Here is a 57,671-nt window from a genome sequence, read left to right as displayed (position 1 = left end):
ACCAGATATTTCATTTGGATATTTTTGGCTTAAATCATAAATGCCTAAAGCATTAGTAACCTCTTTATAATATTGCTCCATTTCCTTCTTACTATGTTGTTGAACAGATAAAGGCAACATAATATTTTCCTTAACTGTTAACGTTGGTAAAACACTATAATCTTGAAAGATAAAGCCTAATGACGTCTTACGAAATTGTGCAAGTTGTTTATTTTTTAATTGAGTTATATTGTGACCGTCAACAATCACAGAACCACTCGAAATCGTATCAATTGAACTTAAGACATTTAGAAGGGTTGTTTTACCGGATCCTGATGGCCCCATAATGGCCACAAATTCGCCCTTTTCAACTGAAAAATTAATATCTTTAAGTGCTTGATATTGCTTCTTCTTACCATAAATTTTGGATAATTGATTGACCTGTAAGATTGACATGTTATCACTCCTTATTTGCTTATATCTTTATTTTAGAAGTGATCTGTCATTCTAGCCTTTATCTAATCTTACAAATCATCGCCCTAAACTTACAGCTTTGAAAGGTTGAAGTGGTTGATGGTAATCATTTGTGATATTTAAAAATACGTATAAAAAATTAGAATTAATCATTTAATTTTTGTAAATGTAATTGAAATAATTTATTAAGTTATGTAATCATATAATTAATTGGTTTTACATATTTATAATTTGAAAGGAGTATCTGTTCATGAAAAAGATTTTATTTTTAGTGAGCACATGTTTATTATGTTTAACTTTAGCTGCGTGTGGGGGTAATGGTGAACAAAAAGAGCCTTCCAAAGAAAGTAAAAAATCTGATAAATATGAATACGAATACTACGAAGTATTAAATGATGGTGATGAAGAAACACCAAATGTTGAAATCAAATATAAAGATAGTAAAGGGAAATCCCATTTAGAAAAAACAACTTTAGATCATGTTTACGAACATATCTTAAGTGACGGCAATAAGAAACCATATATGATTAAAGATGGTAAAAAAATCCATGTTTATCGTCCACCATATATGATGTACGGCGATGATGAAACAGAAGGTAAAGCAGTGTCTAAAGATGAAGTATCTAAATAAGTAGAGGTGAGTTTATGAAGCGTTTATTATGTAAATTTAGTTTAATAACCATTACGTTTGTAACGATCATGACAGTTGCTTTGTCTACTCAATTAGATGCGGCAAGTACTTCAGGTGGTTCTAGCTCTAGTAGTTCTAGTAGCTCATCATCTAGTTCGTCATCAGCTTCATCAAGAGGTGCTTCATCCACATCATCAAGTTCATCTATGAGCCGTTCAAGTGCAGCTAATGCGTCACGAGCAGCTCAACAATCAAGTCAACGAGCGTCTCAACAAGCAGCTAAATCGAGTCAATCTAAGTCAGCACAAAGCAAACAATATAAAAAGAACTCGAATACCAAATCTTTAGTAAGTCCAAGACGTCCTTATAGTTCAAGTGCAGCATATCAAACTCAATTTATGTCGACGTCATTTTATAATAATTGGTTATATTTGTATCTCTTTTCTTCCGCATCTCAAGCCAGTCAGGAAAAGAAAAATAATGTTCAATATCAAATGAACATGTTGAAACATCAAATGAAAGACCATGAAAAATTATATACAGTAACAGTTGATACGAAACAAGGGAAACGTGTTGTAGTTGTACCCAAAAAGCAATACGACAAAATTCAAAAAGGGCAACACGTCAAAATTAAAAATGGTGTTGTTCAATAAATAATCATTTATAGTTAAGGAGTTTCTATGGGAAAAGAAATAATCGAGTGGATTGTTGCATTAGCAATAGGTATTATTATCACTATCATTCTCACAGTATTTATCGGTACTTCTTATACTGTTTCAGGAGAATCGATGCATCCTACTTTTGAAGATAAAGATAAAGTGATAGTTAGTAAAATATCTAAGACATTGAATCATATTGATTCCGGTGATGTCATTATTTTTCATGCTAATTCTAAAAGCGATTATATTAAACGATTGATTGGTAAACCAGGAGATACGGTTAAATATAAGAAAGATCAATTGTATATTAATGATAAAAAAGTTAAAGAACCCTATTTGAGTGAAAATAAAAAGTATAAAAATGGTAAGTATTTAACAGAAGATTTTAATTCTAAAACACTTAATGGGGCGAATGGGAAGGCTAAAATACCTGAAGATAAATATCTTGTATTAGGTGATAATAGACAAAATAGTAATGATAGCCGATATAAAGATGTTGGTCTGATTGATAAAAAGCAAATTGTAGGTAAAGTGATGTTTAGGTATTGGCCTTTCGATAAATGGGAAAGTGGATTTAATCCAGGAACATTTCCCAATTAAGTATCAATAAAGGGTCTCTATCGTTGATTAAAACTTTGAAAGAAAGGTGAGTCAACGATAGGGACTTTTTTCGTGGATAAGTATAGATGTTGTGGATAAGTTTGAATTAATAATTCGATAAAACTGTGCATATCAAGGGTTGGAGATTGATTGTAAGTTATCCACAACGTGTGTTATTATGTTGATAATTAACAGAATTGTGTGACAATAATGTAAATGGGGTGTAAAGGATGTTTGGATTTAAAGTAAATGAAGACGTAACTTTAAAGATATTAGAAGAGAGAGAAGCGGATACATTATTTAATCTTGTTGATCAATCGAGGGCATATTTAGCAGAATGGTTACCATTTGTAGCTTATACTAACCAAGTTGAAGATAGTCGAAAATTTATTCAAGCAGCGTTACGCCAATTTGCCTCAGGTAATGGTTTTCATTGCGGTATATGGATAGAAGACCAATTGGTTGGTGTGATTGGATTACACTATATTGACAATGTAAACAAGAAAACATCAATTGGGTATTATTTAGGTGAAAATCATCAGAAAAAAGGCATCATGACACAGTGTACTAAAGCATTGATTGATTATGCATTCCATGAATTAAAGTTAAATCGTGTGGAAATTAGAGCATCAGTTGAAAACAAAAAAAGCCAAGCGATACCAGAACGATTAGGTTTTACAAGAGAAGGTCGACTGAGAAGCGATGAAAAAGTACAAGGTCAATTTACAGATAGTTTTGTTTATAGTTTATTAAAATCAGAATGGGAATCATAAATAGAAAAAGACTAGATAATTATTCGTTATACATTATATATTCAGTGTTTCGTTGTGAATATATGTGCATAATACATAAATAATTATCTAGTCTTTATTTATTTCAATCAGTCTACGATTTATAAAATTTACGAACTTTTGATAAATAACCAAAGGCATTATAGATAAATAAAATGATAAGAAATAACACACCCAATGTTTGGTTTATGCCAGTATTGATTGAGTGGACAGATAAAAAGACTGCAAAAATTATAATTAATACTAAATTGATATGGTAAGTCTTAAACATTGATGTTAGCGTTATATATCGTTCACCTTCATCCATTAGTGATAGTGTTTTCTCAGTGTAATTAGCTTCGCCTAATTTAGGATAGCGATTATCTATTTTACGTGCGTATAGTCCTATCATTATTGAGGGTATCATTGTAATCATATATGGAACTATAGAATAAAGTGTATAGATATCGCTAACATTACCGATTACAAGTGTGAATAAAAATAGTAAACTAATTAAAATTTGCAAGTAGTATATAAAACTAGCATTTATAAACTTTAGACTAGACTTTTCTTCAAAAATATCTTCATCTACATTGCTATTTGGTTCGTCTATTTTATTTTTTAAGTCAATGGAGTGTTTTAATTCAATATACAGAAATATCGTTAATATAATGTTAATTAATGTCGCAATGATGCAAGATACGATAATAAAATTTTGACTGGTAAAATGAGTTTTATCAAATATACCAAGGTTATGAAGTGTTGGTATTAATAAACCAGCGATACCACCTGCGATTCCACCTATAATCATAAGTAATAGATAGCGTCCTACTTTCATAAATCTTCCTCCTCGATGATAAAGATACTTTCTACGGGTTCATTAAATATACGAGCAATTTTTATAGCTGTAAGTATAGAAGGTGTGAAGTCATTACGTTCTATCAAAGAAACGGTTTGCCTTGATATACCAGCTTTCTTAGCTAATTGAGTTTGATTATATCCATCTCTTGCTCGTAATTCTTTAAGTCGATTTCTCAAGTTGATCAACTCCTTAATATTAATGTATATGATAAACGTCATTTTGACAAGTATATTTGTCAAAATGACATATATGTTGTATATTACATATATCAACGAAATATAAATATATTCAAAAGAGGTGGTTTCATGCAACGCATTGATATTTTAGATAATCCTAAATTAATGAAACAGTTCTCTCAATACATGATTTTATTGTTTATTGTTTTTGGTATTATTTTTTGGATTATAGAGAGAAGTACTAATACTGTATATATATTTCAATCATTTATAGGTAATATTTTACTTTTTCTTATTTTATATTTCTTAATTTTTACAATTCATGAATGCATTCACGGTATTTTTTTCAAAATATTTTCACCTAGACACAAAGTACATTTTGGATACTCTAGTGGTATGATTTATTGTGCTATACCTGGTGGACAATTTACACCTATGACTTTTCTAATTAGTGCTATTGCACCATTTATAATTATAACAGTGATATTAATTATTACGCTTTATTTAGGTATATTACCAAAGTTTTTCTTTTTTATTTTGGCGACATTACATGCTGGTAGTTGTGTTGGAGACTTTTATTGGGTTCTTAAAATGATTCAAACTCCAAAAAACTCAGAAATTGAAACTACTGACAAGGGCATTATTATTTATGAATAATTATTAGAACAAAGGGGTTTTAAAAATGGAGAATAAAGGATTTATGATTTCTAATCTACTAAATATATTGTTCATGTTTGTTATTGCCTTAGGTGTGATTGATAATCATTTAATTTTAGCTATTGCATTTGCTATTTTGGCAATGATCAATGCAGCGTATTTAATTTATAAGAGCAATGAAATAATTAAACAGAATGAAGGTTGATCACATGGTAAAAAATCTTAAATCATATCAATCAATAGAGTTATTAAATGAATTAGAACAAGTTTATCAGACTGCCATTTTAGATACAGTTGAACGAGAATTGTGGAATCATGAATATGAGGCACTGGAATTTAAATTATTTGGGTATAATTTCAAGAGTCGTTTAGCTAAAAAGACACCAAAGAAAAAGGGTTATTTCGTCACTTTGTGGGAAAAAGATATCAATGAGCAAAATACCCCATTACATTTTGATCAAATGAGTGACTATTTAATGATTTATGTAAACGATCAAGCACAAAAAGGCATATTTATTTTCGATAAAGAAACACTGTTAAATCATGGTATTTTAACTGATAATCATCACCAAGGTAAAATGGCTTTTCGTGTTTATCCAGATTGGGAAACAGATTTAAATGTAACTGCTTTAAAAACGCAACAATGGCAACACAAATATTTTATCAATTTAAGTCATAGTGACAGGGAGAATCAATTATCTCAAATTAATACGATGATTCATGTGAATTAAATAACAAAAAAACATCTACAAATAATATCACCCAATACTAAATTTACTTTATTAGTGGATTTAGTATTGGGTTATTTATGTTCATTAATGATAAAAGAATTGAGAGATATATTGAATTTTTAATAAGATAGGTCTATAATTTATAAATCGTAATTGTTTCGATTTAAATCTGAAAATAAATATCTCAAGGAAGTGTTTAATGATGCAACAACATCGAAAGTTAGTCATTATTGGCGCAGGTGCTGCGGGTATCGGCATGGCTATCACATTGAAAGATTTTGGTATAGATGATTGTTTAATATTAGAAAAAGAAGAGATAGGTTCATCATTTAAACAATGGCCTAAGTCAACTCGTACCATTACGCCATCGTTTACATCTAATGGATTTGGTATGCCAGATATGAACGCTATTTCTAAAGAGACGTCACCTGCGTTCACTTTTAACCAGGAACATGTATCTGGGGAAACGTATGCGAAATATTTAGAAGTTGTGGCTTATCACTATGGTATCAGTATTCAAACTAACACTGCTGTAACGCAAGTCTCTATGGAAGAGGGTCTATATCTCATCAAGACAACTCAAGGTGATTACACGGCAGATTATATTTTTGTAGCTACTGGTGATTTTCAATTTCCAAACAAACCATTTAAGTATGGTATTCATTATAGTGAAGTGACTGACTTTAATGAATTCGATAAGGGAGACTATGTTGTGATTGGTGGTAATGAAAGTGGTTTTGATGCTGCGATTCAATTAGCTAAAAATCAGTCGACGATTTCATTGTATACACGTACGACCGGTCTAAATGATGAAGACGCTGATCCAAGTGTAAGGTTATCACCTTATACACACCAACGCTTAAGCCAAGTAATCCAACAAGGTGCGTTGATAGAAATGAATGTGCATTATAGTGTTTCAGAAATTAATTATCAAGACGGTAGGTACTATATTTATTTTGAAAATGGTCATGAAGTACAAACCGTGAATGAACCTATTCTTGCTACCGGATTTGATGTAACGCAAAACCCTATCGTTCAAGAATTATTCGAAACGACAAAGCAAGATGTGAAATTAACACTTCAAGATGAGTCGACACGCTATCCTAATATTTTCTTAATAGGTGCTACAGTTGAAAATGATCATGCCAAGTTATGTTATATCTATAAATTCAGAGCGCGATTTGCTGTATTAGCACATGAGATTGCACAGAGGGAAGGCTTACCGGTCAATCATCAAGTCATAGAATCATACCAAAAGAATCAAATGTACTTAGATGACTATACTTGTTGTGATGTGGCGTGTTCATGTTAGAAGTGAAATATGATTTGAAGCGTGGGTATCATGATGCGATTCCCGAAGATACTCATCTCTTAACCATGCAACATATATCAAGATTGACATCTGCTGAAAAAGCTTTATTAAAATCAACGATTATCAAGAACAAATTGGATATATCTTTATTGGAGAGTGTAGTGTCTACTTCTCAACATAGTCACTATGTTATACAACACCTTGAGCAATTTCAGAAACAGCGACAACATCAAACACCGAATATCTTACAAATGATACTTGGCTGGTTGATGATATTACTCATGTTCGCATTGCCTATTGGTGTTGCATATCACTTTTCAGATTGGCTACAAAGTCATTATGTCGAACATTGCATTACCTTTTTAGCTTCATTAGAATATTTCCAAAATGGTATCATGCAACATATTTTCTTCGGAGATTATGGTGTGTTATCGCTAGGGACATATTCATTTGTATGGGCATTACCTGTAGTGGTGTTAATCAGTTTGTCTTCAGCTATCGTTGAACAAAGCTATTTAAAGGAGTGGATCACTTGGGCAATTGAACCCACGATGATACGCATTGGATTAAATGGAGAAGATATCATTCCTTTATTAGAAGGATTTGGATGTAATGCTGCGGCTATTACACAAGCAGGTCATCAATGTCATGCTTGTACCAAAACACAGTGCATGAGTTTGATTAGTTTTGGAAGTTCATGCAGTTACCAAATAGGAGCGACGTTATCTATATTTAGCGTAGCAGGTCATTCGTGGCTATTTATACCTTATTTAATATTAGTATTGGTGGGTGGCATTATCCATAATCGATTATGGATGAGGACAAACCATCACCCATTTGCAATTCAAACTGTTAATAGGTCCACCATACACTTGCCTTCTATGCGACAATTGAGTCAACAAATTTGGGGTAATATTTGCATGTTTGTCATTCAAGCTATGCCAATCTTTATCACAATCTGTTTCATTGTTAGTATCATTTCCTTAACGCCCGTTCTATCGCTCATTTCACATGTATTCATGCCAATATTGATGTATTTAGGTATTCCCAATGAATTATCTCCAGGTATCTTATTTTCCATGATTAGAAAAGATGGCATGTTGTTATTTAATATGCATCAAGGTGCTTACATTCAACAATTGTCTGTCATACAACTATTGTTATTAGTCTTTTTTAGTTCCACATTTACAGCGTGTTCTGTCACGATGACCATGGTATTTAAACAACTTGGATTGAATGAAAGTTTTAAAATGATAGCAAAACAAATGGTGACATCACTTAGTATGGTTATCATTATTGCAACCATTGCTAAGCTTATAGCAATTATGAATTAAAAGGAGTGGCTAAGATGGATATTGTGATCATAGGAGGGTTTTTAGGTGGTGGTAAAACCACATTATTGAATCATCTCGTGTCTGAAGCGGTGGCACAAGGGTTACAACCAGCGGTAATTATGAATGAGTTTGGTAAGCAAAGTGTGGATGGTCAATTAATTGATCAAAAGATTCCTTTAAATGAGCTTACTGAAGGCTGTATTTGTTGTGCAATGAAAGCAGATGTTTCAGATCAATTGCATCAACTATATTTAGATTATCAACCTGATATTGTATTTATTGAATGCAGTGGGATCGCAGAACCACTGGCAGTTGTAGATGCATGTTTAACACCCATCTTAGCACCATTTACTAGTATTAAACATATGTTGGGCATTGTAGATGCACAAATGTATCAATCGTTAAAATCTTATCCAAAAGATATCCAAGGTTTGTTTTATGAACAATTGAGTCATTGTTCTCACTTATTTGTGAATAAAATTGATTTAACACATGTGGATGTTACTAGCCAATTATTAAAAGAATTAGAAATTATCAATCCAGAAGCAGATATTCAAGTAGGTATGTACGGTCGAATCACTTTGCCTAAGTATACAAAAACTACCGATAACAATGTACAAATGACAAAGACTAAAATAGACCATCAATCACTTCATAAAGGTATTCATCATCAATACATCGATGTACCAGTCAAATGTACCAAACTACTGTTTATAGATTATTTAGACGCCTTACCGTCAAATATTTATCGTATGAAAGGATTTATTCAATTCATAGACCAACCGCATACTTATTTAGTTCAATATATGCAAGGCCAGTTTGAATTAACGCCAGTAGCATTTAAGAAAGAAGTCCCGCAATATTTGGTGTTAATTGGTAAAAACATACAATATGACGATTATCGTCAATTATGTAATAGTAACGATATGGAAATAGGTTATTAAAGTATAAATAAATCCCCATATAGACATGAAGATAACTTAGTTGTTATCTTTATGCGTTATATGGTTTTTTTAGTTATGACTGTTTCTCGTTAGGGTCTTTGTGGTAAATTTGAATAGAATTTTGGTAAAATATGAATAATGAGTGAACTAGCGTGTTAATAACTATTTTTCATTACCAGACATTATAATGTATTGATCAACAAGGCATTTTTGTGATGAAAAAAGTTGCTTTATTCATTAATGAAATTGACATAGTATATCTTTATATAATTTAAAAGGAGATGAGCTAACTTATGTCTCGTATCGTATTAGCTGAAGCATATCGTACACCAATTGGCGTGTTTGGAGGTGCTTTTAAAGATATCCCTGCCTATGATTTAGGTGCTACTTTAATTAAACACATTTTAAAAACAACTCAAATTGATCCAAATGAAATTAATGAAGTGATATTAGGTAACGTTTTACAAGCAGGTCAAGGACAAAACCCAGCTCGCATAGCATCAATTAAGGGTGGTTTACCTGAATCTGTTCCAGCGTTTACAGTAAATAAAGTCTGTGGATCAGGATTAAAATCTATTCAATTAGCGTATCAATCCATTTTAGCGGGTGACAATGACGTCGTATTAGCAGGTGGCATGGAAAGTATGTCACAATCACCGATGCTTATGAAGAATGCACGTTTCGGATTTAAAATGGGTAACCAAGCGTTAGTTGATAGTATGGTAGCAGATGGATTAACAGATGTATTTAATGATTATCATATGGGTATTACGGCTGAAAACTTAGTCGAAAAATATAGTATTAGCCGTGAAGCACAAGATGAATTTGCTGCTCAATCACAACAAAAAGCAGAGGCCGCTCAAAATAGTGGTGCTTTTGATGCGGAAATCGTTCCAGTCGAGGTACCACAACGTAAAGGAGAGCCTATTGTCGTATCAGAAGACGAAGGTATTAGAAAAGGCACAACTGCTGATAAATTGAGTCACTTAAGACCCGCCTTTAAAAAGAATGGCTCAGTAACAGCTGGTAATGCATCAGGTATTAATGATGGCGCATCAATGATGTTAGTAATGACTGAAGAAAAGGCAAAAGAATTAAATATCAAACCTATCGCTATTTTAGACGGCTTTGGCACTAGCGGTGTGGATCCATCTATTATGGGTATTGGTCCAGTAGACGCAGTGAAAAAAGCACTACAACGTACAAATCAATCTATTGAAGATATCGATGTTTTCGAACTTAATGAAGCATTTGCATCACAGGCTTTAGCAGTAAATCAAGAATTACAATTACCTGTTGAAAAGGTCAATACTAAGGGTGGTGCTATTGCTTTAGGTCATCCAATAGGTGCCTCAGGTGCACGTATATTAGTGACACTGTTACATCAATTAAACGAAGAAAAGCAATCTGGTATCGCTTCATTATGCATTGGTGGCGGACAAGGTATTGCGACAGCAGTATCTTATTATAAAGGTTAAGGTAAATTTCTAAAGTAACGGTTAGGGCATGATTAGCCTTAACCGTTTTTTATGAATTAGAAATAAATGAGTAAAATTATTAATAATTAAACTAAATCTATAGACTGTGTGAGCTTATTTAAAAAGAATATCGATTCAGAAATTGGACAAACATGATTCAGTAAGTTATACTTTTACAATATTGTTTGAAAATTTCAATTTCAGAAAACTAAATTTAAATCCGAATTTATTTTAAGAATAAAATGAATTTGTATATACATTTTATAATTTTGATGTTATACTCACCATAGTTTGTTTGGTAAAAAATCTTGTTTTTTTAGCCTATGTATACCTGTTCAGTATACATAGGTTTTTTTATGGAATGAATTTACAATTTAAGTACCATTACAAAAAATAAGTCCTAAAATCACTAATTTAGTAAATAAGCTTTGCGAAAACAATATCTTACTGGAGATGATGATTATGAACTAATATAAACATATAACTATAGAAGAGTGTGAAAGAATATTATTTCTTAATGATAAAGTTTTCACTTATCTAATAGTTATAATATGATTTATCACGCTATTCATTTAAGATGATTAACCCGTTTAAGTAAGTCATGGTAATCGTAGGTGTATCAGATTGCTTAGACATAGAGACAAGGTTAGGCATATTAAAAATCATCTAGAAATAGTGGGAAATTAGAATAAGATATTCAATACACGAACGACCTCAAGTAATTATGAAAGAGATACAACTCGGGTGATTGAGAAGCTCTTTCTGTCATTGGAAGAATTGGTAAATCTTGTCTCATTAGATTAGTAAATCGGAAAAATGTTTTTTACTTTGTGGCATGGCCTAAAAGAAACCTGGCTTTGTTAAGCAGAAAACTGTAGATTTACTTGTAAATTACCCAATGGTAAACGAGTATCTATAACAAGAGACAGATGCAAATATTTGTCTGAACATTCAGAAAAATATACTTAGAGCTAGATTTTTAAGTTTATAAGTCGAATACTCGTAAACAACTTAATTGGAAGACATCGGTTGAGTTCTTAGAAGATAAGATATTACACTTAATTTGAAAGGACATAAAAAGCGGTCCTTCAAATTAAGTGTTTTCTTAAAATCCAAAATAATTATTTTATATGATTTTCGATGATCTTGCAGTAATTATTAAAGATTGTTTCATTCATATTTTTCTTGTTTTTTGGAGAATTTATTTTACTTTTTATAAAATCTAGTAACATTTCTTTATTGTAGACACATCCAACATATTTATCTTCATTACCAATATATACATTATAATCACCTTGATAGTTGAAATAAACTATTGGATTAATGAATGGTAAATTAAGTGTTTTTTGAAGAAATGTTGCGCTAGTCATTGTCTGGATATAAGGATGACCATATGTATTAAAATGAAGAACATCATCATCGCTATCTAAAATAAATGTTTTATAGGACTTATTTTCAGCATCGTATATATACTTTTCCAGTCCTGACATATTATATTTCTTCAAGTCATCTCCGCTAAAGTTATAATAAATATCGCCTTTCCAATATTTACTTTCTACCATAAATATACCTTTATTAGTAATAGCCAAATGATCTATTTGACGATTTTTGTTACATTTTAAATCATAAATAACTAAATCATCATATAAACTATACATAGAAATAATTGAATCGTTTTTTAATGTGGTCATTATCTCTTTTAACTGTTGAGAGGTTATTTGTTCACCTCTATTAGTAGGGGCATTTATTCTCTTCTTTAATTGATTATTTTCTTTCTTTAGATTTTCATTTTCTGATCTTAATTTATTAATTAAATTTATATTAGATGAATTTTCCATGTTATCCCACCTTAATAATTCATAGTTATTAAATAAATGTTATACTCATAATATATTATATCATTTTATTTTATAATTATTAATTTGAAACAAGGGAGATGTGGTTTATGACATTACCTAACTTAATAGGACTTCAAACTCAAGTTCTATATATGTCTGATAATCAAAGTCTTTTTATCAAAGGTAGTGCAGGAAGCGGTAAATCTTTATTAGCGTTATATAGAGTTTATTGGCTTGCGAAAGTTCATCCAAATGAAAATACATTACTATTAACGTTTAATAAAGCTGTAAACGTAGATATGCAAAATAAGTTAAAACAAATTGCTTTTAGTAGAAATGAAGAAGTTCCAAGTAATTTATTAGTTTATACATACCATCAATTTATGAGAAAGGTTCTTAAAAAATTATGGAATCACTTTGGTAGCAGTCTTGAGGGTTTATCTAAGTATATTAAAGATGATAATGGTACTACAAAAGTACGACTTTATAATTCTTCGAAATTAAAAACAGAAATTATTGAAAAGGCACTTGAAGAAACTAGGAAAAAGTACCCAGAAGAAGTAACTTTACAAAGACCGGTTACTGTTTTTTTTGATGAAATATCTTGGATACAACGTATGGCTATTAAAGATGAAGAAGAGTACTATGAAGCAGATAGAATTGGTAGACAAGGAACTAGAATAGAAAGGGCTAAAAGGCATTATTTTTATGAGGTTTATAAACTATATATAGAAAAAAGAGAATCAGATGAATATTTAGCTTTTTGTGACTTTGATGATATAGGTACCATTATAAGAAATCTACTCGATAACTGCCCAGATAATCAATTCATCGAAAATGTTCTAAAGTTAAACCATATTGTTATTGATGAATTTCAAGATTTTTCCTCTGATATGTTAATGACCATGAATAAATTGTTGAAGGAAAAAGGCACGTTAATGCTATTAGGCGATATTAAACAAGGAGTATTTGGAAAAAGAATTTCATTTAAGTCTCTAGGAATAGAATTAAATAAATATAAAAATTTTGAATTAGAATTTAATTATAGAAATACTAAAGAAATTAGTGATTTAGCTGAAATAATAGTAAACTCTGAGTATTTTGATAAAACAAATGAACTGTATTCTAAAACGATTAAAGGTGCAAGAAAGGGCCGAGTGCCTAAAATTTATAAATATAAAGATGAAAATGCTGAACTAGCTGCAATAGTTAGATATATTAAAGATTATTTAAATAAGCATTATGAATCAGTTAGTGTTGGTATTATTGTTCCAACATCAAAATTCAATAATACAAAAACATATTTAGAGAGTCGTCAAATTAAAGTAAATAATTTTAATGAAATATCAAATGATAAACAGAAAAATAAAGTGTATTTTGGCACTTATAAGCAAGTTAAAGGACTAGAGTTTGATGTTGTATTAATGCCGTTTATGAATAGAGAGAATTTTTTAAGTCAAGCGAGATCTTATAATGAAGAGTTAGATATTGATGATGATATCGGTTTAGAAGATATAGACGCAGATATTTTGGAAATAGAATTAGCTCAGTTATATGTAGGTGTCACTAGAGCTAGAAACGAATTGTTTATAACTACAACTGGTGAACTGACTCCGTTATTACCATCGGAAACATTTAAACAATATATTTTTGAAGGGAGTAACTAATTGAATATGTATCAAAGTATTATATCTAACCGTCATATTACTAGACTTTGTCACTTTACTAAAACTAAAAATTTGCCGTTTATTTTAGGGAACGGAGAAGATAGCAATAATGGAATAGTGGCTAATCAATATATAACTGATTTATCTTTTCTTGAAAAAATAGACCAGAATAGATTTGATAATCATGAGGATTTTATATGTACATCCGTTCAATATCCGAATTGTCTATATTTTTCAACAGCAATTTCTAAAAACGAAGAAAATATATTTAATGAATGGGTAATTCTCGAAATAGATCCGAGCATAATTAATGATAATAGTAAGTTTTGTCCTGTTAATGCTGCTACAAAAAATGGTAGTTTAATAAATTCAGGTGTTAATTCTTTTAAGGGGCTATTTGATTCAGTGGTGTCAGGCAAAAAAGAAATCAAACGTAATATATTTTATCCAGATAATACACCAACTAATATACAAGCTGAAGTGTTAATTTACAAAATGATAGATAAAGCTGATATCAAAGGACTGATTTTTCCAAGTAAAAATATAGCCCAAAAAGAATGTTTAAGATTAGAATTATGCAATATCGACTTAAATGAATTAACTATTAAAGTATCTCAAGACCTATTTGATAAAAAACGTATGCTAGATTTATTAAATAATGGCGAAACGCCTAAGGAAAGGATTTTAAATAAAGAAGATTATGGCTTATAGATATGTATATATTGTTGATCAAGAAACTAAAAAGAATAAAAAAATTAAAGTTGAATTTACGTGGCATTCAGGATTTTCGAAAGAACAAAAACAAAAAAATATGATATCTTTACATCAAACTTTTTTAGAGCGATTTTCTAACTATAAAATATTAGAAGTATCTACAAAATCAAAAGTTGATGTTGGTGTAAAAGCAAGTGCATTTAATTTAACTATTGAAACAAAGAAAGGAAATACATTTTCAGTAGAAGAACTATTTCAGACAAGCAAAGTATATAAAAAAAATGGTGATCAATCCCATTTGCTTAAAGATAATGTTGATATTCGTGAAATCAAACGTAAATTGAGAGAGATAAATGAAAATGATGAGATGATTAGATATTCATGTTTTAATCAAAATTTTCCTTTAGAACCTAGGACACTTTTTTACAATTGGCTATACATTAATGTATTAAATCGAAATGAGCAACTTGCTAAAGAAGTATTAAAATTTGACGCTTTTACTGATATAGAATTTAATCCGAAACGTTCATATAATTGCCAAGCTGAAGCTTGCTCTATATACGTATCCTTAGTTCGAAGAGATTTACTTGAAAAGGCATTGAATAGCGTAGAGAACTTTAAAGAAATTGTGTATGCAGATGTATAACATTTAGTTTAATGAATAAAAAGTTATGGAGATTTTTCTGGATAGTGAATTAGAAGATGGGAGTGGGACAGAAATAAAATTTATTTCGTTGTCCCACCCTGGCAAGGTTGACTAGAATTAAAAAGTTTATAATTAACCAAATTAGTTGTATCGAAACTGTTATGGCAAACTGATCAATCAATAACCACATCAATGCTTTAGTTTGTTTTAATGTTTCACTAATTAATTCATTAAATATAGAATATACAACTAAATTTAGTATTGATAATAGCCAGAATAAGATTACAATTCATCAAAATATCCACGATATATTCATCTAATTTTTTCCTTTTATCTTTACAATAACATTTATATTATATTTAAATGAGACACGTAATTTTCAAATATATAATTAATATACTTCATTTATTTTTTAATATTCTCAATAAAAAGGGGATTAGTGCTAAAAAAAGTGATAATGATGCAAATAACCAAGCATGACTTGTCCCACTTATGAGTTTGTCTGAATTTGAAGAATTACTAATAAATAGCGAAGTAACTGCTGTATAAAAAGCAATACCTATATTTTGAACCATTCTTTGCGTAGCTCCAACTGTACCTTGAATGTCTTGTGACACAGTTTTCATGATTGCTGATGTATTAGATGGTAAGAAAAAACCTCCACCTATACCATATAGTAATAACAATAGACTTATTGTTATAGGGTTTAACATATATTGTAATAATCCTAAGTTGGTATATGAAACAATCATAATAAGTAACCCTATAGTCATTAAGATAATATTGCCAATACGATAAATTAATTTACCAGTTACTTTTGAAATAATTACTAATCCTAAAGGAGATGTCAAATTCACTAAGCCTATTTGCCAAGATGAAAGATGATTAACTTTCTCTAAAGCATAGGGAGGAATGATAAACCCTAAAGATGTTGTACCTCCAAAAACAAATATTGCAAATATAGGAGCTGAAAATGATAAGTTTTTAAATAAATGTAAATTGATAATAGGATGATTCGTTTTTAGCTCCCATACAATAAATAAACAAAAAACAATCATAAATAATAAGAAATTCCCATATACTGATATATTAAAAATAGAGTGGGAAGACCAAGACGTTAAACTTATTAATAAACAAAATATAGATATAAATAGTAAAAAGTTCCCTCGCATATCTAAATGAATAGATGCACTTTTTTGCTCTTTAATATATTTTTTTAAAAGCAAAGATCCTATTAATCCTATAAAAATAAAGGGAATATTGATCCAAAATATCCATCGCCAATTACCTATAGATATTAAAAGACCTCCGATACTTGGTCCTAAAACAGGACCTATACCTAATAGAATACTTAGAGTCCCTAATGCTGGTCCTTGTCTATCTTCAGGAATAGTTGTAGTAATAATTGCTGTAGCAGTTCCTTGTAGCATAGCAGCGCCAATACCTTGTAAACCACGAAACACGATTAATTGCATAATACTATTTGAAAATCCGCAGAGAATAGAAGCGATTAAAAAAGTAGTTAATCCCAAACTATATATATTTAAGCGACTGTATTTATCACTTAATCTCCCAAATATTATAATTGTACCTGTTAACAATAAAGTGTACAGTGTAACGCTCCAAGTAATAAAAGAAGGAGTGACATTAAAAGATTTTGATAAAGTCGGTAATGCGACATTGATAATTCCACTATCAAGAGTAGATAAAAACATTCCTATTCCTGCTGTAAAAACAACTAAATGATCGAAATACTTAGAAGAATACATCTGTCATACCTCCTTATTTAACTAATTTAATCATACCGATATAATATTTCGTTGAACACCGAAATATTATATCGGTATGATTGAGTTGTACTAATAGAAAGGGTGTATTATATGTATGAAAATTTTGCTGATAATATTCTCCTTATTGGACATAAGACACGTTTAACTATGCTAATTGAATTATCAAGTGGTAAAGCACTTCCAGCTGGAGAATTAGCTAAATTGGCGGGTGTAAAACCTCAAACAGCCAGTGAACATCTTTCAAAATTAGTAGAAGCTAATTTAATTTCAGTTAATACGTGGGGACGACATCGGTATTATAAAATTGATAATGATAAAGTAGTGGATGCTATCAATGCTTTAGCTGTGATATCTCCACCTATGAATAGCAAGTCGTTAAAAGAAACAACAAAAAAAGAGAAGTTATCTTATTGTCGTACTTGTTATGGTCATATTGCTGGGAAAGTAGGAGTTGAATTTACTGATTCATTGCTACGTAATGATTATCTTGAGGAGTGTGAAGGTTATTATAAATTAACTGAAAACGGAAAGGTATGGTTAGGACAATTAGGTCTTGAAACAGAAAGGAATTTATATACTAAGCCTATTCCAAAACATTTAGATTGGACTGAAAGAAAATATCATATAGCAGGACCTATTTCTTTGAAAATAACTAAAAAGTTAATTGAATTGTCTTGGTTACAAGTAACGGAAGTAAATAGATGTCTTAAAGTAACGAGAAAAGGGGAAGAATCTTTTAAAACACAATTAAATATGATTACTTAATAAAAGTTACTAATTAGATCCCTATAAAAATGCCCTTACTGTTTCGTAAAGTAAGGGCATTTTGTGTATTAATTAATGTTAATTATTTCTTCTTTTTAACAGTTTTATAATAGGTGCTGTTTCCATATATCTAATCTCTCAATTATGATAAATGAATATAGTTATAAGATTTAGCTTGGCTTGCAGAAATGTTACGAGTGTCTGTTACAAATGGTCCTCCCGAATAGTTCATTTCTGAAACGGTTACTGAACCATCACTACTGACGCTTTCTACATAAGCAACATGGCCATAATTACCCGCTGATGATTGTAAAATAGCACCTTTTTCAGGTGTGTGATTTACAGTATAGCCATCTGCTTGTGCTGCACTTGCCCAATTGTTTGCATTGCCCCAAGTAGTACTGATTTTGCCTCCGACTCTATCGTAAACGTACCATGTACATTGTCCAGCAGTGTATAAGTTGCCAGATGTAGATGATGTGGTTTGTTTTGATGTTGATGTAGTTGTAGATGAACTACTTGATGATGAACTGCTATTTGATGAAGTGGAATGTGTTGTGTTGCTATTATGATTGAATGATTGCTGTTTGAATTGTGGTTGCTTGTACCCGCTAGGTTGATGGTAAGATTGTGGATGCCATTGCCCATTCATTTGATTATAATTTTGGTTGTCTTGATGGCTAAATTGTCCATTAAATCCTCTAGGGTTTTGTTGGTGAAATTGCCATTGTTGTTGAGGTGCTTGATGATGATTATATTCTGCAGCATCTGCATGATTGTCATTTATCCCAAATAATGACACGCCAATACCAGCAGTTAGAGTTGAAATTGTAGCGATTTTTTTCATAATAAAATGTCCTCCCAAAAGTTGTATGTCTACCATAGATTAAAGTAGCGAAAGGCAGCATACATTACCGTTTTTACTTAAAAATTTCGTTGCGAACAACGATAAGCTACACTCTAACAGAACAATTGATAATGATGGTCAATGTTACGATTTCGTAATTGAAATTCAATTCACCTGAACAACACCGTAATAATAGAGTTGGCAATATTACTTAGTGTAATAAAACGTGAAGTAGTGATGTTTGCTATGTTAATTTTTTGTTTTGTAATTATTGAATTAGCTTGAACGTTACAAATGATTGTAATAAATGTAGGAGGATGATGTATTATAAAACCACGATAATGAGCCGATATTCTGATTTGAAAAGTAAAAAAGCACTCATCAAAGAGTGCCGTTTGATTTAAAAGAATGTGAGTAGTATGAAGATGATGAAAAAAATGCTAGTGAAAGTAACTTCTTTCCAATTTTTCTCAATGGTATATGCCCCCACGGAGAGTAATAGACCAATAAGGATAAAAATATTATCTACTGATTTTAAGTGGGATCCTCCATAAATACTATCTAATATAATACGAAGAATAAAAATGAGCACGCCAATTATGATTAGCGCTATACTAACCAATTTTAAGTAACGGGATATTTTTGTACTATTTGTCTTTTTGTCATTTATATTGTTAGAACTCATATGCGCCACCCCCATATAATAAATTTACCACTCTATTATTATTAATATTCACAATAAAAGAAATTGAAAATGATGATTGAATAATAAGATGTTTCAGATAATAGTTAAGTGAAATAAATAATTAGAGAATGATTAAGGAGGGCTTTGTACATGTTTAATAATAAGAAATCAGATGATCGCTTTGATGTAGAAAAGGTCTCAAAAGACTCTAATATGCGTTGTTATGTATTGACTGATAAAGAAACAGGCATTCAATATCTTGCTACTTGGGTGAGTACAGGTGGTGGTATTACACCATTATTAGATGAAAATGGAAATGTAACTAAAGTAGATACTACTTCATTGAAAAATGATTAATTTTTTATAGGAGGTATTACTTTGTTACTTATGGTTATAAGCGGCTTCGTAACCATTTTTATTCTATTTAGTATAAGTAAATTTTTTAAAGAAAATGAGAAATAAAAACTGCAACGGCAAGCTTGTAATTCAAAACAAGTTGCTGCCGTTGCAGTTATTTATATATTAGAATACTTTTGTCTATATTAAGATGAATGAGTCATGTCGAATTTATTTTAATATCAACACTATGCATATGTCCTTTTAATAAATTAAGGTTTAATTGCAAATGCTCGAACTGGGAAACCAGGTGCATCTTTAGGCTTAGGACTTATTGCATAGATAACCGCACCTCGGGTAGGTAGTTGATCTAGGTTTGTTAACAGTTCGACTTGGAATGTATCTTGGCCTAAGACATAACGTTCACCAACGATATCACCATTCTTTGCAATGTCTACAGATGCATCGGTATCAAATGTTTCATGACCGATAGATTTGATATGACGTTCTTCAATTAAAAACTTTAATGCATCTAATCCCCAACCAGGTAGGTGTTGTTGACCTTCAACGTCTTTGTTTTCAAATGATTCAATGTCCGGCCAACGTTTTGACCAATCTGTACGTAAAGCTACAAATGTGCCAGGTTCGATCGTTCCATTTTTTGATTCCCATTGTTCTAGGTGCTCACGTGTAACAATAAAGTCTGAGTTTTGAGCAACTTCTTGTGAAAAGTCTAAAACAATCAGTGGTAGCACCAATTCCTTTAAATCTAATTCTTCAAGGTATCTCTGATTTTCAACGAAATGAATAGGGGCATCGATATGCGTACCATATTGTGTGACGATATTCCATCGTTGAACATAAAAACCATGTTCTTGAACTGTGAATAACGTAGATACTTCACCTTTTTCAAAATCACTGAATCTTGGAATATCAGGGTCGAAAGTATGTGTTAAATCGACCCATTTAGATTCTTTTAACTGATTTAATTGATCCCATAAAGGATAGTTTGACATAAGCATCATCCTCAATTTATTTTATGCTGTTGTAGCATTATTTTCTTCGCGTTTCTTTCTAACAGCGTTAACTAATACAGTTAATGCTTCTTTAACTTCATCTTCTTTACGTGTTTTTAATCCACAGTCCGGATTCACCCAGAATAATGAACGATCAATTTGTTGTAAAGAACGATTAATTGCAGTAGTAATTTCATCTTCTGTAGGGATACGAGGGCTATGGATATCATATACCCCTAATCCGATACCTAAGTCATAGTTAATATCTTCAAAGTCTTTAATCAAGTCACCATGGCTACGAGATGTTTCAATTGAAATAACATCTGCATCTAAATCGTGAATCGCATGGATGATTTGACCAAATTGAGAATAACACATATGCGTATGAATTTGTGTTTCATCTTTGACTGATGATGTTGCTAATTTAAATGAATGAACTGCATCTTTTAGATATTGTTCATGGTACTCAGAACGTAGTGGTAATCCTTCACGAAGTGCTGGCTCATCTACTTGAATGACTTTAATACCATTTTCTTCTAATGCTAGCACTTCTGCATTAATTGCTAACGCGATTTGATCTTGTACAGTTGTACGTGGAATATCAACGCGTTCAAATGACCAGTTAAGAATTGTGACAGGACCAGTTAGCATACCTTTAACTGGTTTGTCAGTTAAACTTTGTGCGTAGACAGTTTCCTTAACTGTTAATGGTTCAGTCCATTTAACATCCCCATAAATAACTGGTGGTTTTACTGCACGAGAACCATATGATTGAACCCAACCAAACTTAGTAACTAGGAATCCTTGTAGTTTTTCTCCAAAGAATTCAACCATGTCATTTCGTTCGAATTCACCATGTACGAGCACATCAAGTCCAATCTCTTCTTGAATTTTAATCCAACGTGCAATTTCGTTTTCTAAGAATTCTTTATAAGCTTCATCAGAAATACGTTGGTTCTTCCAATCTGCACGATATTTTCTAACTTCTCTCGTTTGAGGGAATGAACCAATCGTTGTAGTCGGTAAATCCGGTAAATTTAATCTATGGTATTGTGCTTGTTTGCGCTCAGAGAATGGTGATTGACGGTGTGTACGGACACTATCAAAATCATAGTCTAAGTTTTTGAATGATTGACTTTGGAATCGTTCATAGCGAGATTTTAAGTTGTCATATTTCGTACTATCGTTATTATTGAAAAGACGGCGTAAAGCATCTAACTCGTCTAATTTTTCAGTAGCAAAGCTTAAACCTTCAGCGATAGATTCATCTAACGTTTCGTCATCTAATGATACAGGCACATGTAGTAAAGATGAAGAAGGTTGAATTACAATATCTTGAGCATATTGTTGTAAAGTTTCAATCAATGACTTTTTAGCTTCAATATCAGCAGCCCAAACATTACGTCCATCGATAATACCTGCGTATAATGTTTTGCTTGAATCAAAATCACCAGCTTTAACTTGCTCTAAGTTGTAGCCATGATCATGAACGAAGTCTAATCCTAAGCCGACGACTGGTAATGAGCTTAAGAATTTAAGATTTACGCGTTCGAAATAAGTTTGAATCACTAAATGTTTGCCTAATCCAGTATTAGTTAATTCTTCATAAGTTTCTTTAGTAATATTTTCATAATTTTTACTTTCGTCCGTAACTAACACGGGCTCATCAATTTGAATATATTCTGCACCTGCATCAACAAGTGATTGTAATACTTCTTTATATAATGGCAATAATGTTTTTACTTTTTCTTCGAACGATAGGTTACCACCTTTTGATAATTTAACGAAGGTAATAGGGCCTACAATGACTGGATGTGCATTGACATTAATAGATTGTGCATACTTAAAGCGGTCTAATAACACATTACGATTTAATTTAGGTTCTACATTATCCCATTCTGGCACGATATAGTGGTAGTTTGTATTAAACCATTTGATTAATGCACTTGCGACGTGTTGCTTATTACCACGTGCAATATCAAATAACAAGTCATCATTCACTTCTCGTCCTTGGAAACGTTCAGGAATAATATTGAATAGTAGTGATGTATCTAAGATATGGTCGTATAAAGAGAAGTCACCTACTGGAACGCTGTCTAGATTGTAATTCTTTTGTAGTAAAAGGTTTTCTTTGTGTAAGTCAGTAAGTGTTTGATCTAGTTCATTTTTATCAATTTTTTGAGCCCAGTAGCTCTCAATTGCCTTTTTCCATTCTCTTTTTCTACCTAATCTTGGGAATCCTAAGTTTGAAGTTTTAATTGTTGTCATAATATTGCCTCCTTATGAGTGGTAATAGATTTTGAATACGCTGCAAGTTCTAGTGAATAATCGACTTTTTGGAAAGGTGTAATAATGTATAATCCATTAAAGTATTCATGCACCGTATCGATGAGTTCCTTTGAAAGTCTAAGACTAAGTTCTTTAGTTTTTTCTTTATCATCTTTAACTGCTTTGAATTGATTGAGTACCTCTTCCGACATTTTGATGCCAGGTACTTCATTGTGTAAAAATAGTGCATTGTTATAACTTGCGATGGGCATAATACCTATGAAGAAAGGTGTATTTAAGTGTTTTGTTGCTTCATACACCTGCTTAATTTTTTCTTTACTATATACAGGTTGAGTGATGAAATAACTCATGCCACTTGCTACTTTCTTCTCAAGACGTTTGACTGCACCATCGAGTTTTCTTACATTAGGATCAAATGCACCAGCGATGTTAAAGTTCGTATGTTTCTTCAGCGCATCACCGTCTGTGTTGATACCTTGATTAAAGCGAAGTGCAATTTCGGTTAATCCTTTAGAATTAACATCATAAACATTGGTTGCGCCAGGCAAATGACCTACTTTTGATGGGTCACCTGTAATGGCTAAAATTTCATTAACACCAATGAGTGAGAGACCTAATAGGTGAGATTGTAGACCTATGAGATTTCTATCACGACAGGTAATATGAACGAGGGGTTCAATATTAAATCGTTGTTTGATAATACTTGCTGCAGCAATGTTACTTACGCGAACAGTTGCTAAGGAATTATCTGCTAATGTCACTGCATCGATATCTGCATCATCAAGCTTGCCAATATTGTTGAAAAACTGATCAGTATCTAAATGTTTAGGTGTGTCTAGTTCTACAATGACAGTAGGGCCTTGTTTGACTTTGGAAGTCAATGATTGTTTGGAATTCAGGTCTTTTGTACGATTTACTTTTTTATTAATTGGTATGACGTTTTTATGGACAACAGGTCTTAAATTCTTTACAGATGTTTTAATGTATCGAATATGTTCTGGCGTAGTACCACAACAACCACCAATCAATCTCACACCTTCGTTGATTAACTCTTGTGCCACATCACCAAAATATTGTGCGTTATCACTATATTTGAATTCGCTATTTTCAATATCTAACAAACTTGCATTTGGATAACAGGATAGAAATGCTTTATCTGGTAACTCGATATGTGAAAATGAACGTTGCATATGATGTGGGCCATGATGACAATTAAGTCCTACAATATCTGCACCATATTCAACTAATTGCTTTAATGCATCATTGATGGGTGTACCGTCTACAAGATAATTTGTGTTAGAAGCGGTTAATTGAGCGATTATGGGAATGTGATGTTTTCTTTTAGTTGATACAACGATACCTTTTAATTCTTCTAAGTCATAATAGGTTTCAAACAATAAAGCATCTACACCTTCATCAACTAAAGTATCTATTTGATGCTCAGTATGATATTGGATAGTTGAAAGGCTTAGGTCATCTTGTTTAACACCTCTAAAGCCTCCAACCGTTCCTAAAATGAAAGTATCTTCATTGGCAGCTTTTTTAGCAATTTGAACAGCTGCTTTATGAATTTCTTTGACCTTATGTTCTAAACCGAAGGCTTTTAACTTTTCAAAATTGGCACCGTACGTATTCGTTTGTATAACGTCAGCACCGGCATCAATGTATGATCGATGGATACGTTCGACCTTTTCCGGATGAGTTAAGTTATAAGCTTCTGGGCATGTATCTAGGCCTTCTGAATAAAAAATGGTTCCAATTGCGCCATCAGCTACTAAAACGTTGTTCTGTAATTTGTTCAGGAATTGACTCATTAAATGCCTCCTTTAAAGCATAGTTGATGTCCGCAATAAGTTCGTCAGGATTTTCTAATCCTACACTTAATCGGAATAATCCGAAGGTAATACCACGCGCATTTCTAATATCTTCTGGAATCGCTGCATGTGACATCGTTGCAGGATGAGATAGAATGGTTTCTACACCACCTAAACTTACTGAAACCAATGGAATAGTTAACGCATCTACAAACGCTTGTGCCTTTGTTTCATCTTTTAGTCTGAAACCAATGACAGCACCACCTGTTTTAGCTTGTTTAAGGTGTGTTTTGTTATTTCCTGGGTAATACACTTCTGCGATTTCATCTCTTTGACTTAAGAATGAAACAAGCTTTTCAGCATTTGCTACAGATTGTTTGAATCTAATAGGGAAAGTCTTAAGATGTTTAGCTAATGCCCAACTATCATAAGTAGATAGGGCGTTACCAGTACCGTTTTGAATAAGATATAACGCATCCGCCACATCTTCGCGATTTGTAATGACTGCGCCTGCTAGTAGGTCACTATGTCCACCTAAAAATTTAGTTGCACTGTGAATAACAATGTCTGCACCAAGTGCTAAAGGTGATTGTCCTAATGGCGTCATAAAGGTATTATCTACAGCTAATAACAATTGGTTGGCTTGCGCAATCTCTGCAACTGCTTGAATATCGGTCACTTTAAAACACGGATTAGAAGGTGTCTCTACATATATAAGTTTCGTATTAGTTTGAATTGCATTGTTAATATTTTCTGCTTGAGTCGCGTCTACAGTTGTAAATTCAATATTGAATCTTTTTAAAATATCTTCAGTTAATCGGAATGTACCACCATAAACATCATCAGGTAATATGACATGGTCTCCGGATTTCAATGTAAGTAAAACTGCAGAAATAGCTGCAATGCCTGATGCAAATGCAAACCCATATTTACCTTTCTCTAGATGAGCTAATTTTTCTTCTAAAATCGCTCTGTTTGGATTACCACTACGTGCATAATCGTAAAGTGGACTACCACCAAGTTGGTCTTGATGAAATGTTGATGAATCATAAAAAGGTGGATTGGCTGAGATATAATCCTTTCCTCGACGTTCGTCGAAAATTACTTCAGTATCTATTGATAAATTCATGAAATCACTCCTACTTTTGAATGCGTTAATGCTTGGATAATGTCTGCTTCAATATCAGAATAATTTTCGATTCCGATTGATAAGCGAATTAAAAACTCATCGATACCTCGTTTGTCTTTCTCTTCATCGGGCATATCCACGTGAGTCTGTGTGTAAGGGAATGTAATAAACGTTTCTGTACCACCTAAACTCTCTGCAAATATACAAGTTTCTAAATTTTCCAAAAATTTAGGAACGCTATATGCCTTGTTGAGTCGTAAACTTAACATGCCAGTTCTACCGCTATATAAGACCTCGTCAATTGCATCTAAATCTTGGCATTTAACTGCTAATTTTTGAGCATTTTCTTGTGAACGATCGATTCGTAAATGCAAAGTTTTTAGACCTCTTTGTAGTAAATAGCTATCCAACGGTGATAGCGTAGCGCCTATCATATTGTGGAATTGTCCCAATTCTTCAGCTAACTTGTCGTCTTTGACTGTAACAACACCTGCTAGCACATCATTATGACCACCGATATATTTTGTAGCCGAATGTAAAACAATGTCGGCACCTTCTTCTAATGGTGTTGAAAGATATGGTGTTAAAAATGTGTTATCAATAATAGTTAATAAATCATGTTTTTTACTGAGCACATAATAAGGTGTAACATCGATATCAATCATTTGTGGATTAGAAATGGGTTCGATGAATAGTGCTTTTGTTTGTGATGTAATTTGATTTTCAACTTCTTCATAGTTTAGGAAATCTACGTACTTAAATGTCACACCGTATTGCTGTTCGTAAAAATCAAATAGTCTAAATGTGCCACCGTATAAATCAAATGCAACTAATACTTCATCACCAGGTTTAAAAAGGTTACATACAAGTTGAATTGCAGCCATGCCACTTGAAGTTGCAAATGATGCTACACCTTTCTCTAGTTTGGCGAATGATTCTTCAAAAGCTGTCCTTGTTGGATTCTTCGTTCGTGTATAGTCATAACATGTTGACTGACCTAGTTGAGGATGTTGATATGCAGTTGATAAATATATTGGATTGGCAATAGCTCCTGTATGATCTTTAGTCAAAGAAATTTGTGCTAATTCTGTATCCTTCATTACTAGACCCTCCTTAAAATTAAAAAAAGCTTCCGTCCTTTAAACCCGATTCTTTCGGATGTAAAGGACGAAAGCTTTGATTTCGTGGTACCACCTTTGTTTGTTACTTTATTACTAAAGTAACCTCTATCAGTACACCATTTTGGTAATAGGCACTGATAAAAATGAAGAAATCACAAAAATATCGTTCATAAAAAAACTCATCCATTCAGAGATTGAAGAAATGAGTATTAACGATAAAATGTGCGTCTTTAATTCCAGTACGCCATTTAACAAAATGTTAATACTGTATCGCTATAACGGGCGAACCCGTTGACACCTCATATTGGCATCAACACTCCAAGGCCATTTTCAAACTTTCTTACAATATCTTCTCTCAGCTACGAAGATTCTCTGTATAAGCAGTGTAAGTTTTACTTTCCTTTTTATAGTGTGTAAAATGTTTCGTTTTTAATTGTTAATACATAGCTTACAGATAGAAGAATCATTTGTCAACAACTTTTCTGAAAATTTAGATTAAACTTACAATTCAGATTTGTCGAATCGTTGAAATCATAGCGTTATCTTAAAATAATATTTTTGAAGAAATTGTCGTAACTTGTGATTTCTACTTGTGAAAAAAGGGTCAAATTTTTAAAATAAAATAGAGATACAAATTATATTTATATCACGGTATTAATTTTTAGAGAAAGATGTGAAAAAATGGCTCATCGAGAAGATCAAAGATTGCAATTAAACAAAGATGAACAAGTACATTCCGTTTCGTTAGCCTTAATTAAAGCTAATCCTTATCAACCGAGAAAAACATTTGATGAATATAGACTAAATGATTTGGCACAATCAATTAAACAACATGGCATATTGCAGCCGATTGTAGTAAGAAAAACTGTTCAAGGTTATTATATTGTTGTAGGAGAACGACGTTTTAGAGCCTCCCAAAAAGCAGGTTTAACTGAAATTCCTGCAATCATTAAAGAATTATCTGATGAAGATATGATGGAATTAGCCATTATAGAGAATTTACAACGTGAAGATTTGAATGCTATAGAAGAAGCAGAAAGTTATAAAAAGCTAATGGAAGATTTGAATATAACACAACAAGAAGTTGCTGAAAGACTTTCTAAATCACGTCCTTATATTGCTAATATGTTACGTTTATTAAAATTACCTTCAGACGTTGCTAAAATGGTACGTGATGGTGATCTTTCAGGTGCACATGGTCGCACATTACTAGGTTTAAAATCTCCACAGAAAATGAAATCAATAGCGAAAAAAGCTGTGAAAGAATCGTGGAGTGTAAGATATTTAGAGAGCTATATCAATGATTATGTAAGCAAAACTTCTCCAAAGACTTCGGTTGATGAACAATCGTTAAATAAACCCAAATTTATTCAAAAGCAAGAAAGACAACTTAAAGAACAATATGGTTCTAAAGTAGATATATCAACACATAAAAATATTGGTAAAATTGCTTTTGAATTCAAATCAGAAGAAGAATTTAAGTCATTAATAAAAAAACTAAATCAAAATTATGAGATATAAGTGTAGAAGTCACATAGAAACATATTAAAAATAAACGCTGCTTACTATAGAAAGCAGTTTTTAAATCTGAAGACTGATTTAATATAAGTGGTTTTAAGATATAATGATTTAATTATGAAAAGTTTAAAGTGAGGAGGTAAATGCATAATGAATCAAGTCAAACATATCCTTTCTTCGTTAATTGAGCCACTTACAAAAGTTGAAACTTATGAAACGTTGGCGATCAAGATTATCATGATTTTGATTTATATTGTTGCAGCGATTATAGTCATAAGCATTTTAAATAAAGTGATTGAACAAGCGTTTAAAATTCAAAATAAGAGTAGAAAAGGGAATAAAAAGCGTTCTAAAACATTAATTTCACTTGTACAAAATGTAGTTAAGTATATTGTCTGGTTTATCGTTATTACGACCATCTTAAGTAAATTTGGAATTAGCGTAGAAGGTATAATAGCGAGTGCTGGTGTAGTTGGTTTAGCCGTAGGTTTCGGTGCACAAACAATTGTTAAAGATATCATTACTGGATTCTTTATCATATTCGAAAATCAATTTGATGTAGGCGACTATGTTAAAATTAATAGCGGTGGTACGACAGTTGCTGAAGGAACTGTTAAATCAATTGGACTGAGATCAACACGTATTAATACTATCTCAGGGGAATTAACGATTCTTCCAAACGGTAGTATGGGTGAAATTACTAACTTCTCAATTACTAACGGAACTTCGATTGTAGCGATACCGGTCTCAATAGAAGAGAATTTAGATCATGTTGAGAAAGAATTGAATAAATTATTCACATCACTTAGAAGTAAATACTACTTATTTGTGAGTGACCCTGTTGTAGAAGGTATTGATTCTATTGATAATAATAAGGTGACTATCAGAATCTCTGCAGAAACAATACCTGGAGAAGGTGCAGCTGGTGGTAGAATTATTAGAAAAGAAGTGCAACGATTATTTGTTAGAGAAAATATTAAAATGCCTAAACCCATTTTTGCTCCATATGAAGAGCAAAAACGTGGCTAATTATCATTGGAGGTAATTTCATGACGTCAAATTACGGAATAAATGATATAGTAGAAATGAAAAAACAACATGCATGTGGGACAAATCGTTTTAAAATCATAAGAATGGGCGCTGACATTAGAATTAAATGTGAAAATTGTCAACGTAGTATTATGATTCCACGTCAGACGTTTAATAAAAAATTAAAGAAAATTTTAGTATCCAATGAAGATACAGAAAGTTAGGAGAATGATTAATGGCTTTAACAGCAGGTATTGTAGGTTTACCAAACGTAGGGAAGTCTACACTTTTTAATGCAATTACTAAAGCGGGGGCTTTAGCAGCTAACTACCCATTCGCAACAATCGATCCAAACGTAGGAATCGTAGAAGTACCGGATTCACGTTTGTTAAAACTAGAAGAAATGGTTCAACCCAAAAAGACGATTCCAACAACATTCGAATTTACTGATATTGCAGGTATTGTTAAAGGTGCATCAAAAGGTGAAGGTTTAGGTAATAAATTCTTATCACATATTCGAGAAGTTGATGCTATTTGCCAAGTTGTTCGTGCATTTGATGACGAAAATGTAACGCATGTGTCTGGTCGAGTTAATCCTCTAGATGATATTGAAGTTATTAATATGGAGTTAGTATTAGCCGATTTAGAATCAGTAGAAAAACGTTTGCCTAAGATTGAAAAAATGGCTCGCCAAAAAGATAAAACTGCTGAAATGGAATTACGCATTTTATCTAAAATTAAAGAAACATTGGAAGAAGGTAAACCCGTACGTAGTATCGAATTTAATGATGAAGATCAAAAATGGGTTAACCAAGCACAATTGTTAACATCTAAAAAAATGTTATATATTGCTAATGTTGGTGAAGACGAAATTGGCGATGAAGAAAACGATAAAGTGAAAGCAATTCGTGACTATGCTGCTCAAGAAGACTCTGAAGTTATTGTCATCAGTGCAAAAATAGAAGAAGAAATTGCAACATTAGACGATGAAGATAAAGAAATGTTCCTAGAAGACTTAGGAATTGAAGAACCAGGTTTAGATCGTTTGATTCGTACAACATATGATTTATTAGGTTTATCAACATACTTTACTGCTGGTGTACAAGAGGTACGTGCTTGGACATTCGTACAAGGTATGACAGCACCACAATGTGCTGGAATTATCCACACAGACTTTGAACGTGGTTTTATCCGTGCAGAGGTTACAAGTTATAGTGATTATGTTGAACATGGTGGCGAAAATGGTGCTAAAGAAGCAGGTAGACAACGTTTAGAAGGTAAAGACTACATCATGCAAGATGGAGATATTGTTCATTTTAGATTTAATGTTTAATTATAATCAACAGTATCAATCATTAATTAGATTTTAACTACTCTAGATTAACTAGAGTAGTTTTTTTATGGGAGAAATTGCAGATTAAGATAGAAAAAGCAATGTAGTACATGGTCGGAGTTACTAAGTGACAAGACTACATTGCTTAAATACAACATTATTATATTAAAAGAAAGGAATAACCTCACTTGCTTTAAGAATATCTGTAGTTCTAAAAAATTGTTTGCCTTCACCAGTATAAGCAGGTACTAAAATCATATTAGCTTTGGCATTGTATAACCATTCAGGGTGCAAACCACAATTTAAAATATCTTGAAACTCTTGAAAGTCTTTATTCCAATCTAAATTTAAGTTCATGTTAAACACCTCACCACTATTATAGAACAAACGTTCGCGTTTGTGAAGTGTTTTGATACTTTTATGATGTAAACCAGTTTGTGCTTACATTTGAATCAACATAGTTAGCATCTACATTTTGATTAAGTTCTGATGAATAGAAACTATCTGTATATTGCCATAACACTTTTTCTCGAGTTGGCTCTTGAGCTTGATATGAAGCTAACCAATAACCGTCATATGAACTCACTGCGTTAGCCACATTATTAACCATAAAGTTTTCGTATGAATAGAATAATACTTTCTTATTACCAGCTAGTTTTTTCATTTGATCAGCCCAAGCTACTGTAGCAGTGTTCGCATCGCCAGAAGTAACCGTTTGTTGTTCATAATCGTTGATATAAAATTCTGCTTTTGGCGCACGATTGTATAACATTCTCGCTTCATAACGAGCATCGTCAGCATTTTCGTACATACTATATGAATAAACACCGAATTTCATATTGTTTTTATCTAACAAGGCAGAATTGTGTTCTAAACATTTATCGACATATTCAGAACCATATTGTCCACGAATAATGATAAAATCATAATTTTTCTTAAGTTGTTTTACTTGAGCATCGGTTAAGTTACCTTGCCATTCGGAAATATCAAGTACACGTTCACCACTATTAGTTGTTGCAGTGCGCGATTTAGTTGAAAAAGTAGATCGATTTTGAGTATCGTTTTTAGCTTTTTCAGGATGCTTTTTCATATATTGTTGATAGCCGTAGCCCATTGTACCTTTTTTACTTTGAGTATCGTTTGTATTATTTGAATTTTCATCTGCATATGATAAATTAATGCCTGAAATCGTAGTTAACATTGTTGCAGCAAACATCGAGTAAGATAGTTTCTTTAACATAAAAGTTCTCCTTTATTTATAAAAAATTAAACGCAATTAAATTGAAAACGCAATGATGATGTTATTACAATTAATTTTTATTTACAATGATACGACTTACACAATATAAAGAACGATTTTATTATGTATATTCACATTGATTTTTATAAAAATTGGTTGAAAAAATTATATTAAAATTAGATGCTCTATCGAGTAAATATCAAAAAGAAGACATAGTGCCTATATGTTTGTCATTTCGTTTATTATAATTTTAAATATGATTGTAAAAAGTAATACTCTGTGCTATAATTCTTGATTGTGAGTAATGAAAATTATTCCTTGCTTATCACAAAATGATGATAAGCCGTATAGACCACAAGGAGGTGCAAATATACAATGAGAACATATGAAATTATGTACATCGTACGTCCAAACATTGAAGAAGATGCGAAAAAAGCAGTTGTTGAACGCTTTAACGGTATCTTAGCTTCAGAAGGATCAGAAGTTTTAGAAGAAAAAGACTGGGGTAAACGTCGCCTAGCTTATGAAATCAATGATTTCAAAGAAGGTTTCTATAACATCGTACGTATCAAATCAGATAACAACAAAGCTACTGACGAATTCCAACGTTTAGCTAAAATCAATGACGATATCATTCGTTACATCGTTATCCGTGAAGACCAAGATAAGTAATAATTTGACGGGGGCGTTTAAATGTTAAATAGAGTTGTATTAGTAGGTCGTTTAACGAAAGATCCAGAATACAGAACCACTCCCTCAGGCGTAAGTGTAGCGACATTTACTCTAGCAGTTAATCGTACTTTCACGAATGCTCAAGGGGAACGCGAAGCAGATTTCATTAACTGTGTTGTTTTTAGAAGACAAGCAGAAAATGTAAATAACTACTTATCTAAAGGTAGTTTAGCTGGCGTTGATGGTCGCATACAGTCACGTAGTTATGAAAATCAAGAAGGTCGTCGTATCTTTGTTACTGAAGTCGTTTGTGACAGTGTTCAATTCCTTGAACCTAAGAACTCACAAAATGGCGGTGGCCAACGTTCACAAAACAACGAATTCCAAGACTACGGTCAAGGATTCGGTGGTCAACAATCAGGACAAAATACTTCGTATAACAACAATTCATCAAGACCTAATTCAAATCAATCAGATAATCCATTTGCGAACGCGAACGGACCTATTGATATTAGTGATGATGATTTACCATTCTAAAAAATAACTAATTAAAATAAAATTAAAAGGAGGCAGTTAATCATGGCAGGTGGACCAAGAAGAGGCGGACGTCGTCGTAAAAAAGTATGCTATTTCACAGCAAATGGTATTACACATATCGATTATAAAGACACTGAATTATTAAAACGTTTTATCTCAGAACGCGGTAAAATTTTACCACGTCGTGTAACTGGTACTTCAGCTAAATATCAACGTATGTTGACAGCTGCTATCAAACGTGCACGTCATATGGCTTTATTACCATATGTTAAAGAAGAACAATAATATATAGTTTATTGTAAAACCCCGTAAGTATAGGCTTATGGGGTTATTTTTGTGTTTTTAAATATAGAAAAAGGGCAGAAAAAGGGCATTATATGAAAGTTTTGGAAATTTAGGCATAAAAAATACGCCTATATTAAAGCGTATTTATTTTGATATTTTATTGTTTTTTACAGGTCTGTATTCGTGACCTTATATCAGATATAATACAGTTCACTTTATACTCAGTTAACTATAAGTACTAATATGTTCCAATTTATTCATCATATCTTTTGCCATCTGATCAGTAACATGTGTGTATATCTCTAGTGTGGTTTTATAGTCCGAGTGTCCTACACGGTCTTGTATAGCTTTTAGGTTAATCCCCAATTGTGCAAGTGTGGATATATGCGTGTGACGTAATGTGTGCGTCGTTACAGACTTCTTAATGGAACTAATCTCAGTAGCCTCTTTGATAATGTTGTTTATTTTGTTCAAGTCGATAGGGCTACCAGCTGTATTTGTGAATATGTACCCTCTATCAATAAATTTGTCATTCCACTGGTTTTCTTTCTTGTTTTCTAAAATAAGTGTTTTAAGTAAGTTAATACTTTGGGTAGTGATTCCGATTGTTCTATAGCTTTTACTTGTTTTTGTGGTCTCTTTTACTCCGAATGCTCCCGTTTCTTCATCAGTTACCCAATTAATTGTACCGTCGATATCTAGCGTTTTATCTTCATAGTTTATACTTTCACTCTTTATTGCAAGTAGCTCACCAATACGCATGCCATTAGCAATTTGAAACTGTACTATAGCTTTGACCATTTTATAATTACGTTTTCTCATTGAATGTTTTTTGTGCTTAATTAGGTAATCAAAACAACTAAGTAACTCTTTGACTTCACTATCTTCTAAATAGTTATTACGTTTAGCTTGTAGTTCGTCTCTAGTTTTAGCTTTTTTAGGAATATCTATTTTATCTAGTGTACTTATGTCTTGGAGATCGTAATATTTAAACGCATATTTGAAAACAGAACGAATGATAATAACAAGAGACTGAACGTGTCCTTTACTATGTATACTAGCCCAGTTGTTAATAATATCTTGTAGATAAGTGTGGGTGATATTGTTTATCAGCACTTCTTTATCTATAGCATTTTTAACTGTGTTTGTATTGCTAATCTTTTCTTTGATTGTTGTAACCTTTGAACCAGAATGATTTTTATAATACTCTAACCACTCATCGCATGCAGCATGGAAAGTTAGTGACTTAAGTGTAGTAGGTGTCTTATAGTTCAACTTCGTCTCTATACGCTTATTTAAGAGTTTCTGAGCCTCCTTTTGTGACTGCTTACCATTCTTATTAAGTACCACGCTAACACGTCGCCATTTGTTTGTGAGTGGATCTTTGTACTTCTCGTAATAGCGAAATTGTACATCACCATGTTTGTTAGTGAATTTCTCATGCCACATTTTTATCCCTACTTTTTATATTCAAAAATTATTTCTTTATCCTCTTTTTTTATATCTATTTGATAGTTATCCGGAAATTTTATTGAAAAGTTAGTTAGGTTGTTTTTTGTCTCATCAAATTCTATTTCACCAATTTTTACAAATTCCTTGCTTGTATTACTTTGTGGTTTGATTCCTAATAATGATTTTTTTGTTATTAAGAAATCTAAATCAGTGTAATTAGCTACTTTCCAATTTTTTCTTATGTGTAATACATTAATTTGTTTATTGGTTTTAGTTAATTCATCTATTGTAAAAATAGGTGTAGCTATATTTGAATTATCAGTATCTTCAAATAGTTTTTCAATTATAAGATCAACATCATTTTTAATTGGATTTAATCTATTCTCAATAAGACTTGAATATTTAGTTTTAAGGTAACTTTCTATAAGTTCATATATAAATTTTTTGTCTTTTGAATCTAACTGTATGAAAGCTTTAGGTTCTCCGTTAAAAAAATTGAAGTCAGATATCGGCTCTATTTCTTCGAGGTCAAATGAAAAATGGTTATCATTTTTAAATCCAAAAGTAATAGGTGAGTTATGCTGATTTAATAGCCAGTTCAATGAATAGTACGGTTTTGCTACTATTGAATTATTTTCAAACATACCTCGCTCTGTTAATAAAAATTTAACGAATGGATAAGGTTGTACTTTTATTCCGCCTATCAAACAATACATTATGTATTTTTCTGCTACTAATATGTCATATGTTTCTTCTCCACCATAAAGATAAGAAGATAGGTTATATAAGTAATCGCTATTTGGAAAGGTTTTGTTGTTTTCGACCATTGATATATAAGAACTACTAACTTTAAGTTCTTCTGCTGTTTCTTTTACAGATTTCTTTTTGTTTAAGCGTTCATTCTTCAAAAACGTCCCTAAATCATACATTAAGTAAAAACTACCTTTCTTTTTAATTTATACATAGATTATAGCATTTTTAATTTCTTAAGTTAAATAATTATTGACTTTAAACTTAACTTAAGTTAAATTATAAATACAACTTAATTAAAAAGCTTTATAACTAATTTATATCGTCTGTAATTAAGTTTAATATTTAAATTTGATTAAGAGGTGATTTTGTGAAAGCTAAGGAAAATTTGTTAAAAAATGAAATATTCTTAAACGGATATTCCATAAAAGAATTTTCAGATAAGGTTAATATTTCTAGAACTTATATGAGTTCAGTAGTAACTAGAAAGAAAGGTTTAAGTCCTCAAAAAGCAAAAGATGTAGCTAATGCATTAGGTGTTGAAATTCAAGATATTTTTGAATTTGAATTTGAAGTTAAGGAGGTTAAATAATGTCTAGAACAAAGTTGCAAGATTTACCAACAAAAGAAAATACGATCACTGAACCAAAGCAAGTAGTGGTAAAGCCTATGTTTGCTAAACCCAATACGCTAGCAAGTATTTTTGGAATTTCGTACAGTTCAGTTAACCGTATTTTAAAAGAGTGGGAAAAAGATTCTAAAGGTATTGATGATTTGTATTATTCATTGTCATCAACAATGACTGTTATCAGTATTCCGCGTTTTGAAGAGTACATGAAAAAACGTCATAAAAAATGGATGTAGAAAGGGAGATCGCAAATGAAAAATTATCTAACATATATTGGTACGATTTCATTTATAACGTTAGCAGTAGCATTAGTTGCAAACGTATTTATTGCATTCGCTTTATATATTTTAGCGTCGGCATATGGAATTAAATTATTGGAGGTTGAATAATATGAAAAACAAACAAAACTTAAATAAAAATAATAAATTCAGAGAGGAAAATGAACAAATGAATAAATTAACTAGAGAAGATTACAAAAATATTGATGGTAAATTGAATTATGAGCACATAGTGAATAATAAAAAGCAAAATAGAAAAACATCTAAATTATTACGAAAACGTCGTAACAGAGATGTTTCAATTATAAAAAATGAATATCCTAATTTAAGTAAAAGTGAAATTACAAAAGTATTAGATGATTACAGAAATTATAAAGAGTTTGTAAAATCTTCAAATATTTTGATGGACTTCCCTATAAATTATGAAAATTCTAATATTCATAAATTAATTACTAAGGATGATGTTGAAGAATTAAAATGGGCAATCGAAGAAATGACGAGTTTTATTGAAAAGTTGGAGGACGTAGAATAATGAAAATGGAAATTAGAAATTTATTTAGTGATTTAGAAGTAGTAAAAGAAAAAATTGAAGATCTAAAAACTGCACATGTTTGGTTTGACGAAGAATATTTCAAATATGCAAGTAGTAATCCTTTAACAAAAGAACAAGTTCTGGAACATGGTTATAAGTACAGAGAACACGCTATTCACAACACTCAACATTTAGATTTATTAGGTTTATATCTTATAGAATTTGATGAATTAATTAAAAAGTTTCATGAAATAGAAAAAACGTTACTTCCAACCGACCAAAGCGAAAGTAACGCATAGAAATTTAATAATCTAACAACGGAGTAATTTAGAAATTACACAAAATAATTATAACATCTTTACTCTGTTGTTTCATTAGAGGTGTAAAAGTTGAACAAAATTAAATTAGAACACGATACGCAAGTTTCAGTGATTTGGTATAACAATTTAGATTCAAGATCTTTTAAGAGTTTTTCTCAACCTAAATGGAGTGAGTTAATTAATAGGTTATCCATACCACAAAATAATACTGACAAATATGCTCGTGGTGTCGCTGTATATGGTGATATGAACGATGGTACTGACGAGAATGGAAATGAATATCAGAAATACCGTAACAATGACAATGTGATTTATCGTGATGTCCTAGTGTTGGATTATGATGATATACCCAATTTGAGACCACTGCATGATGCAATTACAGACACTTTAAAAGGCGTTGCATGGTTTTGGCATACTACGTTTAATCATCAAACAGAAAGCCCTAGAATACGCTTGTATGTGCCATTAAATGAGCGTGTCAATGCAGATGATTACCGTAAGTATACAAAAGTGTTAGTAAGCAAGATAGGTCATAGGGTAGATGAGGGGAGCTTTCAACCTAGTAGAGCGATGGCGTTACCAGTTTATGAAAAAGATAAGTATGTGTTTTTACATCAACATAATGACGCACCGATTTTGGAGATTCAAACATTAGAGAAATGGCTTAAAGAATATAAACAACAACATAAAGAATCAACTAAATTTAAATATCCTAAACGTCGTGATAATGAGTTCTGGAAGTCTATTGCTTTTGGCGTATCAACTGGGAATCGAAACCAAACGCTAACATCTTTGATTGGTGTATTACTCAATAGACGTGTACCAGATCCATTAGTATACGCATATTGTTATATGTGGAATGAAAATTGCAACCCTCCATTGAGTTCTAGAGAGTTTAACGCCACATTTGAATCTATATATAAACGAGAACATCGATAAGGAGGATTTTTATGGCAACATTTCCAGACTTTTTGGAAAACAAGACGATATTTGATGAAAAAGATTTCTTTGATGGAAATAGATTTAAGTTCTATGAATTTGCCTTATTTTTGTATGAAGAATATCACGGTTGCTATATAGATAACCGTCCTCATATATTCACAGGTAAGAAGTACGAACCACTTAATATAGATGTTGTCCGTAAGATGACTATTAAATATATTCCATCATTGAGAGAACAGCAAAACAAAGAAGTGTATCAGAAGTTAAAAACACTATGTTTAGGTAATAAACAAAACCAATGTTCAGCACGTTATATAGGTTTAAAGAACGGCATATATGACACTGTAGAAGATAAGTTAAAGCCATTTAGTCCTCAATACTATATAACCAATATTATTGATGTTGATTTCGACGAGAATGCACAAAGTGATTTGATAGAAAGGTTTATCAAAGATATTTCTAATGAAGATGACGAAGTAGAACAACTGATTTATGAAATGATTGGCTACGGTTTATATCGTGATAATTTCTTACAAGTTGCATTCTTTTACTATAGTCCAGGTGGAAACGGTAAAACTACTTTACTTAAATTATTGCACCATTTTTATAATCCAGAGAATACAACGGCGTTATCTTTTAATGATTTAAACGATAAGTTCAAACCGGCCAACTTACAAGGGAAATTAGTGAATATTGCTGATGATATTGATCCGAACAGAATCAAAGATACAGGTAATTTCAAAATTATTGTTACTGGTAACTACATTACACTTGAGTTTAAAGGGCAAGACGCATTTGAGTTTAAACCATATGTAAAACTCATATTTGCTAGTAATGAATTACCAATGAGCAATGACAAGAGTGAGGGATTCTATAGACGTATGGTAATTATCCCTATGTTGCGTAAATTTGGTAAAGACGGACAAAAGAAAGATCCGATGTTACTAAATAAACTGATAACACCACATAATATGTCAGCATTGCTTAATTTAGCATTAAAAGGTCTAAAGAGAACGCTAGAAAACAATGAGATAATAGAACCTCAAATCGCTAGAAAGACCAAAGAAGAATATCAACATGACAATAACCCAGTGCTACAGTTTATAGAAGACGCAGAAGATAAAGACTACAGACAATTGCCAATAGTAGAGGGGAGAAATACCGATAAAGCATATGAAATATATCAAATATGGTGTGCTAACAATGGCTATCATCATATGAATAAAATGAATTTCTCTAAAGAATTATCAAAGTTAGGATATAAATCTGTAGCTTACTGGTCAAAAGCTCAAGAAAAAACTAAAAGATTCTATGTGAAAGATACAACCAATGTAATATACGATTCTAACGGAATTATATTAAAAACCTTACGCTAATCTGTAAGGAATATTAGAAAAGTGTAAGGTGTAAAAGCGTTGATATAACTAAGTTTATTACGAATACCTTACACCTTACACTTAAATAACAATTCATAAGAATATTAAAGTATCTAAAAAAAATTATAAACTAGAGCATATTATCTGTAAGGTGTAAGAAATACAGCGAAAATACTGATATAAAAGGATCTATCACATTACAGGCTAGTGTGAGAAAAATGAATATACTGTGAGGTTTTGTAATGAAGAATATACAAAGTAAGTTAATAGATTATATAAAAGATAATGCCGGTACTTCTTTTGTAGAAATAGAAAAAGTATTTGATGAAAATGGTTTTGATTATAAAGGTCAAGGAGCATATACAAGTGCAGTAAATAATAATATTGTGTATTGGTATGGATGGAATAAACAGGCTTTCGATGTAGTAAGTGAACTAGTAAACGATGGTGTTATAGAAATGAAAAAGTGTGAATCATTTATATACATGGTCGACGGTAAAGGTCTGAACTTTCCTGTTTTAAAATCAGATAATGTAGACACTTATCACTGGTTACCAGTTACTTTCAATATAGTTAAGGAGGTAACGCATGGATAGTTTAGAACAAATTAAAAGTAAAGTGATTAAGTTTATTGAAGACAAGGGAGAGGCTTACATTTATGAATTGGAACCGATATTTGATAAAGCAGGCGTTCCGTTTAATGGCAAACGATCACTTGTTTATAAAAATAAGAGAAATCAAGTATTCTTTTATCATTGTTCAACGGAATCTGGTTCAGTAATAAGTGACTTGAGCAACGAAGGTAAAATAGCAATTAAGAATAAACATAGTGCAGTGAATAGGTATTTGTTAGACGGGAAAGTACCACCATTACCATTGGCTATCACTGATGAGGTAAGCACACCATCATGGATACCTGTAGTATTACGAATAAAAGATAAAGGAGCAAACTAAATGAAAGTTGAAATAATCGCAAACCAATTTGAAACAAGAGCAGGTACGTTATTAAGATATTACACAGGTTTATTAGAAAGTAGCAGAGAATCACATTTCGCTTTCAAAATATATAACGATCCGTTTGATATGGTGTATGTGATGATGAAAGGTAAATTGTACGGTCATGTGTATATTCAAGATTGCAATGTAAGACAATCGTTTGAATTAGCGTCTCCTAAGCATACTGAGGGACTAATAAGAAGTATTGAGGGGCATTATGCAGGTTATGAAATAGAAGATGATGAACATATGTCTATTAGCGATATGATGGCAGATAATCTATTTAACGATGAGTATTTTATGTGTGGACTTCAGACATTTGCAGAAAGCAATAATACTGATATGTTCACATACATTGAGGGTGGCTTGAATGTTGATGAACTTGAGGGTATTCAGTCCAGTAATGCTGATGTTATAGGTAATATCGAAGTAATGTACCAGTTAGCTACAGGGATTAATGAACCAGCAACAGAATTAGTTGAGGGATTGAAGTTGGTAACTGAATTTGTGCAAGATGAGAACGCTACACAAGAGGATTACAAAGCGTTAGAGCGTAAGTTAAGTGAATTGAAAGCAACTTATTATAGTTTGAATAAGTAGTGGTAAGAGGGGTCACATATGTTGTGTGGCTCCTATATAAAAATAGGAAAGGTTTTATGAGGGTATGAAAAAATAGCAGAGTTCAAATTTAGGCTTTGATTAAAAACTAAAAAAAGCTAAGTATTCAAAATTTCATAAGCGGCAAAACTACACTCTTTAATAGAACGTTTGTTCTTATTAGAGAGTTTGTGAAAGTATATGAATACCATTATAAATATTGTTATATCAATGTTTAAGTTGAATGATAAGAAATAATTAAAATCAGTAAAATAGAGAACGTAAGTTTGCGTTTTGAGTGTAAATTTAGTATAATAGAGATAAGGAGAAAAAGTTCAGAGCGAAAGAAATCATGTGTAAGAATCATTGAAAATTAGGGGACAACAAATACTAATATATAAGAGGTTTTGACATGATAAAAACGATAGAAAAACAGGTAGCTCAACCACCAACCGAATATTTAAGAGTTTATGATATTATTCAGAACTCAAATGAAAAGTATGTAACTAAAACTAAAATACTGAATCAACTAGGCTATCCACTAAATAAAGCTAATGATAGATGGCTAACACAAGTCATTACTAGTTTAATTATTAATTATCAATATCCAGTAGGCTATAGCTATAAGAAAGACGCTAGAGGTTATTACATCATTAGAAGTAAAGAAGATAAACAACAAGCAATCTATAGTGTTAAACGACAAGTATTAGGCGCACAGACACGTTTAAAAGCGTTAGAAGAAATAAAAGTATAAAAAATTTGAAAAGAAAGAGGCATAAGAATATGACAACAAAAATGGAACAAAACACATGGAGTGTATTCTTTGATGATAGAAAATATAGAAATCTTTTAGGAGATTTAGACGATTTACTTACCGAAACTAAGACAATGTATAGACAGGGCTATCGTCCAGATGTCATTGATAAGCAACAACAACCAAAAGTTGAGGCGTTAACTGAAAGTTTTAAACAGTTTGCTATAAATAAGATGGAAGATATCAAAAATAAACTAGATACATTAACTGAACAAGCGCAACAGGATTATAACAATCCTCAATCTGAAATGTTAAAGCGCCAAGATCTATCAGCTAAAATTGATTTAATTGATAATACTGAAGTTATCGCAATGATTGTAAATGCTGATGCTACTAATACGACGGTATATGAATTGAAGTTACTCCAAGATGTCATCAATAAGCGATTTACTGAAAGTGAAAAAAATAAAGTAGCCATGAGTTTTGAAACATTGAAACAAAACGTTCTATATCCAGAGCGTAATGATGAATTTTCTCAACTTGAATATAACTATAACGTAATTAATCAAACGGGAATGGCTAACAGTGGTGTGGTTGTAACAGAAAATGAATATGGTTCAGTGGATTTCAAAACGATTAATGACCGATATGCTGATGCAATCAAAAGTGTGACAAAATAAAAACTAACTAGCGCCTATCCTTAATTGGGTAGGCTCATTCTATATTGTTGGGGGTATTATCGTGCAGGAACATACTAATGAATCATATCAACAATCAAAGATATCTGAATATGAGTTATTAACAAAATATAATCCTAAATACATTAATTCTAAAATCAAAACGGCACAGTCACATATAGATGAGATGTATCATTTAAGTACTTCCATTACAACTTGTGACCAGATTATGGGTGTTATATCTGTATCTTATCCAGTTGATAAGCTCGTGATATGGATTAGTGAAACAAAAGGTAATTTGAAACGCTTTAAAGATGATTCAGTCATCCGATTATATTTATTAAAGCAGGTGCTCAATACCTATACCAAAGAAGAACAACAAAAAGTGGTTAGATACATGCAATCACATGGACGTATCAAGACGCATGAGCTCATTGAACGTTTGCAGGTAGATTTATACAACATTAGCCATGATAAGCCTTTAACAAAGGCTAGTGAGCCACAACATACAATGGTGGTGTGATTATGTTTGTTGGTGATAAAGAGACACTGAAAGACTTTATATTAAACTACCATAATAATGTGGATGATGATTATAAGGATGTATCAGTTAATGATTTCTTTACGTTAAATGATGATGTAGAAGAATATTCATATCAAACAATTAATGCAGATGAACATATATTTATGAATGACCTAGATATCCTGGTTGATCGTATTGCAGATTTTAGAGAATACAATATTTTTATGTTGCTATGTAATGGACGCACATTTAATGATATAGCTCAAATACTAGAAATTACCCAATCCAGAGTCCAACAATTATTTGATGGTTTACTAAATAAAGTTATAGAAAATAAGGAGTGATTCAATGGACAAATTAACGCCTAAACAAGAGCGTTTTGTGAATGAGTATATGAAGACACTTAATGTTACTCAAAGCGCTATAAATGCCGGTTATAGCTCAAATAGTGCACACGTAACAGGTAGCAGACTACTGCGCAATGAGAAAGTAAAAGACTATATTCAAAGCAAGAAAGATGAGATTATAGACGATACAATTTTAACTGCAAAAGAAACGTTATATTTACTTACAAAATCAGCTGTTGGTGATGAAACTGAAACTAAGGAAGTTGTGGTTAAGAAAAGCTCATTTGAGCGCAACCCAGATACAGGACGTATGAATCTTGTATACAATGAGCATGTGGAAACAGTAGAAGTACCAATTAAGCCAAGTGATCGTTTAAAAGCACGTGATTTACTTGGTAGATACCACAGTATCTTTACTGATAAAGTAGATATGAATGTGGCGACACCAATATTTATAGATAGTATCGGTCAAAATGACGAAATGAATGAGCGAGATTTAAAAGAATTGGAAAATAATATCTAAATAGTGAGATTTAAGAAGGAATATATCTACTTATCTATGTTTAATACTTAAAAAAATGGTTATATTAATATAGCAGTTATGCATTTGTATAACTTTAAACACTCAAAAAACTATAGTTTTTACTACACTTATTTAAGATATGGTATTTATCTTCTATTTATTAAATAATTATTTTCCCTTAGATTTTCACCCAATCTCTTGTTATTAGTAAAGCTTTCGTTAACCATATCTTAATAAGGTAGTTTTTTTATTTTTGTAAAATGCTTCATTTGAGGTTATATTTATAAGAAGTTAATGGTAGATTAATATTAGTGAGATATTAATTACGTTCTCACGAGGCATTCTATCATCATTATTAGTTTTCTTTCGAAAGATAGTCCTAGTGGCTATCTTTTTGTATTGTGAAAGTCTTTGTAAGTGTGTTATAATCTACGTCTAAAACTAAAACTTTTTTACATCTAAAGTACTCAAAAATGAGTACTTTAGTTTCAAACTAAAGTTACGTAAATAAAATTGTAAATTTTTGCATTATAGAGTTCAATATTATATTATATATTATTAGTAATTGATAACCTCATATATTCGTTACTATTTAAGAACAGTTTATTTAACTGTTCTTATTTTTATGGTATTATATACAATACATGCAACCCTTTGTAGAAAGCTATAAAAAATCCCTGACTAATTTACTTATGCATGTCACTGGGTAAATTCGACATACTTTTTAACTCAGAGTCATTGACCGTATCAGTTATGATACGGTTTTTTTATGAAAGGATTGTCAAAAAATTGTAAATTAATGTGATTTCATCATTAGTAAAATAATGATACATTAAAATAGGAATATAAACGCTACAAAATAATTGTAGTGATTTTGCTTTGAAATATTCCCTCTTGTTTCTATTTGTGTAAAAAGCAGTCATAGTGACTGCTTTTTTATTGAATGACATATTAAATCTTGTTTTTATGTACGATGGTATGTTATAACATAAATATCACATGAAGTGAGAACTCATAAAATATCTTTTACTTTCTGCAAAACCACGTTCATTGTGATCGTGGTTTTTAATTTGTAAAAATGTTATGATTAGTTACGGAGTTCCCCAACTCCATTATTGCTTACGCATTTAAATATCTTTTCGCCACACTCTATATTGAGTGTGGTTTTCTGTATTGAATAAGAATTGTAATGATTGAATCAACTGAATTTAAATAATAGTACAATAATAACCGTCATACATATTGCATATAAAATAGTCCATAATGTGTAAATTATCTTATGATGGTGGTCTGTTAAATTAAATAACATGTATAGATAATAAGAGAACAGCAAAAGACAAATAAAACAGAGTACATATAGGCATACTATGACAAAGGTCAATGCACCATCACCTCACTAAAAATTCATATATTTTTAGTTTAACAGATATTTTAATTTATTTAGTGAATACTATGTTTAAAATATAAATTTCTAGGTATTATATAATCGTCCAACTTTGTTTATTTATGTTTTTTTGCGCTACATCTTATAGGTGTAGTGCTTTTTAATGTGAGAAATCTATTTTGTTGCAATGGAGGAACGAGTTCGCGTGACTAAATATGTTTAAAATATAAGAAATCGGTTAGACAATGGTAGAGTCAATGGAGCCAGTTGGCTCTACCCCTTTGTATAATATTCATGAAAACCCCAACACCACTTTAATTAGTGGTGTTTTTTATGTTTAAATTATTAGAAACCGGTTATACGTATAATAGATTTTAAGCAAATCTATTTTCATTCAAATCTCCATTGTTTTACTTAGCTTAACTAAGTTATGCCACATCTTTTTTAAGGTGTGGTATTTTTATGTTTAAATTATTAGAAATCGGTTATAATATCTGTAGAGCTGGTCACTCGTTTTTAAGATCTTCAATATTTTTTCAATCTTTAAAGAATACTATATCTATTTAAATAGGTATGGTATTTTTTTATGTTCTGAGAAACGTCCTGTGTTACAGTGGCAAATATTATTTCGTAACTATACTATGTGTGTTAATGGTAAATGAATTTGGCGTCATGAAATGCAAGATCAGTATAATTAGTAAATCTAATTATGAAATAGCAGAAGATTAAAGCAAGTTAAAGAAAATGATCTTGGCATAGTGAGTGATCAAATTGATTAAAGTCAGTAAATTAAAACAGAACTCAAGTAACTAAATTTATAAAAGTTAGTGAAGAACTTTCTGATGATTCCACGTGGAATCAAACAATTTTAAGGGCAAAAAAAGGGCATAATTTTGAAACAAAGAGCAAGAGTATGAACTTTAATTTAATGATGGCATAGCTATATATACTGATTTATAGGCGTTTTGATTGTTGATGGAATGTTATAAAATATGTCTATATAAAAGAAGAACAATAATATATAGTTTATTGTCGGAACCTTGTAGGCTTAGCTTATGAGGTTCTTTTTTGTTTTCAAAAACTTCATGAGGGATATTCAATATATAAACAATGTGAATCTGAGGACTTTGAAATTTTCCATGTGTGGAGTTGCTTAGTTATTTTTGTTAATCTTAAAGTATACATAATGATTTATTGATTTTTACGGGGTGATGGGTAATCAATTCTAAAGTGAATGAAGTAATTAAAGGTGTATGTATTAATTTAATGATTACATTTGCAATTGGTATAGCAATTACTTATTTTAACTTTGATTACGGTATTGATAATGCCTTTTTTCATTTTTTAGAAAAAATTAGCGTTGTAAAGTTCTTTGACAATCATTCTGCGAATACTGCAGTGACGCTAGGACTATTGTTAACAGCTTATGAAGTCATTGATACATTATTTTTAGAGGATGATGAAGAGGATGAAACTGAGCGCTCTATACACGAAAAATAAATCACGAATAAAGAAAAGCTATGGCTGAAATTGATTGAATGTCAGTGCCATAGCTTTTCTTAATTATTGTTATTAAAACGACCTAATAAAAATGAAGTTATACTACTTAAAATAATTAATATAATAAGAAAAGAAAGTAGATAAATTTGATTGCTTTCAACATGAAAACCCATCTCAAATTGACCATGTAAATGACCATTAATATAAAAATTGAGTGTAATAATGATCAGAATTAAAATAATAGATATCGCACTTAATAAATCGAAACCTATTTTAAAAATGAAAAATTTATTTTTATTTGCGTTCAAGATGATACAACCTTTCATATTCTTAGAAAATAATAAGTCGGTACCATCCCATTTGTTTATTGTACATTCGTTATTGAATGAATTGCAATTAGAAATTTTAAATGAATGGTTAATAATTATCAATATATAAATATCTATTTTTTTACTAGTTTTAATAAATTTTTAACTAAAATTGTTTCGGGATGTGATTATGGGGTATACACCATAGGTAGACATAATGATAATTATGTATTGAAAGGAGTGAAGACACATGTTCGGATTAATAGGAATGATCATCGTAGGTGGTCTTATCGGTTGGATTGCAGGTGCAATTCTTGGTAAAGATATCCCAGGCGGTATTTTAGGTAATATTATTGCTGGTATCGTAGGTGCATGGGTTGGTTCAATGATCTTTGGACATTGGGGACCAGAACTAGGTAAAATTTATATCTTCCCAGCATTATTAGGTTCAATTATTTTAATTTTCGTGGTATCACTTATTTTAAAAGCTTTAAGAAAAAAATAATTGTAACATAGCAATAGAGATGACCTTAATTGATAAGGACATCTCTATTTTTTTATTATTTAATAGTAGCCCAATTACTCGACGTAAATACTGGCTAAAATGGTCATTAGAAGTGTTAGTAAACATGCTAGAAGGATGATATTTTGTACTTTAATTGAATTACTTTTATAACCATTTTGTCTGTAAATATAAAATAAAAACAACCATGACAAAATGACGAGTATACCTAAAATAATAATCACTATTTTCATAACATATATACCTCCTCATTGGTTACGTACCCTAATCGATTGATCATAATTGAAGAGTTATATTGAGTAAAGTGATTATAAAAATATATATCATTTAAATTTAGACAAAAAAAGAGGATGACGCTGGGTAACGCCATCCAGGAGTATTATGTTCATGAATATAAAAGACTTTGTAGTTACTTATTAACTACATGTATATAATATCATGAATTATATTATATTACCAATTAAAACAACTTAATTCTAAAATAAATTTTTCGTTGTGTACATTTAATTATAAATATGCAATCATATCATTCATTTTTTAATTTTATTTATCATATATGCATGAATAGTTAGTCAATTCTTAATATTTTTCGAAGTGTTGTATGTTTATGCATGGATTGATACGATAGCTTTATGGAGGGATTCATTTTGGAAGGTATATTAACATTTATATTGATTTCACTCTTAATCATCATTGTACCTGGACCTGATTTTCTAATTGTAATGAAAAATACGGTCCATTCAGGAAAAAGAAACGGTATGATGTCCGCATTAGGTATTACCACGGGTCATATTGTTTACGCTAGTTTAGCTATTTTTGGAATTATATACATATTAACAAGTTTATATTATGTCTTTGTTTTGATTAAAGTACTTGGTGCATGTTATTTAATCTATTTAGGCGTACGCTCTATCTTATCAGCACGTCAATCGATGTCATTTAATGATAAAAAACAAGACTTAAATCAAGTGTCATATCTATCATCATATAGACAAGGTTTCTTAAGTACGATATTAAATCCTAAAGCATTACTTTATTACATGAGTATATTACCTCAATTCTTATCACAAGGAAATATACATATGACCTCTCAAGTTGCAGTTTTAGCATTATCGGTAGTGCTTGTAACATGTTGTTGGTTCCTATTCTGCGTCTTTATATTTCAATATATTAAATTACTGTTCAGTAATCCTAAAATTAAAGCTATTTTTGATTATGCGGTAGGAATTATTTTAATTGGATTATCAATTAATTTATTATTAAGTAAAACAAGTTAATATGAGCGAGGAGATTCAAAATGAAAATATATTTAGTAAGACATGGTGAATCTAAATCCAATTATGATAATAAGTATGGGGAACCATATTTTTGTGGTCAACTTAATGTGCCATTAACGCAACAAGGTACAGAGAGCGCACAAACATTAGTGAATTATTTTACGAATAAAAATATTGATCATGTATATGTTTCAAGCTTATTGAGAACACAACAAACGTATGAAGCAATATTTCCTTATAATATACCGACAACATTTACTGATTTATTAAAAGAAAGATCACTAGGTGTCTTTGAAGGGAAATATAAAAAAGAAGTGTCACAGGATGAAACCTTTTATAAATATTTTAATGATGATAACTTCAAAGATTTCCGTCATAGCTTTACTCAAAAAGCACCAGAAGGAGAAAGTTATCAAGACGTATTTGATAGAGTAGCAACTTTTTTCAATTCTATTGTTGATCATAATGCAGATCCAATTGTCATAGTTGCCCATCAGGTTGTCATTAGATGTATCTTTGTGTATTTAGAACAAATAACGAAAGATGAAGCGTTAACTGCTAAAATTGAGAACTGTAAACCTTATCTTATTGAAATGTAAAAAAGAGTGAAATGCCCCTAAATGAAAGGTGCATTTCACTTTTTTAAATTTAAGACGTCCAGTAGTCTAAATAGATACATTTTAATTTGTTGACCTTTTCTTTTGTTTCGATGAGTCCACTATGAGCGTTACAAAAACACTTATTATAATTAAAATTGAAGATATAGTAGCGGTAACGCCAATCCAATAGTTTTCCATAAAGAATGCGATAAGTGCCAATAATGCCCATACAGGAACCGCAATAATTTGAAGAATACTTGAAATAATTCTGGTTGTCATATAGTTGAAAAAACATAATATGAGTGCAGGTAATGCTATTGCTACCATAGTACCTATTGCAGACCAAAGTTCTACAGGCTTATCCAAACTGATTGTATTAGACCCAGTTGGATATTTAGCACACATTAAAATAGTTAACACTGTTGATAAAATCGCGAGCACTAAAAAAGATACACGTAACTTCATCTTGTCACTCTCCAAAATTTTTTTAAATGAGTAAATAAAAAGTTTAACTATCTATAGTGTGACTTAGACGTCGGGTGATGTCAATTTGGCTTAAGATATAAATAAAAGCTTCTAATCCGCAAATTTTATAACGGTTAGAAGCTTTTTAGTTTATTTATCAAATACATCAGTTTTGATATTTTTCTTGTCTAAGAAAGATTTGATTTTATCTTGTTGCTTTTTGTTTACATCGCCTGCATAGTTGGTTGGTACGTCTACGACATTGATTGAATTTTGTGGTTGATAATTCAATTGCTCAATGTCTTCATCAACGTTAGCGATTGTACTATTAAGTGCTTTAAAATATTTGATAATACGATTAGTTGGATCTTTATATTCACTTGGAATCTTATTATTATTCACAAACTTTTTAAAGTGTAAGTCGTTTTTTACTGCAAGATTAGACAATTCACTTAATTGTTTGGATTGCTTTTTAGTAATCTTAGTGCTGCTATCACTCTGTCTGTCTAATTTATGTTGCATCACGTACTTATTATCTAAAATATCATTGTTAACTTGTAGATATTTTTTTAACGCTTTATTCATTTCATCTTCACTGATAGTGGCATTGTTTTTATTAGATGTGAAAATATCTTTTTCCTTTAATTGCTTAGCATTTTTAGGTGCATGGGCACTACTATGTGAATCATGATCATTATCATCTTCACTTTTATTTGCACAAGCTGATAAGATAAGTGCAAAAGATAAAATTAACGTGAGTAGAACTCTTTTTTTCATCAGGTTTGGAACTCCTTTTATTCATACAATATTCATTATTTTAAATTCTTACATATTATAGCGTATCACTTATCAAAAATGATTTGAATGTTTAAGCACTTAGTTATTTATGAACTATGAACATTTTGTGTATAAATAATTAAAGTGATTTTGTTTCATTAACAGTATAACCGCGCAAACTCCATAAACGTAGATGTGTCCAACCTTTTTCAATTTGCTTAGATAATTTTTTATCTGGTATCGGTAAAAGTTTATTTTGTTTAATTAAGTTATTCATCATCTCGACTGCATGAGCTTCATCTGGTGCTATTCTTAGGTGGAATAAGATATATCTTACGGTTTTTTCTTTTTTAACATCGTCATCTTCTTTTATGTTATTTCTAAGAAACTTGATGAATTGTTTCAACTTGGTATTACGTGTGTAAAATTCATTATTTGCATATATTAATAGTTCATCGAGATGGCTAGGTTCATAAAATCCTTTTAGTGGATCGTCTATCTCATCACTATTTGCGAGCATAGGAATTACTGGGTGTAATAACATATCATTTTGGACGATGACTAATTGATTGATATTCATAGCTTCTATTTCATCTATAATATCCTTTTCTGTCATATCTCTGTTGTATAAGTGTTTCATTAAATGAACAACACGTTCTAATGATGCATAGCCATATAAATTCGTTATCGCAAAATAGATATTGAAGGGTGTTATATACTGTTGCATGTTCTTATCATTTTTAAATTGAATTAATTGTTCTTCGGCTAAATTTTGGCGGATTTCGGGATCCATGTATAATTCAAGTTCAGGTACTTCACTTTCTTGATCTTTAATGTCTTCGTTAACAGTACTACTAGAGACATTGTCATCATTGATCGCAGTATCTTTACTATATAAACGTAGAGTCTCGAGTACTTGATTATCCTCAGAAGCGATATGTTGCTCTTGTTGACTAAGGAAAGTCTCAATACCACCCTTATTATTAATGTAATTTTGAATAAAATCTAAAGCGTCATAGGGAATAGATATGATATTATGGCGCTCATTATAATTAAATATAAATAAGTGATCTAAAACGTCTGACACAGTATGTAAATTTGTCTGTTCAGCGACTGTAGCTGCTAAATCAATGTTGTTGTTGTAATTGGTATGGCCTTTAATGATTTGATGTAACATGAACAAAGATGACGGTTTAAAATGATTAAAGACATTTTCTAATAAAGTAACATCTTTGAAAAAGGTATCATGAATTAAATTGACGGCGTCTGATTTTTTAATTTTTGACGGACTTTTAATTTGGTAAAATTTCAAAATGTCTTGTAAGCTTTTCGATTTCAAAGTTGATAAATAATCTTTCAAAGATGTATGTTGAATGGCATTGAAAAGTTCTTTATCTAATTGATCTAACTGTTGAATAAGTAGCTGTCCATCTTCGTCTTGGACTTTATTTTGGTAATGATTAGCGAAAACATATGTATTGATTTGGTTTAAATAGTGAGTATCTACCATAAATGTATTTGTTGAAGTTTTAAAAATAAAACCTAAGCGTTCTGATAAATTACATTTATGTTTAATATCTTCATTGATTAAGACTGGATTATCGTAGCTGTCTAGCATGGATTTAATACAGTCTTGTTCGGTTTTATCCATTTGGTTATAAATGAAGTTAATGTGATGTGATTTAAAAGCAATATGTAATGTCTCAAGTGGTGAAAGTTTTCTAGGGATGTCTAAAAAAGATTGAATTTCATAGATTTTTGCTTTGGTAATATGATTTAAGGTATTCATAATAGCTCCTTTAAAATTTATGATATGAGATGGATTTAGACTAGAAAACAGTGTCTTGATATTGTAAAAACCCAACGATGTTAAAGATTAAAACTTTTCATTAATTCCATCATAACATGTTTAAAGAATTAAATAATAAAAAAACAGAATTCCATAGGGGAATTCTGTTTTGAAGATATATATTAATGAAATGCTGAATCCATTTAATTAGTTTCTAATAATATAATCGAAAGCATTCAATGCGGCATTAGCACCAGCACCCATTGAGATGATGATTTGTTTGTTTTTCTGATCAGTTACATCACCAGCAGCGAAGATACCTGGAACATTAGTGCTATTATTGCGATCAATAACAACTTCGCCACGTCCGTTAAGTTCAACTGCATCAGAAATCCATGATGTGTTAGGTACTAAACCGATTTGTACAAAGATACCGTCTAAATTAACGACTTGTTCTTCACCAGTGTTCATATCCTCGTATTTAATACCAGTGACATGATCTTCACCGATGACTTCAGTAGTTCTGGCTTTAGTTTTAATGTCGACATTTGATAATGAACGTAAACGATCTTGTAGAACACTGTCTGCTTTCAACTCATCTGAGTATTCAAATACAGTAACATGTTTAACAATTCCTGCTAAATCGATTGCAGCTTCAACACCTGAGTTACCGCCACCGATGACTGCAACATCTTTATTTTCGAATAAAGGACCGTCACAGTGTGGGCAGAAAGCAACACCTTTGTTGATTAAACGATCTTCGCCAGGAATATTAAGTTTACGCCAACTTGCACCTGTTGAAATGATGGCTGTTTTAGTTTCCAATACAGCGTCATTTTCTAAAGTAACGCGAATAGCGCTATCTGTTTTTTCAATATTTGTTGCACGAATACCAGTCATTGTATCGATATCATATTGAGCGATATGATCTGCTAAATTAGAAGAAAACTCAGTACCTGTCGTTTCTTTAACAGTGATGAAGTTTTCAATTCCAGCAGTATCATTAACTTGACCACCGATACGGTCTGCAACAATACCAGTACGTAACCCTTTACGTGCAGTGTAAATCGCAGCACTACCACTTGCAGGGCCACCACCGATAACTAATACATCGTAAGGGTCTTTGCCTTCAAATTCCGATGCATCTGCAGTGCTTCCTAATTGGTTAAGAATATCTTGAATTGTCATACGACCATTACCAAATTCTTCTCCATCTAGGAAAACAGCTGGTACAGCCATGATGTTTTCAGATTCTTCACGGAAGACAGCACCGTCAATCATTGTATGTGTAATGTTAGGGTTAATTACACTCATTAAGTTCAATGCTTGAACGACATCTGGACATTTTTGACAAGTTAAACTTACGTAAGTTTCGAAATTGAAAGAACCTTCTAATCCTTTAATTTGATCAATCACAGATTGTTGTTCCTTAGGTGCACGTCCACTAACTTGTAAAATAGCTAATACAAGAGAGTTGAACTCATGTCCTAATGGAATGCCTGCGAAAGTAATACCTGTTTCTTCGCCAGGGCGATTAACTGAGAAACTAGGTGTACGTTTTAAAGATTTTTCAGTAACTGAAATGTGCGCAGACATTTCAGCTACTTCATCTAATAACTCTTTTAATTCTTTTGATTTATCGTCAGAGCCAAGGCTAGCGACGAATTCAACGTCGCCTTCCATAAGCTCAAGTAATTGTTTTAATTGTTGTTTTAAATCAGCATTAAACATTTTCTAATAATGCCTCCTTAAATTTTACCTACTAAGTCTAATCCTGGTTGTAAAGTTTCAGAACCTTCTTCCCATTTTGCAGGGCAAACTTCACCTGGATGTTGACGTACATATTGAGCAGCTTTGATTTTGTGAACTAATGTGCTTGCGTCACGGCCGATACCGTCAGCATTGATTTCAGCTGCTTGAACAACGCCATCAGGGTCGATAATGAAAGTACCACGTTGAGCTAAACCAAGTTCTTCATCTAATACGTCGAAGTTACGAGTAATAGTTTGAGAAGGGTCACCAATCATATTGTATTGGATTTTGCTAATAGCATCTGAATGATCATGCCAAGCTTTGTGTACGAAATGAGTATCAGTTGAAACTGAGAATACATTTACGCCTAATTCTTGTAATTTATCATATTGGTTTTGTAAATCTTCTAATTCAGTTGGACAAACGAATGAGAAGTCAGCTGGGTAGAAGCAAACTACACTCCAAGAACCTTTTAAATCTTCTTGAGATACTTCATTGAATTCATCTTTCTTTGGATCATAAGCTTGTGCTGTGAATGGTAAGATTTCTTTATTAATTAAAGACATAGGTAAATTCCTCCTGATAATTTGAAATGTTTTATTAGAATTAGATAACAATCATTGTTTGTTTATAATAATTCTAATCTCTTACTAATTATTATTACATTTAGGATTTAAATAGTCAACTTCATCAACTTATATATTTAATGACTCGTTGAGAAATTGATGATATAAGTATTATAAGCCTATTAATGAAATTGATAGTTTAAGTGAAATGAATGATATTAATGAAATGATTCACTGTTATTACACTTAAAATAGTCATTAACATTCTCAACTAAACACTTGTTATTGATAATATAGTGTAATTTTATTACATTACACTATACTCTGATAGTAACATGTTGTTTCAAAACTTTCATAAAAGAAGGTTTGTTATAGTGTTAACATTATTAGACTTTAATTAAATGATGATATTAAAACACGTCCAGGCTAACTAATGAAACTATTAGGTAGCCTGGACGTGTTTTTGAAGATAGAACAAATTAAATTTGGAAGGTCTAAATTACTGTAATTTTGAACGTTTTCTATATGTCATGATTGTTAAAATTACAATACTTATTACCCAAATGGATAAATAAATTAAGTTATTAGCTTCGTCTTCTAATAATAAAGTGAATACTAAATTAGATGGGACAAAAGATAAAATTTTATCGATGATTTCATTTGTATCTAAGAACATTTTCATTTGTGCCATACCAAATAGGAATATAATAATGAAATTATAAAATTGAGATTTTCCTATAGTGTTTGATAGTAAGCCAGCTAAAATGCCTAGACATGTATAGAATATAAGTAACAATAATAGTGAAACAAAACCACTCCAATTAATTGAAAAACTTTGTCCCAATAATAAGAGACTAATTACGGAAATGATTACAGATAATATTATACCTAAAAGTGCTTTTGATAATAGGATTTCTAACATTGTAGTTGGTGTTTGGATTAATCCTATCAATGTCTTTTTATCATTTTCTTCTGCGATACTTTGTAAAGTAATTGCTGTATTGCACATTATAAATGAAAAATTAATAATTAATACTATGAAGAATATTTTTTGTTCTTTATTAGTCTCCATTTCATTAAGCATAAAATGATATAAAAGTGTAAGGCCAATGACGAGTAAAGGCATTAAATAAACAGAAGGGTTTCGCCATGTTTCTTTTAATTCTTTTTCGAAAAGGGCAGTTAATCTATTCATTTTCATTATCATTTAACTCCTCTCCGGTTACTTTTAAGAACACTTCACCAAGCGTAGGTAGGTCTGTAGATAGATATTTAATTTCATCTTTTAGCATCAAATCATGTATATAGTCTGCTGTTTGTTTGTTAATCTTCATTGTTTTCATTATGTCTTTATGATTAATTACTGTTAGAGAGTGATTTGAAAATGAATATCTTAAATTTTGAGGTGTATCAATTAATTTCACTTTACCATGGTTTATAAATGCGACTCTATCACATAATTTATTAGCTTCTTCCATATCATGAGTTGTAAGGAAGACAGTTGTGCCTTTTTCATTTAAGGCTTTCAATCCTCTGTGGATGTGGTTTCTAGTTGTTGGGTCTAGTGATGAGGTTGGTTCATCTAGAAATAGAATGTCGGGTGAATGGATTAATGATTTTGCTAGAAGAACTCTTTGCTTCATTCCAGCTGATAGATTTTTACATACTTTCTTTTTAGCATACTTTAAATTAACTAGTTCTAAAGTTTCTTCTACTTTTGATAAAGGAACGTCATATAATTGGGCAACAAGTTTCAAATTGTCATATATAGTTAATCTTTCGTATGTATTACTTATGTCGGTTAGTATACCAATTGTCGCCATGAATTTACTAGAACCTATATTAGTATTATTAAATCCATTGACTGTTAGACTTCCCTTTGACGGACGTGAGGCTCCAATAAGCATACTTATCGTAGTAGTTTTGCCTGCACCACTCGGTCCTAAAAAACCAAATATTTCTCCTTTTTTCACTTCAATGCACATATCATCAATTACGACTTCGCTATTAAATTTTTTAGTTACGTCACTCATTTCTATGATATTTTCCATAGTCATCCTCCTTTGTAATCTAATTTAAGAATAGGAGGAACAGCTAGTTACATCATTAAAAATAGGATGAAATGTAAACTGGATGAGTTGAAATGTATCTATTTAAT

The 57,671-nt window shown here is 31.2% G+C and carries 66 protein-coding genes and 1 other annotated feature (2 of these 67 running past the window's edge); of the genes, 43 read left to right on the top strand and 23 right to left on the bottom strand.

Annotated features, from left to right (window positions below; translation table 11 throughout):
- Positions 1–435: the 5' portion of an ABC transporter ATP-binding protein gene (locus tag JX000_RS11695; protein WP_107532953.1), read on the bottom strand. Its footprint begins 324 nt before the window's first position; only the first 435 of its 759 coding nucleotides appear in the window; it begins with the start codon at positions 433–435; its stop codon lies beyond the left edge, outside the window.
- Between the two features lie 268 nt (positions 436–703).
- Between JX000_RS11695 and JX000_RS11690 the strand changes: the two genes are divergently transcribed.
- From JX000_RS11690 to JX000_RS11675, 4 genes are all read left to right on the top strand, one after another.
- On the top strand, positions 704–1,084 hold the full coding sequence (locus tag JX000_RS11690; protein ID WP_075778695.1) for an LptM family lipoprotein: 381 nt from the start codon (positions 704–706) through the stop codon (positions 1,082–1,084).
- Between the two features lie 14 nt (positions 1,085–1,098).
- Positions 1,099–1,737, top strand: a complete 639-nt coding sequence (locus tag JX000_RS11685; protein WP_124228193.1) for a hypothetical protein — start codon at positions 1,099–1,101, stop codon at positions 1,735–1,737.
- Between the two features lie 27 nt (positions 1,738–1,764).
- Complete coding sequence (lepB, locus tag JX000_RS11680) at positions 1,765–2,343, top strand: signal peptidase I (RefSeq protein ID WP_124228194.1); 579 nt, start codon at positions 1,765–1,767, stop codon at positions 2,341–2,343.
- Between the two features lie 230 nt (positions 2,344–2,573).
- On the top strand, positions 2,574–3,116 hold the full coding sequence (locus tag JX000_RS11675; protein ID WP_107532955.1) for a GNAT family N-acetyltransferase: 543 nt from the start codon (positions 2,574–2,576) through the stop codon (positions 3,114–3,116).
- Between the two features lie 112 nt (positions 3,117–3,228).
- Here JX000_RS11675 and JX000_RS11670 read toward each other — a convergent pair whose 3' ends face one another.
- Entirely contained in the window at positions 3,229–3,951 is a 723-nt protein-coding gene (locus JX000_RS11670; protein ID WP_124228195.1) for a DUF3169 family protein, read from the bottom strand.
- Complete coding sequence (locus JX000_RS11665; protein WP_002451597.1) at positions 3,948–4,151, bottom strand: helix-turn-helix transcriptional regulator; 204 nt, start codon at positions 4,149–4,151, stop codon at positions 3,948–3,950. The genes JX000_RS11670 and JX000_RS11665 overlap by 4 nt, the downstream gene beginning before the upstream one ends.
- A gap of 129 nt (positions 4,152–4,280) precedes the next feature.
- Between JX000_RS11665 and JX000_RS11660 the strand changes: the two genes are divergently transcribed.
- The 7 genes from JX000_RS11660 to JX000_RS11630 all read left to right on the top strand — a co-directional run bounded on the left by JX000_RS11660 (position 4,281) and on the right by JX000_RS11630 (position 10,607).
- The gene (locus JX000_RS11660) at positions 4,281–4,808 is read left to right on the top strand and encodes a DUF3267 domain-containing protein (RefSeq protein ID WP_124228196.1); all 528 of its coding nucleotides are present in this window, start codon (positions 4,281–4,283) and stop codon (positions 4,806–4,808) included.
- 25 nt (positions 4,809–4,833) lie between these two features.
- Positions 4,834–5,013: a hypothetical protein gene (locus JX000_RS11655; RefSeq protein ID WP_124228197.1), complete on the top strand. Its 180-nt coding sequence runs from the start codon at positions 4,834–4,836 to the stop codon at positions 5,011–5,013.
- 4 nt (positions 5,014–5,017) lie between these two features.
- A complete protein-coding gene (locus JX000_RS11650; RefSeq protein ID WP_206140736.1) occupies positions 5,018–5,539 on the top strand; it encodes a MepB family protein in 522 nt (173 codons plus the stop codon).
- Positions 5,540–5,741: 202 nt separating this feature from the next.
- Positions 5,742–6,851 carry an NAD(P)/FAD-dependent oxidoreductase gene (locus tag JX000_RS11645; RefSeq protein ID WP_124228266.1) on the top strand — a complete coding sequence of 370 codons (1,110 nt, stop codon included), beginning with the start codon at positions 5,742–5,744 and terminating at the stop codon, positions 6,849–6,851.
- Positions 6,845–8,185 (top strand): ferrous iron transporter B, encoded by a 1,341-nt coding sequence (locus tag JX000_RS11640; protein ID WP_206140735.1) that lies wholly within the window; start codon positions 6,845–6,847, stop codon positions 8,183–8,185. Before JX000_RS11645 ends, JX000_RS11640 begins: the two co-directional genes overlap by 7 nt.
- A 14-nt stretch (positions 8,186–8,199) precedes the next feature.
- Positions 8,200–9,129 carry a CobW family GTP-binding protein gene (locus JX000_RS11635; RefSeq protein WP_124228200.1) on the top strand — a complete coding sequence of 310 codons (930 nt, stop codon included), beginning with the start codon at positions 8,200–8,202 and terminating at the stop codon, positions 9,127–9,129.
- A 293-nt stretch (positions 9,130–9,422) separates the two neighbouring features.
- The gene (locus tag JX000_RS11630) at positions 9,423–10,607 is read left to right on the top strand and encodes an acetyl-CoA C-acetyltransferase (RefSeq protein WP_124228201.1); all 1,185 of its coding nucleotides are present in this window, start codon (positions 9,423–9,425) and stop codon (positions 10,605–10,607) included.
- 1,121 nt (positions 10,608–11,728) lie between these two features.
- On the opposite strand, the gene JX000_RS11625 is transcribed toward JX000_RS11630, so the two are convergent.
- On the bottom strand, positions 11,729–12,445 hold the full coding sequence (locus tag JX000_RS11625) for a nuclease-related domain-containing protein (RefSeq protein ID WP_124228202.1): 717 nt from the start codon (positions 12,443–12,445) through the stop codon (positions 11,729–11,731).
- 107 nt (positions 12,446–12,552) lie between these two features.
- Here JX000_RS11625 and JX000_RS11620 point away from each other — a divergent pair, with 107 nt between their 5' ends.
- Genes JX000_RS11620 through JX000_RS11610 form a run of 3 tightly spaced genes read left to right on the top strand, consistent with a single transcriptional unit; the run spans position 12,553 to position 15,472 of the window.
- Positions 12,553–14,112 carry a UvrD-helicase domain-containing protein gene (locus JX000_RS11620; protein ID WP_206140734.1) on the top strand — a complete coding sequence of 520 codons (1,560 nt, stop codon included), beginning with the start codon at positions 12,553–12,555 and terminating at the stop codon, positions 14,110–14,112.
- 6 nt (positions 14,113–14,118) lie between these two features.
- Positions 14,119–14,823 carry a DarT ssDNA thymidine ADP-ribosyltransferase family protein gene (locus JX000_RS11615; protein WP_241005005.1) on the top strand — a complete coding sequence of 235 codons (705 nt, stop codon included), beginning with the start codon at positions 14,119–14,121 and terminating at the stop codon, positions 14,821–14,823.
- On the top strand, positions 14,813–15,472 hold the full coding sequence (locus JX000_RS11610; protein ID WP_124228205.1) for a DarT1-associated NADAR antitoxin family protein: 660 nt from the start codon (positions 14,813–14,815) through the stop codon (positions 15,470–15,472). The genes JX000_RS11615 and JX000_RS11610 overlap by 11 nt, the downstream gene beginning before the upstream one ends.
- Before the next feature lie 401 nt (positions 15,473–15,873).
- On the opposite strand, the gene JX000_RS11605 is transcribed toward JX000_RS11610, so the two are convergent.
- A complete protein-coding gene (locus JX000_RS11605) occupies positions 15,874–17,241 on the bottom strand; it encodes an MFS transporter (protein ID WP_206140732.1) in 1,368 nt (455 codons plus the stop codon).
- 111 nt (positions 17,242–17,352) lie between these two features.
- Here JX000_RS11605 and JX000_RS11600 point away from each other — a divergent pair, with 111 nt between their 5' ends.
- Positions 17,353–18,027 carry an ArsR/SmtB family transcription factor gene (locus tag JX000_RS11600; protein WP_145506168.1) on the top strand — a complete coding sequence of 225 codons (675 nt, stop codon included), beginning with the start codon at positions 17,353–17,355 and terminating at the stop codon, positions 18,025–18,027.
- Between the two features lie 142 nt (positions 18,028–18,169).
- Here JX000_RS11600 and JX000_RS11595 read toward each other — a convergent pair whose 3' ends face one another.
- A complete protein-coding gene (locus JX000_RS11595; RefSeq protein WP_124228208.1) occupies positions 18,170–18,874 on the bottom strand; it encodes a CHAP domain-containing protein in 705 nt (234 codons plus the stop codon).
- A gap of 835 nt (positions 18,875–19,709) precedes the next feature.
- Here JX000_RS11595 and JX000_RS11590 point away from each other — a divergent pair.
- Positions 19,710–19,916, top strand: coding sequence for a DUF6440 family protein (locus tag JX000_RS11590; RefSeq protein ID WP_124228209.1), 207 nt, complete (start codon positions 19,710–19,712; stop codon positions 19,914–19,916).
- Positions 19,917–20,167: 251 nt separating this feature from the next.
- Here JX000_RS11590 and JX000_RS11585 read toward each other — a convergent pair whose 3' ends face one another.
- Genes JX000_RS11585 through JX000_RS11565 form a run of 5 tightly spaced genes read right to left on the bottom strand, consistent with a single transcriptional unit; the run spans position 20,168 to position 27,243 of the window.
- Entirely contained in the window at positions 20,168–20,911 is a 744-nt protein-coding gene (locus tag JX000_RS11585; RefSeq protein ID WP_049425374.1) for a cyclase family protein, read from the bottom strand.
- A 21-nt stretch (positions 20,912–20,932) separates the two neighbouring features.
- Positions 20,933–23,179 (bottom strand): 5-methyltetrahydropteroyltriglutamate--homocysteine S-methyltransferase, encoded by a 2,247-nt coding sequence (gene metE / locus JX000_RS11580; RefSeq protein ID WP_206140731.1) that lies wholly within the window; start codon positions 23,177–23,179, stop codon positions 20,933–20,935.
- Positions 23,176–25,014, bottom strand: a complete 1,839-nt coding sequence (locus JX000_RS11575; RefSeq protein WP_206140730.1) for a bifunctional homocysteine S-methyltransferase/methylenetetrahydrofolate reductase — start codon at positions 25,012–25,014, stop codon at positions 23,176–23,178. Before JX000_RS11575 ends, metE begins: the two co-directional genes overlap by 4 nt.
- Positions 24,968–26,143, bottom strand: a complete 1,176-nt coding sequence (gene metC / locus JX000_RS11570; RefSeq protein ID WP_002451529.1) for a cystathionine beta-lyase MetC — start codon at positions 26,141–26,143, stop codon at positions 24,968–24,970. The genes JX000_RS11575 and metC overlap by 47 nt, the downstream gene beginning before the upstream one ends.
- Positions 26,140–27,243 carry a PLP-dependent transferase gene (locus JX000_RS11565; protein ID WP_206140729.1) on the bottom strand — a complete coding sequence of 368 codons (1,104 nt, stop codon included), beginning with the start codon at positions 27,241–27,243 and terminating at the stop codon, positions 26,140–26,142. The genes metC and JX000_RS11565 overlap by 4 nt, the downstream gene beginning before the upstream one ends.
- A 60-nt stretch (positions 27,244–27,303) precedes the next feature.
- Positions 27,304–27,681, bottom strand: a binding site (T-box leader).
- Between the two features lie 264 nt (positions 27,682–27,945).
- Between JX000_RS11565 and JX000_RS11560 the strand changes: the two genes are divergently transcribed.
- The 4 genes from JX000_RS11560 to ychF all read left to right on the top strand — a co-directional run bounded on the left by JX000_RS11560 (position 27,946) and on the right by ychF (position 31,144).
- A complete protein-coding gene (locus JX000_RS11560; RefSeq protein ID WP_124228213.1) occupies positions 27,946–28,785 on the top strand; it encodes a ParB/RepB/Spo0J family partition protein in 840 nt (279 codons plus the stop codon).
- Between the two features lie 147 nt (positions 28,786–28,932).
- Positions 28,933–29,811 (top strand): mechanosensitive ion channel family protein, encoded by an 879-nt coding sequence (locus JX000_RS11555; RefSeq protein ID WP_002451526.1) that lies wholly within the window; start codon positions 28,933–28,935, stop codon positions 29,809–29,811.
- Between the two features lie 20 nt (positions 29,812–29,831).
- A complete protein-coding gene (locus JX000_RS11550; RefSeq protein WP_002451525.1) occupies positions 29,832–30,035 on the top strand; it encodes a DUF951 domain-containing protein in 204 nt (67 codons plus the stop codon).
- Positions 30,036–30,046: 11 nt separating this feature from the next.
- On the top strand, positions 30,047–31,144 hold the full coding sequence (gene ychF, locus JX000_RS11545; protein WP_002451524.1) for a redox-regulated ATPase YchF: 1,098 nt from the start codon (positions 30,047–30,049) through the stop codon (positions 31,142–31,144).
- 165 nt (positions 31,145–31,309) lie between these two features.
- Here the strand turns inward: ychF and JX000_RS11540 are convergent, their stop codons facing one another.
- Both JX000_RS11540 and JX000_RS11535 read right to left on the bottom strand, forming a co-directional pair.
- Positions 31,310–31,501, bottom strand: coding sequence for a hypothetical protein (locus JX000_RS11540; protein WP_002451523.1), 192 nt, complete (start codon positions 31,499–31,501; stop codon positions 31,310–31,312).
- 61 nt (positions 31,502–31,562) lie between these two features.
- Entirely contained in the window at positions 31,563–32,384 is an 822-nt protein-coding gene (locus JX000_RS11535) for a GH25 family lysozyme (RefSeq protein ID WP_206140728.1), read from the bottom strand.
- 375 nt (positions 32,385–32,759) lie between these two features.
- On the opposite strand from JX000_RS11535, the gene rpsF reads away from it, so the two are divergent.
- From rpsF to rpsR, 3 genes are read left to right on the top strand one after another with little or no spacing between them, the layout of a single operon-like run.
- Entirely contained in the window at positions 32,760–33,056 is a 297-nt protein-coding gene (rpsF, locus tag JX000_RS11530; RefSeq protein ID WP_002451521.1) for a 30S ribosomal protein S6, read from the top strand.
- Between the two features lie 21 nt (positions 33,057–33,077).
- Positions 33,078–33,593, top strand: a complete 516-nt coding sequence (ssb, locus tag JX000_RS11525) for a single-stranded DNA-binding protein (protein ID WP_002451520.1) — start codon at positions 33,078–33,080, stop codon at positions 33,591–33,593.
- Between the two features lie 42 nt (positions 33,594–33,635).
- Positions 33,636–33,878 carry a 30S ribosomal protein S18 gene (gene rpsR, locus JX000_RS11520; RefSeq protein ID WP_002451519.1) on the top strand — a complete coding sequence of 81 codons (243 nt, stop codon included), beginning with the start codon at positions 33,636–33,638 and terminating at the stop codon, positions 33,876–33,878.
- Positions 33,879–34,103: 225 nt separating this feature from the next.
- On the opposite strand, the gene JX000_RS11515 is transcribed toward rpsR, so the two are convergent.
- Both JX000_RS11515 and JX000_RS11510 read right to left on the bottom strand, forming a co-directional pair.
- Positions 34,104–35,327 (bottom strand): tyrosine-type recombinase/integrase, encoded by a 1,224-nt coding sequence (locus JX000_RS11515; RefSeq protein WP_206140727.1) that lies wholly within the window; start codon positions 35,325–35,327, stop codon positions 34,104–34,106.
- An 8-nt stretch (positions 35,328–35,335) separates the two neighbouring features.
- On the bottom strand, positions 35,336–36,259 hold the full coding sequence (locus JX000_RS11510) for a helix-turn-helix domain-containing protein (protein ID WP_107560731.1): 924 nt from the start codon (positions 36,257–36,259) through the stop codon (positions 35,336–35,338).
- A gap of 191 nt (positions 36,260–36,450) precedes the next feature.
- Here JX000_RS11510 and JX000_RS11505 point away from each other — a divergent pair, with 191 nt between their 5' ends.
- From JX000_RS11505 to JX000_RS11425, 17 genes are all read left to right on the top strand, one after another.
- On the top strand, positions 36,451–36,672 hold the full coding sequence (locus JX000_RS11505) for a helix-turn-helix transcriptional regulator (protein WP_107536183.1): 222 nt from the start codon (positions 36,451–36,453) through the stop codon (positions 36,670–36,672).
- Positions 36,672–36,944: a helix-turn-helix domain-containing protein gene (locus tag JX000_RS11500; RefSeq protein ID WP_206140726.1), complete on the top strand. Its 273-nt coding sequence runs from the start codon at positions 36,672–36,674 to the stop codon at positions 36,942–36,944. Before JX000_RS11505 ends, JX000_RS11500 begins: the two co-directional genes overlap by 1 nt.
- 15 nt (positions 36,945–36,959) lie before the next feature.
- On the top strand, positions 36,960–37,097 hold the full coding sequence (locus JX000_RS11495; protein ID WP_000800860.1) for a hypothetical protein: 138 nt from the start codon (positions 36,960–36,962) through the stop codon (positions 37,095–37,097).
- A gap of 1 nt (position 37,098) precedes the next feature.
- Entirely contained in the window at positions 37,099–37,518 is a 420-nt protein-coding gene (locus JX000_RS11490) for a pathogenicity island protein (protein WP_241004986.1), read from the top strand.
- Positions 37,518–37,817 carry a type II toxin-antitoxin system toxin TscT gene (gene tscT, locus JX000_RS11485; protein WP_206140725.1) on the top strand — a complete coding sequence of 100 codons (300 nt, stop codon included), beginning with the start codon at positions 37,518–37,520 and terminating at the stop codon, positions 37,815–37,817. The genes JX000_RS11490 and tscT overlap by 1 nt, the downstream gene beginning before the upstream one ends.
- 90 nt (positions 37,818–37,907) lie before the next feature.
- Positions 37,908–38,777 (top strand): primase alpha helix C-terminal domain-containing protein, encoded by an 870-nt coding sequence (locus tag JX000_RS11480; protein WP_206140724.1) that lies wholly within the window; start codon positions 37,908–37,910, stop codon positions 38,775–38,777.
- Between the two features lie 11 nt (positions 38,778–38,788).
- A complete protein-coding gene (locus JX000_RS11475; RefSeq protein WP_206140723.1) occupies positions 38,789–40,156 on the top strand; it encodes a DNA primase family protein in 1,368 nt (455 codons plus the stop codon).
- Between the two features lie 242 nt (positions 40,157–40,398).
- Entirely contained in the window at positions 40,399–40,752 is a 354-nt protein-coding gene (locus JX000_RS11470; RefSeq protein ID WP_017636848.1) for a hypothetical protein, read from the top strand.
- Entirely contained in the window at positions 40,745–41,110 is a 366-nt protein-coding gene (locus JX000_RS11465; protein WP_206140722.1) for a hypothetical protein, read from the top strand. The genes JX000_RS11470 and JX000_RS11465 overlap by 8 nt, the downstream gene beginning before the upstream one ends.
- Complete coding sequence (locus JX000_RS11460; protein WP_206140721.1) at positions 41,111–41,752, top strand: pathogenicity island protein; 642 nt, start codon at positions 41,111–41,113, stop codon at positions 41,750–41,752.
- A 409-nt stretch (positions 41,753–42,161) separates the two neighbouring features.
- The gene (locus JX000_RS11455; protein WP_126510278.1) at positions 42,162–42,503 is read left to right on the top strand and encodes a pathogenicity island protein; all 342 of its coding nucleotides are present in this window, start codon (positions 42,162–42,164) and stop codon (positions 42,501–42,503) included.
- Positions 42,504–42,532: 29 nt separating this feature from the next.
- On the top strand, positions 42,533–43,183 hold the full coding sequence (locus JX000_RS11450; RefSeq protein WP_206140720.1) for a hypothetical protein: 651 nt from the start codon (positions 42,533–42,535) through the stop codon (positions 43,181–43,183).
- Positions 43,184–43,244: 61 nt separating this feature from the next.
- Positions 43,245–43,703 (top strand): pathogenicity island protein, encoded by a 459-nt coding sequence (locus tag JX000_RS11445; protein ID WP_206140719.1) that lies wholly within the window; start codon positions 43,245–43,247, stop codon positions 43,701–43,703.
- 2 nt (positions 43,704–43,705) lie between these two features.
- Positions 43,706–44,047 carry a helix-turn-helix domain-containing protein gene (locus JX000_RS11440; protein WP_206140718.1) on the top strand — a complete coding sequence of 114 codons (342 nt, stop codon included), beginning with the start codon at positions 43,706–43,708 and terminating at the stop codon, positions 44,045–44,047.
- Positions 44,048–44,051: 4 nt separating this feature from the next.
- Positions 44,052–44,573, top strand: coding sequence for a terminase small subunit (locus JX000_RS11435; protein WP_206140717.1), 522 nt, complete (start codon positions 44,052–44,054; stop codon positions 44,571–44,573).
- Between the two features lie 2,650 nt (positions 44,574–47,223).
- Positions 47,224–47,457, top strand: a complete 234-nt coding sequence (locus JX000_RS11430) for a hypothetical protein (RefSeq protein ID WP_241004985.1) — start codon at positions 47,224–47,226, stop codon at positions 47,455–47,457.
- 558 nt (positions 47,458–48,015) lie between these two features.
- Positions 48,016–48,270, top strand: a complete 255-nt coding sequence (locus tag JX000_RS11425; protein WP_002451497.1) for a GlsB/YeaQ/YmgE family stress response membrane protein — start codon at positions 48,016–48,018, stop codon at positions 48,268–48,270.
- A gap of 74 nt (positions 48,271–48,344) precedes the next feature.
- Here JX000_RS11425 and JX000_RS11420 read toward each other — a convergent pair whose 3' ends face one another.
- Positions 48,345–48,521: a hypothetical protein gene (locus JX000_RS11420; protein ID WP_182459457.1), complete on the bottom strand. Its 177-nt coding sequence runs from the start codon at positions 48,519–48,521 to the stop codon at positions 48,345–48,347.
- Positions 48,522–48,935: 414 nt separating this feature from the next.
- Here JX000_RS11420 and JX000_RS11415 point away from each other — a divergent pair, with 414 nt between their 5' ends.
- The 3 genes from JX000_RS11415 (at position 48,936) to JX000_RS11405 (ending at position 50,663) form a co-directional block, all read left to right on the top strand.
- Positions 48,936–49,565 carry a LysE family translocator gene (locus JX000_RS11415; protein WP_002451495.1) on the top strand — a complete coding sequence of 210 codons (630 nt, stop codon included), beginning with the start codon at positions 48,936–48,938 and terminating at the stop codon, positions 49,563–49,565.
- Between the two features lie 20 nt (positions 49,566–49,585).
- Positions 49,586–50,164, top strand: a complete 579-nt coding sequence (locus tag JX000_RS11410) for a histidine phosphatase family protein (protein ID WP_124228233.1) — start codon at positions 49,586–49,588, stop codon at positions 50,162–50,164.
- Positions 50,165–50,447: 283 nt separating this feature from the next.
- The gene (locus tag JX000_RS11405) at positions 50,448–50,663 is read left to right on the top strand and encodes a hypothetical protein (protein WP_185291342.1); all 216 of its coding nucleotides are present in this window, start codon (positions 50,448–50,450) and stop codon (positions 50,661–50,663) included.
- A gap of 116 nt (positions 50,664–50,779) precedes the next feature.
- Here JX000_RS11405 and JX000_RS11400 read toward each other — a convergent pair whose 3' ends face one another.
- From JX000_RS11400 to JX000_RS12200, 7 genes are all read right to left on the bottom strand, one after another.
- Positions 50,780–51,406, bottom strand: a complete 627-nt coding sequence (locus JX000_RS11400; RefSeq protein ID WP_206140716.1) for an NDxxF motif lipoprotein — start codon at positions 51,404–51,406, stop codon at positions 50,780–50,782.
- A gap of 139 nt (positions 51,407–51,545) precedes the next feature.
- On the bottom strand, positions 51,546–53,195 hold the full coding sequence (locus tag JX000_RS11395) for a hypothetical protein (protein ID WP_206140715.1): 1,650 nt from the start codon (positions 53,193–53,195) through the stop codon (positions 51,546–51,548).
- A gap of 207 nt (positions 53,196–53,402) precedes the next feature.
- Positions 53,403–54,926 carry an alkyl hydroperoxide reductase subunit F gene (gene ahpF, locus JX000_RS11390; protein ID WP_206140714.1) on the bottom strand — a complete coding sequence of 508 codons (1,524 nt, stop codon included), beginning with the start codon at positions 54,924–54,926 and terminating at the stop codon, positions 53,403–53,405.
- Positions 54,927–54,943: 17 nt separating this feature from the next.
- On the bottom strand, positions 54,944–55,513 hold the full coding sequence (gene ahpC, locus JX000_RS11385; protein ID WP_124228237.1) for an alkyl hydroperoxide reductase subunit C: 570 nt from the start codon (positions 55,511–55,513) through the stop codon (positions 54,944–54,946).
- 499 nt (positions 55,514–56,012) lie between these two features.
- Positions 56,013–56,714, bottom strand: coding sequence for an ABC transporter permease (locus JX000_RS11380; protein ID WP_049425230.1), 702 nt, complete (start codon positions 56,712–56,714; stop codon positions 56,013–56,015).
- Positions 56,701–57,564: an ABC transporter ATP-binding protein gene (locus JX000_RS11375; protein WP_145506145.1), complete on the bottom strand. Its 864-nt coding sequence runs from the start codon at positions 57,562–57,564 to the stop codon at positions 56,701–56,703. Before JX000_RS11375 ends, JX000_RS11380 begins: the two co-directional genes overlap by 14 nt.
- Positions 57,565–57,662: 98 nt before the next feature.
- A protein-coding gene (locus JX000_RS12200) for a LytTR family DNA-binding domain-containing protein (protein WP_241004984.1) crosses the window boundary here: on the bottom strand, positions 57,663–57,671 show its 3' portion. 429 nt of this gene lie beyond the right edge of the window; 9 of the gene's 438 nt are visible here — the last part of the coding sequence; its start codon lies off the right edge, out of view; it ends in the stop codon at positions 57,663–57,665.

It is taken from the genome of Staphylococcus sp. SB1-57 (assembly GCF_017086425.1).
Taxonomy (GTDB): domain Bacteria; phylum Bacillota; class Bacilli; order Staphylococcales; family Staphylococcaceae; genus Staphylococcus; species Staphylococcus warneri_A.
The sequence above is the reverse complement of the archived record's forward strand: the minus strand, read 5'-3'. Positions and strand labels throughout refer to the sequence as shown.

What these genes read in the sequence shown, in the direction of transcription:
- JX000_RS11410 (WP_124228233.1), top strand. Translation starts at nt 49,586, where the DNA reads ATGAAAATATATTTAGTAAGACATGGTGAATCTAAATCCAATTATGAT.
- JX000_RS11510 (WP_107560731.1), bottom strand. Translation starts at nt 36,259, where the DNA reads ATGTATGATTTAGGGACGTTTTTGAAGAATGAACGCTTAAACAAAAAG.
- JX000_RS11640 (WP_206140735.1), top strand. Translation starts at nt 6,845, where the DNA reads ATGTTAGAAGTGAAATATGATTTGAAGCGTGGGTATCATGATGCGATT.
- JX000_RS11435 (WP_206140717.1), top strand. Translation starts at nt 44,052, where the DNA reads ATGGACAAATTAACGCCTAAACAAGAGCGTTTTGTGAATGAGTATATG.
- JX000_RS11625 (WP_124228202.1), bottom strand. Translation starts at nt 12,445, where the DNA reads ATGGAAAATTCATCTAATATAAATTTAATTAATAAATTAAGATCAGAA.
- JX000_RS11430 (WP_241004985.1), top strand. Translation starts at nt 47,224, where the DNA reads ATGATTACATTTGCAATTGGTATAGCAATTACTTATTTTAACTTTGAT.
- JX000_RS11475 (WP_206140723.1), top strand. Translation starts at nt 38,789, where the DNA reads ATGGCAACATTTCCAGACTTTTTGGAAAACAAGACGATATTTGATGAA.
- JX000_RS11465 (WP_206140722.1), top strand. Translation starts at nt 40,745, where the DNA reads ATGGATAGTTTAGAACAAATTAAAAGTAAAGTGATTAAGTTTATTGAA.
- tscT (WP_206140725.1), top strand. Translation starts at nt 37,518, where the DNA reads ATGAAAATGGAAATTAGAAATTTATTTAGTGATTTAGAAGTAGTAAAA.
- JX000_RS11605 (WP_206140732.1), bottom strand. Translation starts at nt 17,241, where the DNA reads ATGTATTCTTCTAAGTATTTCGATCATTTAGTTGTTTTTACAGCAGGA.
- JX000_RS11515 (WP_206140727.1), bottom strand. Translation starts at nt 35,327, where the DNA reads ATGTGGCATGAGAAATTCACTAACAAACATGGTGATGTACAATTTCGC.
- JX000_RS11590 (WP_124228209.1), top strand. Translation starts at nt 19,710, where the DNA reads ATGTTTAATAATAAGAAATCAGATGATCGCTTTGATGTAGAAAAGGTC.
- JX000_RS11595 (WP_124228208.1), bottom strand. Translation starts at nt 18,874, where the DNA reads ATGAAAAAAATCGCTACAATTTCAACTCTAACTGCTGGTATTGGCGTG.
- JX000_RS11690 (WP_075778695.1), top strand. Translation starts at nt 704, where the DNA reads ATGAAAAAGATTTTATTTTTAGTGAGCACATGTTTATTATGTTTAACT.
- rpsR (WP_002451519.1), top strand. Translation starts at nt 33,636, where the DNA reads ATGGCAGGTGGACCAAGAAGAGGCGGACGTCGTCGTAAAAAAGTATGC.
- JX000_RS11470 (WP_017636848.1), top strand. Translation starts at nt 40,399, where the DNA reads ATGAAGAATATACAAAGTAAGTTAATAGATTATATAAAAGATAATGCC.
- JX000_RS11540 (WP_002451523.1), bottom strand. Translation starts at nt 31,501, where the DNA reads ATGAACTTAAATTTAGATTGGAATAAAGACTTTCAAGAGTTTCAAGAT.
- JX000_RS11490 (WP_241004986.1), top strand. Translation starts at nt 37,099, where the DNA reads ATGAAAAACAAACAAAACTTAAATAAAAATAATAAATTCAGAGAGGAA.
- JX000_RS11635 (WP_124228200.1), top strand. Translation starts at nt 8,200, where the DNA reads ATGGATATTGTGATCATAGGAGGGTTTTTAGGTGGTGGTAAAACCACA.
- JX000_RS11425 (WP_002451497.1), top strand. Translation starts at nt 48,016, where the DNA reads ATGTTCGGATTAATAGGAATGATCATCGTAGGTGGTCTTATCGGTTGG.
- JX000_RS11685 (WP_124228193.1), top strand. Translation starts at nt 1,099, where the DNA reads ATGAAGCGTTTATTATGTAAATTTAGTTTAATAACCATTACGTTTGTA.
- JX000_RS11395 (WP_206140715.1), bottom strand. Translation starts at nt 53,195, where the DNA reads ATGAATACCTTAAATCATATTACCAAAGCAAAAATCTATGAAATTCAA.
- ychF (WP_002451524.1), top strand. Translation starts at nt 30,047, where the DNA reads ATGGCTTTAACAGCAGGTATTGTAGGTTTACCAAACGTAGGGAAGTCT.
- JX000_RS11650 (WP_206140736.1), top strand. Translation starts at nt 5,018, where the DNA reads ATGGTAAAAAATCTTAAATCATATCAATCAATAGAGTTATTAAATGAA.
- JX000_RS11660 (WP_124228196.1), top strand. Translation starts at nt 4,281, where the DNA reads ATGCAACGCATTGATATTTTAGATAATCCTAAATTAATGAAACAGTTC.
- JX000_RS11645 (WP_124228266.1), top strand. Translation starts at nt 5,742, where the DNA reads ATGCAACAACATCGAAAGTTAGTCATTATTGGCGCAGGTGCTGCGGGT.
- JX000_RS11620 (WP_206140734.1), top strand. Translation starts at nt 12,553, where the DNA reads ATGACATTACCTAACTTAATAGGACTTCAAACTCAAGTTCTATATATG.
- JX000_RS11380 (WP_049425230.1), bottom strand. Translation starts at nt 56,714, where the DNA reads ATGAAAATGAATAGATTAACTGCCCTTTTCGAAAAAGAATTAAAAGAA.
- JX000_RS11655 (WP_124228197.1), top strand. Translation starts at nt 4,834, where the DNA reads ATGGAGAATAAAGGATTTATGATTTCTAATCTACTAAATATATTGTTC.
- JX000_RS11555 (WP_002451526.1), top strand. Translation starts at nt 28,933, where the DNA reads ATGAATCAAGTCAAACATATCCTTTCTTCGTTAATTGAGCCACTTACA.
- JX000_RS11585 (WP_049425374.1), bottom strand. Translation starts at nt 20,911, where the DNA reads ATGTCAAACTATCCTTTATGGGATCAATTAAATCAGTTAAAAGAATCT.
- JX000_RS11565 (WP_206140729.1), bottom strand. Translation starts at nt 27,243, where the DNA reads ATGAAGGATACAGAATTAGCACAAATTTCTTTGACTAAAGATCATACA.
- JX000_RS11610 (WP_124228205.1), top strand. Translation starts at nt 14,813, where the DNA reads ATGGCTTATAGATATGTATATATTGTTGATCAAGAAACTAAAAAGAAT.
- JX000_RS11420 (WP_182459457.1), bottom strand. Translation starts at nt 48,521, where the DNA reads ATGAAAATAGTGATTATTATTTTAGGTATACTCGTCATTTTGTCATGG.
- JX000_RS11600 (WP_145506168.1), top strand. Translation starts at nt 17,353, where the DNA reads ATGTATGAAAATTTTGCTGATAATATTCTCCTTATTGGACATAAGACA.
- JX000_RS11375 (WP_145506145.1), bottom strand. Translation starts at nt 57,564, where the DNA reads ATGGAAAATATCATAGAAATGAGTGACGTAACTAAAAAATTTAATAGC.
- rpsF (WP_002451521.1), top strand. Translation starts at nt 32,760, where the DNA reads ATGAGAACATATGAAATTATGTACATCGTACGTCCAAACATTGAAGAA.
- ahpC (WP_124228237.1), bottom strand. Translation starts at nt 55,513, where the DNA reads ATGTCTTTAATTAATAAAGAAATCTTACCATTCACAGCACAAGCTTAT.
- JX000_RS11500 (WP_206140726.1), top strand. Translation starts at nt 36,672, where the DNA reads ATGTCTAGAACAAAGTTGCAAGATTTACCAACAAAAGAAAATACGATC.
- metE (WP_206140731.1), bottom strand. Translation starts at nt 23,179, where the DNA reads ATGACAACAATTAAAACTTCAAACTTAGGATTCCCAAGATTAGGTAGA.
- JX000_RS11670 (WP_124228195.1), bottom strand. Translation starts at nt 3,951, where the DNA reads ATGAAAGTAGGACGCTATCTATTACTTATGATTATAGGTGGAATCGCA.
- JX000_RS11440 (WP_206140718.1), top strand. Translation starts at nt 43,706, where the DNA reads ATGTTTGTTGGTGATAAAGAGACACTGAAAGACTTTATATTAAACTAC.
- JX000_RS11575 (WP_206140730.1), bottom strand. Translation starts at nt 25,014, where the DNA reads ATGAGTCAATTCCTGAACAAATTACAGAACAACGTTTTAGTAGCTGAT.
- JX000_RS11460 (WP_206140721.1), top strand. Translation starts at nt 41,111, where the DNA reads ATGAAAGTTGAAATAATCGCAAACCAATTTGAAACAAGAGCAGGTACG.
- metC (WP_002451529.1), bottom strand. Translation starts at nt 26,143, where the DNA reads ATGAATTTATCAATAGATACTGAAGTAATTTTCGACGAACGTCGAGGA.
- JX000_RS11455 (WP_126510278.1), top strand. Translation starts at nt 42,162, where the DNA reads ATGATAAAAACGATAGAAAAACAGGTAGCTCAACCACCAACCGAATAT.
- JX000_RS11495 (WP_000800860.1), top strand. Translation starts at nt 36,960, where the DNA reads ATGAAAAATTATCTAACATATATTGGTACGATTTCATTTATAACGTTA.
- JX000_RS11450 (WP_206140720.1), top strand. Translation starts at nt 42,533, where the DNA reads ATGACAACAAAAATGGAACAAAACACATGGAGTGTATTCTTTGATGAT.
- JX000_RS11535 (WP_206140728.1), bottom strand. Translation starts at nt 32,384, where the DNA reads ATGTTAAAGAAACTATCTTACTCGATGTTTGCTGCAACAATGTTAACT.
- JX000_RS11550 (WP_002451525.1), top strand. Translation starts at nt 29,832, where the DNA reads ATGACGTCAAATTACGGAATAAATGATATAGTAGAAATGAAAAAACAA.
- JX000_RS11675 (WP_107532955.1), top strand. Translation starts at nt 2,574, where the DNA reads ATGTTTGGATTTAAAGTAAATGAAGACGTAACTTTAAAGATATTAGAA.
- JX000_RS11630 (WP_124228201.1), top strand. Translation starts at nt 9,423, where the DNA reads ATGTCTCGTATCGTATTAGCTGAAGCATATCGTACACCAATTGGCGTG.
- JX000_RS11615 (WP_241005005.1), top strand. Translation starts at nt 14,119, where the DNA reads ATGTATCAAAGTATTATATCTAACCGTCATATTACTAGACTTTGTCAC.
- JX000_RS11400 (WP_206140716.1), bottom strand. Translation starts at nt 51,406, where the DNA reads ATGAAAAAAAGAGTTCTACTCACGTTAATTTTATCTTTTGCACTTATC.
- lepB (WP_124228194.1), top strand. Translation starts at nt 1,765, where the DNA reads ATGGGAAAAGAAATAATCGAGTGGATTGTTGCATTAGCAATAGGTATT.
- JX000_RS11560 (WP_124228213.1), top strand. Translation starts at nt 27,946, where the DNA reads ATGGCTCATCGAGAAGATCAAAGATTGCAATTAAACAAAGATGAACAA.
- ahpF (WP_206140714.1), bottom strand. Translation starts at nt 54,926, where the DNA reads ATGTTTAATGCTGATTTAAAACAACAATTAAAACAATTACTTGAGCTT.
- ssb (WP_002451520.1), top strand. Translation starts at nt 33,078, where the DNA reads ATGTTAAATAGAGTTGTATTAGTAGGTCGTTTAACGAAAGATCCAGAA.